This is a genomic window from Formosa algae (genome assembly GCF_001439665.1).
Lineage (GTDB): Bacteria > Bacteroidota > Bacteroidia > Flavobacteriales > Flavobacteriaceae > Formosa > Formosa algae.
The window spans coordinates 1-44,558 of sequence record NZ_LMAK01000041.1 but is presented as its reverse complement, the minus strand read 5'-3'; the positions used below and the strand labels follow the sequence as shown (position 1 = coordinate 44,558).

Sequence of the window (44,558 nt, the reverse complement as noted above, 5' to 3'; positions counted from 1 at the left end):
CTAAGCGGGTGCAAATATACTACCTTTTATTTATAACGACCAAGCTTTTTTTAAAAGATTTTTCAAATAAATCTTAAGTATTATGTTTCCAGTAAGTTGTAATTTATATTTTATTTCAAAGCCTTCAAGAACTACAAAGACCTCTTTAAAACCTATGAGGCATTCACTATAAAACAGATGACAATAGTGAACACATACACGTCTATTACCTTCTTACATAAAGAAGTTCCAAACTATACCAAAACGCAATGCTAAATCTCGATAAGGATAGTTAGGAGCCGAATAATAATCGTATCCTGTAAACGATGCATTAAAATGCTCGACTTTAAAATAGATACGTGTCTGTTGAATTTTAGCATTTATAAAGAAATCAAATCTTGGAAAATTCCCATACTCTCGATCTGTCTGTACATAAAACTCTGCGAGTAATGGATCGTAAGCATTCATATAGTAATCGGTAAAGTAATTAAACGTTACACCTGTTTCTAACAGTAATGCTTTCTTGAAAAATTCGTTTCTATAATATAATGTATTTCGAGTTACAAATTCAGGCATATTTAAAACCTGATTATCGTCTTGTACGTTTTGGTACATTATACTATTATCTAAAGCGAAATGGCCAAACTTTATTTCCTTATCTAAACGCACTCTTAAGTACGTAATTGTAGCACTGTTCTGAAACGGCTTTACACCTCCTGCATCTTCATCCTCTTTAAAATAAGCGTAGTCACTAATCGTAGAATAATCTACAGAAATATTAGCTAGCTTTTTAGATTCTAATTTAAAACTCAATTGCTGTGTTTTCTCTGTACTAAAATTAGTTTGCCAGTTATAGTTTAGATAACTACTTTGATATAATAAGAAGTTGTAATTAGGCTGTGACGCATTGTGATTAATTTCAGCACTCATCAATATATCGTCTGTAAATCTATACGATGCTTTTCCTGTAATGTAATTACCTGCAAAATCTCCAGTAACATTTAAACCGGCGTCTCCGTAAATATCGAACCCTCCAAATCTATTGTGGTACTTCCCTCCTACAGCTATAATATTACCTTTTAACCTGTTTGTTATTTGTTCTTCATCTATAATTACTATTTGGTCGTATCCATAATTATAATTATCGTGACTCACATTAAATTGCAAATCACCTAAAAGCGCATTACTATAATTTAATTGAACTTGATTGTAGAAATTTTCAATAGTACTTCTATCTTCTATATCTGTAGAGACAAAGGCATCTCCGAAATAATCATTAACATCATCTTGATTAAATTGATAGTATTGATCATCAAACGTCATGATATGATTTACATTTAAACTATGCTTCGCCAGAGAATCTTTTGGCTTCACTATATAGTAACGATGATCTAAATGAAAGCGTTTCCCCTTTAGGGTATTATCTGCATCTTCAAAATTCACATCAAAAACACCACGGTCTAAAAAATCGGGATCGCCATTTTCAAAATACACAACATCGTCATCAGACAATCCGCCATTTTCTTCATTATTAACATCCTGACCAACAAAATGGAATTTCGCAATATAGCGTTCGTCTTTAGTTTTATAATTGGTTGTAAATTCAAAATCGCCTATACTAGAAATAATATGCTGATAATTTCCAAGAGATCTCAACCCTTTATAAGAGAGCGATAAATTAAATTGTTCTGACGTATTTACAGTAAAGAAACCTTGCGCAACTTGTCCCTGTTCAAAACCTGTTTTGTAAAACAACTCGGTTAAAGGAGTTGGCACATGGTAGTAGCTAACATCTTCTACCTCTCTGAAAGCGAAAAATTTTGAACGCGCCCCTAATTTAGGCATTAGGCGTTGCGATTTAAAATCTGTACTTAACGTATTATAGGTTTGCCCCATATTAGAAAAGGAAATTAAACCAAATTCGTCTTTTCTTATGGCGTTAAATTTATATTCTTTCTGTATAGATAAAGTGGTATCTACATAAGTAGTATCATTTAAATGAGAAATTATAAGATATTGCTCTATCTTGGCTACTTTTTTTTCATCTTTTGTTTTTGAAGTATCAGATGATTTTTCAGTAAGTCCTTTTTCTGTTGCAGTATCGCTTTTGTCTATTTCCTTGTCTAACTTAGGTGCGACTTGAGAAAAAGCAAGATGCGAAAAGCACATTAAAAAGAATGACAGAATGATTTGCTTCATAATTATTTTTTAGATCTTGCAAATGTAAATACAAAATATGATAACCATACATAACAAAACTATAATTTAAATGCTTGCGCTTAACTATTCGGAATACGAATTTGAATGTGGAACAGACGAAGCTGGACGCGGATGTTTAGCTGGACCTGTAACAGCCGCTGCTGTAATTTTACCAAAAACATTTAAAAACATCATTTTAAACGATTCCAAACAATTATCTGAAAAGAAACGCGATTTACTTAAACCTATAGTAGAACTAGAAGCCGTAGCTTTTGGTGTTGCTCATGTTTTTCCAAAAAAAATAGACGAAATAAATATTTTAAATGCCTCTATACACGCCATGCAGTTGGCTATAAAAAAACTGGATCCGCAACCCGAATTTATTAGTGTAGATGGTAATCGATTTAAACCATATTTAAAAGTACCGTTTGAAACCATAATTAAAGGCGATGGAAAATATTTAAATATTGCAGCTGCATCTATACTTGCAAAAACCTATCGCGATGCTTATATGAACAGAATTCATGAAGAATTCCCGATGTATAATTGGAAACAGAACAAAGGGTATCCGACAAAAGAGCATCGTGCAGCCATAAAAAAATACGGGACTACAAAATACCACCGTTTATCCTTTAGATTACTACCCGATCAATTAAAATTAGATATATAACTTCCTATATTTGTAAAAAATTCTTTTTTATGAGAGCGCTTTTCTTAGCTATAATTTTTAGTGTATTCTTTATAAGTTGTGACACTAACACAACCACGCATCAAAATTTGATTGAATTTGTTCCAGAACATACCTCTACTTTAATTAAAACGAATAATCTTGAAGATTTAAAAAGCAGTTTAACTAATAATGATTTAGTTCAGGAATTTAAAACAGCACCTTTTTACAAATCTTTAGATGATGTTTTTAAGAACACTAAAGACTTTAAACCAAAGCAAGAGGTTTTATTTTGTTTTTCTAAAGACCATACAGATAGCTCTCAAGTTACATTAATTACAAAATACAGTGCAGACTTTTTTCAGTTCGACTCTATAAACAAACCCAAACAAGAACAAATAAAGTTTAAAAACACCACCATAACAAAAACAGAACTTAGCACAAAAAACCTATACAGTGTTATAATTGATAGCATCTTTATCGGGTCGACATCAAAATCTATTATTGAAAACAGTCTAAACACTAAGCCTGTTAATCCTGAACTTGAAAAAATTTACAATACTACAGCTTCAGAAAAAACATTTGCCGTTATTTTAGATTCAGAAACCATAGAGGAATCTTCAATGTTTTTGAGTTCAGATTCTATTCCGCTTCAACATTTTACAAAATATCTTGCCCTGGACACAGATATTACTCAAGACCAAATTACAATTAACGGTATAACTAAAGCAACAGATTCTGTAAACTATCTTATAGACATTTTTAAAAACACCATTCCGCAAGAGAATAAAATGGCTCAAATTACGCCAGAAGATAGCGATGGTTTTTTAAGTTTAACATATCAGGACTTTAGTAATTTACAAGCTAACATTGTCGTTTATAACAAACAAGATCCTGCAGAAACGACTTTGTTTGATAATACAAATGAAATTGGAGTAATATATGATAAGGAGTCTCGCGCTATTGTATTGCACAGTTTAGACAATATGGAAACCAATGATGCGCTTTTGGATTCTCAAGAAATTATAGAAAGTTTCCGCCAGGTAGATATAAAACGCTTTGCTCACCCAGAATGGTTTCCTATACATTTTAAACCTTTAATAAAAACAGATACAGCATCCTATTATGCTGTTCTAGATGATTTCTTTGTATTTGCAGACCAATTAGAATTATTACAGAGCATTATTGCGGCCTACCAAAACAAAGCCACTTTTAACGAGCGTAGTTTTTATAAAAACATTACAGAGCATTTAAGTGACGCTTCATCTTTAATGTTAGTTGGTAATTCTAATTTTTTAAGCGACATATTACAAACAAATTTCAAAACTAAAACCCAAGTAAATACAGATGCTTATAAAGTTTCTGCCATACAATATATCTATGATCATAATTTTGCACATGTAAATGGTATTATACAAAGGAATAAAACTAGAGCCTCTGAAAATTCGGTTAGTGAAGAACTGAATATAAAATTAGATGCTAAACTTTTAAATAACCCGCAGTTTGTAACCAACCATAGTTCTGGACAAAAAGAGATTGTGGTTCAGGATGTCAATAATAATCTGTATTTAATTTCTAACAAAGGGAAAGTCCTTTGGAAAAAACAATTAGAAGAAGCTATTATTGGCGATATTTCTCAAATAGACATGTATAAAAATGGCCGTTTGCAGTTGGCATTTACTACTGCACATTATTTGTATGTTTTAGATAGACATGGGAAACCAGCAAAATCTTATCCTAAAAAGTTTAGAGACGAAATAACTCAACCTTTATCTGTTTTCGATTACGATAATAATAAAAAATATCGCTTGGTTGTTGTGCAAAACAAAGGCGTATTAATGTACGATGCACATGGAAATAATGTAAAAGGGTTTACTTACAAAGAGGCCAACCAAACCATTATCCATAAACCGCAACATTTTAGAATAAACCGTAAAGACTATCTTGTATTTAAAACTAGCGATCAAATTTACATTTTAAGCCGCACAGGGCAAGTGCGTGTTACTCCTAAATCGTCTTACTCTTATTCTAACGAAGGGGTGTACATATATAACGACAAGTTTACAACCACTACAGACGAAGGAGATTTAATACTTATAGATACTAGAGGACGAGTAACAAGCGAGAATTTAAACTTAGGCGAAAACCATCACTTATTCGCCACGTCTAGAACTTTAGTTACCCAAACCGGAAACAAATTAAGCATTAGAAATAAAACCCTAGAGCTAGATTACGGAAATTACACGCCTGCTGAACTATTTTATATAAACAATAAAATATACGTAACCACTACAGATGTACAAGCACAAAAGGTTTACGTTTTTGATAGCCAAGGCGAAAACATATCTAATTTCCCAGTTTATGGCACAAGTAGTATAGACATTGCTAATACAGATAAAGACAACCATTTAGAAGTGGTTACTAAGGGAGACGACAATGCTATAATTATATATCAGATTAATTAAAAAAACAAGACGGATAAGCCGGCTTTAATTATTAAAATTGAAGCTAATTTAGTACTATTGCATCCCTTAATTTTTAAGTTAAAAACATCATGATAAAACGTAATAATGCCACTATCAGTAAATTTATAATTCATAAAGTTGGAAACAAGTTTAACGATACTAAAAATGCGTTTTCAGAAAGTGAAGTTCAATTTGATGAAGCAAGTTACGATTTAATGCTTCCCTTTTTATTAAGACCATTTGGTTCTGTAGTGCAAAGCCATCGTTTTAATCACCATGCCAACATTAAACTCAATGAAATAAATACCTATACAGAAGATATTTTTGGAGACGAATCTAATTTTATTGATGTATCTAAAAATATCGTCAAGCATTTATATGAACAATCTAATTCTGTACAAATAAAAACAGGAGACGTTATTGTTGCCATTTTTGAAGGTATAGAGTTTAATGAAATTGTAACCAATGCCGTTGGTATATTTAAAATAGAAAGTAAATCTAATTTCTTTCAAACTTATTTAGAGGGTAACAGTTACGATGTCGCCGTACAACAAGGTATAAACACTAAAAAAGTAGATAAAGGTTGCTTAATTTTAAACCAAACAGATGCAGAAGGTCCTATTGTATTAACAGTAGACAATAATAATTACGATGCACAGTATTGGATTAATAACTTTTTAAACATAAAATATGCGAACGATTTTAATTCGCACACACAAAATTATATTGAACTCTGTAAAGAATTCTCTACCGAGATTTTAAAAACCAGTTACGGTAACCAAGAACAAAATATCTTTTTAGCCAAAACAGTAGATTACTTTAAAGAACATGAATTTGTAAATATTGAAAATTTCAAAGAAGAAGTTTTTGAAGACGACAAACACAAAACCTTGTTCGACGATTATAAAAAATCTTTTGAGGGAGAACAAGAGCTCCTTATTTTAAATCAGTTTGATGTTGCAGAACCTGTTGTAAAGAAACAAAAGGCAAAAATTAAAACAGAAATAAAACTAGATACTCAAATTCAAATTAAACTAGATATTGATGCGCCAGACGCTGCTAGTGAATATTTAGAACGTGGTTTCGACGAAGAAAAGAAAATGTATTATTATAAGGTATTCTTTAATACTGAAGGATAATACCTTTTACCTTAAAAGTATTTAACTTTACCCTTACATAACAAGGCAGAACATTTAAAACAAGTTCACCTTATTAACACTAACAGTTGTTTTAAAACAACAGACTTAAAGCCTAATAAAATGACACAAGAAGAATTTTTAGAAAAAAATGTATTTGCTGGATTAACCAAAATTGAAGAACATAATGGTGATAGTTATTTCTCTGAAGAAGATTTTTCTGAAGTCTTAAAACAGTCTGAACATTTTGGAATTGCTATTTACGATATTAAAATGATGTTAAATGGTGAAGAACTTAAAACAATAAACCACGATACATTTAGAAAAAAAGCAACTGATGTAAATTGGTATAAAAGAGAATTTAGCCACTTAAAACGTGAACAAGAAGGTTGCATTTATGCTGCAACGTATAAAGTGTCTAAAAAATTATTGGCGAGATAAGCAAAATAGTCTTCTACAACGTAACCAGACTTCCTTAAAAAGACTCAATCTTTGAGTATCATAAAATTAATTACAACTTAAAATTAAAAATCATGTTTAAAAAAACAATGAAAATGATGACTGCTGTATTTGCAGCTTCAATGTTATTAACATCTTGTTATTCTTACACAACTGTTGTTGGAGCAGGTGCAAAAGGAAACTCTCAAACAAAAGAATGGAATCACTATGTAATTTACGGTTTAGCTCCTGTTGGAGTTTCAAACGCTAAAGAAATGGCTGGTGGAGCAACAGATTATACTGTTACAACTCAACAAACTTTTGTTAATGGTTTAGTAGCTGCACTTACTTTTGGTATCTACACACCAACAATGACTACTGTTACAAAATAGTTATATAAACTAGAAAAGCGAGGTTATTAATTACAACCTCGCTTTTTAATATTGCTTATAATGAAAAAAACAGCTTTCTATATTTCTTTAATTATTGCACTTCTACTCTTTATAAATGTTGTTCAAATTATAGCTACAGACTTAGAGCGGTTAACAGAATATGGTTATGGCTACCTAATCGGTAAAGTTATACTTTTCATAATCTTTGCGGCTATAGCGCTTTTAACAAGAAGTAAATCTGTAAACGAATAATTTTCAAGTTATTCTAAAACAAATTCAGATTCAAAAAGGGTACAAAAATGATGTTGAATTTTAGCCTTCACAGCTTCTTCATCTACTTCTTTTACACCTAATTCTACATTAAGCGATGTGACCGCTTTTCCTCGAATACCACACGGAATTATATTATCAAAATATCCTAAGTTGGCATTAACATTTAAAGCAAAGCCATGCATAGTAACCCAACGGCTGGCACGCACGCCCATTGCACATATTTTTCTAGCAAACGGTGTCCCAACATCTAACCACACACCTGTTTCTCCAGGGCTACGTTCTCCCTTAACACCATATTCATTTAAAGTTAGAATAATAACATCTTCCAAAAACCTTAAATATTTATGTATGTCTGTAAAAAAATTATCCAAATCTAAAATAGGATACCCTACTATTTGTCCTGGACCGTGATATGTAATATCTCCACCACGATTAATTTTATAAAACGAGGCTCCTTTTTCTTCAAGCTGTGCTTCGTTTAGCAACATATTAGACATATGTCCGCTTTTCCCCAATGTATACACATGCGGATGCTCTACAAACAAAAAGTAATTGGGTGTAGGGATAGAGGTATCCTCTCTCCTGTTTTGTATTTTAAGATCTACAATATGTTTAAATAGTTCTTCTTGGTAATCCCAAGTGTCCTTATAATCTCGTAGACCTAAATCTTGTAATTTTATTATTTTATTCAAAGCAATTAATCTTCTAATATAACTTCTACATTTAAACTTTCAGGATTAGTCATATACTCCTTAAAGCTTAATTCTGCAGAAAAACTTTTATGATCTGCACTAAACATGGCATTTTCTAACGAGACCGATTTAATCTTTTTCGGAAAATGATAATTTAATGTATAAGTTGAAGCCGCAAGTATCATTTCTGCATCGGCTAAACTATCTTTTGTAGACTCTAAAAGTTCTGGATTTACAACAGTAACAATACGTTTAAACACATTGCCTTTATAAGTATAACTAACTTCAGACGATTCTGTTGCTCCCATCTTTGCTAACGGACTGGTTTGCTGTGCTTCATTAGTTTCCTTTAACTCGTTGGCTTTATTAAGCACCTTAAACATATCTTCTAATTCCTCGACATTCTCAAAATCGGTATTAATATCTATGACCATTTTTTGAGTTTTAGGATCCATTAACATGTGCATCTTAAAATTTTCTAAGGCCTTAAGTCGTTCTTGTTCGTCTTTTGGAAGTGTTGCAATACTGTCTTTCTTAGCTTCTAAAAAATCTTTAAATACGACTGTAGAATCTAACACTTTTTCATCTGTTCCCATAGACTCTCCTCCCATTTGCATAAGTTGAGATCCGTCAAAAGAAAAAGACATGGTTCCTGCACCATTCTCATTAATATGAATTGTTTCAGAAAACTCACAACTACTTAATATAAGTAGTAAAAGGCATACGGTTAAAACATAGATTTTTTTCATCGGTTGGTTTAAATGATTAACAGCTGCAAATATACTTATTATATACCAAAAGCAGTCTCATTTTGTCCTTAAGACACTCCTAATCGATTAAAAATCCCTGAAAACCGTTAGCGTATAAAAGCCGTAAATTATCGCTTCGGATTATTTAAAATAACCAAGGCAGCGATTACACCTGGAACCCAGCCACAAAGCCATAATAAAAATACGATAAGAACAGAGCCACACCCCTTACCAATAACGGCTAAAGGCGGACAAATAATTGATAGGATAACTCTCCAGATACTCATTGTGATTGATTTTAATAAGATTGATTGATGTAAAAATAAGACGCTGAAAAACAGCAATTGTTACACCTTAAAAAATCTATTTCGTTTTTCGATAATATATATTGATATACTAACCAATAGTAATTATCTTTGTCCGTTAAATATTAAACAGAACAAAAGTAATATGTCGCAATTATCAGAGCAAGAAATCGTAAGAAGAGAAAAGCTTAGCAAACTTCGCGAGTTAGGAATTAATCCTTATCCAGCAAATCTTTATCCATTAACCCACACTAGTAAACAGGTTAAGACAGATTTTGAAGAAGGAAAGAAAGTGATAGTTGCCGGACGATTAATGTCACGAAGAATACAAGGAAATGCAAGTTTCGCTGAAGTACAAGATAGCGAAGGTCGTATTCAAGTGTACTTTAATCGTGATGAAATTTGTTCTGGAGAAGATAAAACGAAATACAACACAGTCTATAAAAAATTATTAGACATTGGAGATTTTGTAGGTATAGAAGGTGAGTTATTTACAACTAAAGTAGGAGAAAAAACCATTATGGTTAGAGACTTTACTATTTTAAGTAAATCGTTACGCCCATTACCTCAACCTCGAGTAGATACAGAAGGAAAAGTACACGATGCGTTTACAGATCCCGAACAACGTTACAGACAACGTTATGCAGATTTAGTCGTAAACCCACATGTAAAAGAAGTGTTTATAAAACGTACCAAGTTATTTAACGCGATGCGTAATTTCTTTAACGAATCTGGGTACTTTGAAGTTGAAACTCCAGTTTTACAACCTATTCCTGGAGGTGCCGCTGCACGCCCATTTATAACACACCATAACAGTTTAGACATTCCTTTATATATGCGAATCGCTAACGAGTTATACCTAAAACGTTTAATTGTTGGTGGTTTTGATGGTGTATATGAGTTTTCTAAAAACTTCCGTAACGAAGGTATGGACAGAACACACAATCCAGAATTTACAGCCATGGAAATCTATGTATCTTATAAAGATTACAACTGGATGATGGATTTCTGCGAGAAACTTTTAGAACATTGTGCTATTGCAGTAAATGGAACAAGTAAAGCTACTTTTGGCGAACACGACATAGATTTTAAAGCACCTTATGCTCGTGTAACTATGGCAGATTCTATTAAGCATTTTACAGGATTTGATATTACTGGGAAGACAGAAGCTGAAATCCGTGAAGCTGCAAAAGGCATGGGAATCCAAGTGGACGACACTATGGGTAAAGGGAAATTAATTGATGAAATTTTTGGTGAAAAATGTGAAGGAAACTACATACAGCCAACTTTTATCACAGATTACCCTAAAGAAATGAGTCCGCTTTGTAAAGAACACAGAGATAACCCTGAATTAACAGAGCGTTTTGAACTTATGGTTTGTGGTAAGGAAATAGCAAATGCTTATTCTGAATTAAACGATCCTATAGATCAACGCGAGCGTTTCGAACATCAATTAAAATTAGCTCAAAAAGGAGACGATGAAGCGACCGAGTTTATAGACTACGATTTCCTAAGAGCTTTAGAATATGGTATGCCTCCTACTTCAGGGATGGGAATTGGGATGGACCGTTTAATTATGTTCTTAACAAACAACCAATCTATCCAAGAGGTATTGTTTTTCCCTCAAATGCGTCCTGAGAAAAAACAAGTAGATATGTCTGAAGACGAAAAAGCCATTTTCAATATTTTAAAAACAACGTCTCCAATAGATTTAAACACATTAAAAACACAATCCCAATTAAGTAATAAAAAATGGGATAAAACTATAAAAGGATTAACAAAATTAGGTGTAGCCAAGGTAGACAAAACAGACAGTGGTTTGTTTGTCTCTCTCAATGACTAAGAAATATATGATTCAACTCCTTTTTAAATATAAAAAAAAAGCATACCTCCTTTTCTGGTATGCTTTTTTAATACTTATACATTTTATTATAAAGGATAGATTTCAGCCTATTGTTTTTATTTTTAATGCCACTCCTTTACTATTTATTATTGCATACGGTATATTTTTATCGTTTATAGTGCGTAAACACAAAATAGTCTTATTTACCATAATTTTTATTAACTGCTTATTAGGGTTATTTTGGTATAACAATTATGTTTTTAAAACAGAAGACGTTAAAGAAGATATTGCGAAAACACGTTCTATATTATTTTGGAATATCTCTAGACCAAAACATTTACCTATTGATAAAATTTTTGAAAAAGCGAAAACCTATAATCCTGAAATATTAGTTTTTGTTGAAGCTAAAAAAATTCCTCAAGAAGATCTTATTGCTTTTAAAAACAAATATCCTTTATACGATATTCAACAATTACAGAGTGAAATGTTAATTGCTGTAAAAGGAAAAATTAATGAAACAGCATACAAAAGAATTTCTACCGGTTCTAACTGTAATTTAGTAACTGCTACAATTCGTGGAGAGCAAGTAAAAATTTTAATTAACGATTTATTTGCCAACCCTGCTTTGTCCAAAAAAGCAGATTTTGAAACCATTCAATCTATTATACAAACAGAGCAAGTAAACTTTATTGTAGGTGATTTTAACACGCCTTACGAAAGTGCATTTTTTGAATTATTTAAATCTAATTTCGAAAGTTTTCACGCCTATAACAATGGCGTTTCTGCAACATGGCCTAGCCGATTACCAATTTTAGAGATTGACCATATTTGGATTTCAAAAGCGTGGAAGCCCCTTATTTTACACAAAGAATTTAATGAATATTCAGACCACGGTTTATTAATTGGTACTTACCGACTTAGACGTTAGTTTTAAATTTCATGAATTTCTCTACGACGTTAAGACGTTGTTAAAATTTCTCTATTCATTAAACCTTTTTAAAATCTACGGGTCATAGAGATATAATTTAAAACATAATTATCATGAAAAAACTAATAGTTTTAGCTTTAGCGTTTATCTCTTTAAATGCTTTTGCACAAGGAAAAAAAAGTAGAGATAACCAAAATGGAGACAAAAAAGAAATGCGCATGCAAAGAGCAGACTTTACTCCTGAACAGCAAGCTACACTTCAGACTAAAAAAATGACTTTAGATTTAGATCTTTCTGAATCGCAACAAAAAGAAGTGTATACTTTAAATCTTAATCAAGCAAAAGAAAGACAAGCCAATCGCGAAGCTTTCAAAGAAGCTAAAGATGCAGGTCAGAAACCTACAGAGCAAGAACGTTATGATAATATGATTGCTAGATTAGACAGTCAGATTTTCATGAAAAACAAAATGAAAAGTATCTTAAAAAGCGAACAATATGCCATGTGGGTACAAGACATGAATAAACGTCCTGATGGCAAAAGAAACCAAGAAGGTAGAAAAGGTAATAACCGCGAGGATAATGAGAGACGTGGCTAAAAATAATGAATACCCTCCCATAAAAACGGCAAACCAAATTAGGTTTGCCGTTTTTGTTTTATTTTATAAAATTTAATAAATCATTTTTTACTGCATAGGTTACTAATCCGGCTACATTTTTAGATTCTGTTTTTAAAAGTAAATTATTACGATGTCCTTCTACCGTTCGTGGACTAATACATAATTTTTCCGCAATCTCTATCGTTGTATGTTGATTGCATATTAATTCTAATATTTCTTTTTCTCTCCCAGTTAAATACGATTCGTCAAAATCGCATTTGGTACGTTTACTATTATGCTTTAATAAATCTTCATGAAGATATTTTAAGACTTCATTAGTGTAGAAAAACCCTTTATCTTGCACTTCTTTTATAGCATACAGAACATCGGCCGGACAAGAATTTTTAGGTAAATAACAAGATGCGCCTAAGTGTATCATATTTAAAATACAGGATTTAGAGCTATGACTTGTAAGCGCTATTATTTTTAAAGCTGAAAACTCCTTCTGCATTAATTTAGTTGCCTCTACGCCATTAAGTTCTGGCATATTTAAATCTGTAAGTACAATATCAGGGAGTGCGGAAGTTCTTAAATAATTTAATAATTCTACACCGTCGGAAGCTTCAAAATCTACTAATATACGCGTATCACGTTCAAGTAAGAAACGAATTCCTTTGCGAAATAACCGCTGATCATCTGCAATAACGATATGTATCAAATTCGATTCCATGAAACTTTTAAAGTGTTAGCTATTGTTTAAAATAAGACTGTTATTTTAACGCTTTGTTACACAGTGTTTTAGATTTTAGATTTGGTTTAACACCTAAAGAGTTAATAAACACTACTGAACATCAATGTAAATACAACGATGCTTATTCTAGTTCATGGGAAATATTAACGAAGATAGATGCTTTTAATAAGCGAATGTTCTTTTTTCATGAAAACAATCAAAAAACACGTAATACTACCTAGCTTCAAATAGGAAATTTCTACTTTAAAAGTAATTGAAGACTATGCTTATATTAAAAAAAACAGAATAGAATACAATATCAGAAAGTGACTCATCACGATTTTTTCAATACTACGTAGCTCTACTTAAGTAGAAACACCCTATTTTAAAAACCGGTAGTTACTTGCTAAAATCATAATATATATCGTTTTAAATTTGAAATAAATAATTTATTAATCAAAAAACTACAGTATTATGAAAAAATTTATGTCGTTAGTATGTTGCTTGTTTATAGTAAACAGCTTCTACGCACAAAGTATTGAGCCTTTAAATAATTACAATTCGCAAATGGCACTTAATCAAGGTCGAAATGTTACTGCTTTATCTGCTATAGAAGCCTTAACACCTGCCAAAACAACTAAAGCTACTGTAAAAACGGTAGGTGTAAATGCGACCTATATAAACAGTTCACGATTTACCGAAAATGCAATGTTTGTAAAAGCATTTCAAGAACGTGCAGCACAATACAACTTAAAAGATCACAAGGTATATGATAGTAAAAGCAAGTCGACTTATGATGTTGTTTTTAGTAACAAAAAAGGAACTATGACCATAAATTACAACAAAATAGGAGAGATTAAGGAATCTAAAGAAAAATATAAAGATGTTGCATTACCAAAACCTGTTATTATTAGTATAATGAAAGCGTATCCAGAATGGAGATTTGAAAATAATGTATGTAATATAAATTACAAATATAATAAAGGCATTTCAACCTTATATAAAGTTACCATTTCTAACGGAAAACACACTAAAACCGTAAAGTCTGACGACCAAGGAAATCTTCTTTAATTGTAACCATCTACCTTAATGTTTAATATAAGATAAAAAGGCTTTCCGTGTGATACGAAAAGCCTTTTAAATTTTATTTAAGTTTTTTAAACCAGTATTACTTCTTTAAAGTTGTTGCTACTTTATGTACTGCATTTATAGTGGCATCTAAATCTGCATAAGTTAAAGCGTCTGTAATAAACCACGTTTCGAAGGCACTTGGCGCAATATAAACCCCTTGCTCTAACATGCCATGAAAGAATGTTTTAAAATTTTCATTATTTCCTGTGGCCGATGTTTCAAAATCGACAACTGGAGTGTCTGAAAAATGCACAGAAATCATAGACCCTACGCGATTAATAGTGTGCACAATTTTATGATCGTTTAATACTTTAGTCAGTCCTCTATGTAAATATTCAGTTTTTTCAGCCAAACGATTAAATACTTCAGTATCGTTTTCTAATGCTTTCAACATCGCTAATCCTGCTGCCATAGCTAACGGATTCCCACTTAAGGTTCCTGCTTGATATACTGGTCCTAATGGGGCAAGATAATTCATAATCTCTTCACGTGCCGCAAAAGCACCAACTGGTAATCCGCCGCCAATAACTTTACCAAAACAAACAATATCTGCTTTTACATTGTATAATTCTTGTGCACCTCCTCTGGCCAATCTAAAGCCCGTCATCACCTCATCAAAAACTAAAAGAATATTATTAGAATCGCAAAGTACTCTAAGTTGTTCTAAAAAATTAGCTTGTGGTGGCACACAGCCCATGTTTCCAGCAACAGGTTCTAAAATAATACAAGCAATATCGTTTAGGTTTGCATCTATTATAGATTTTACATGCGCTATATCGTTGTATTTTGCCAACAATGTATCTTTAGCAGTACCGGCTGTTACACCAGGACTATTCGGACTTCCAAATGTCATGGCTCCACTTCCCGCTTGTATTAAAAACGAATCGCTATGCCCGTGGTAACATCCAGCGAATTTTATTATTTTTTCTTTTCCAGTATACCCTCTTGCCAATCGTACAGCACTCATACAGGCTTCTGTACCTGAGTTTACGAATCTGATTTTATCAATATTTGGAACCATAGATACAGCCAAAGCAGCTATTTCTGTTTCTATCTCTGTAGGAGCTCCAAACGATGTTCCTAATTTAGCCTTGTCTATAATTGCATTAACAACAGGTGGATAAGCATGACCTAATATCATAGGTCCCCAAGAATTTATATAATCTATAAATGTATTGTTATCTTCATCTGTTAAATACGCGCCTTTAGCTTCTTTAATAAAAAGAGGAGTTCCTCCTACGGCCTTAAAAGCACGTACTGGAGAATTTACACCACCAGGAATAACCTGTTCTGCGTTAGCAAACAAAGCACTACTTCTTGTATATTTCATTCTATTATTTATGTAATTAGGATTTCACTAATAATTCTTGTCCTATAGACAAGTTTGTATCTTTTAATCCGTTTATATTTTGAAGTTCTTGTACCGAAATATTATAGCGTCTAGAAATAGAATATAACGTATCTCCTTTGACAACATAATGTACATCTTGACTTGAACGTTGTTGTTTTCTTGAGGGTTGCTGATTTCCTGTTACTAGATTGTCGTATTTATACAACTCATATCGCTCTATTAGAGCAATTAATTTATCAGGATATTTTCTATCTGTAGCATAACCTGCAGCACGTAAGCCTTTTGCCCAGCCTTTATAATCGTCTATATCTAAATCGAATAAAGCAGAATAGCGTTTTCGCTCGGTTAAAAACAGGGAATGATCACGATACGAATATTTAGGATCTTTATATTTTCTGAAACATTCTTGATCTTCATCATCGTCGTGATAAATCTCAGCACCTGTCCAATCATGACATTTAATGCCGAAGTGATTATTCGCTTCTACAGCTAAACGGCCTTTACCAGAACCCGATTCTAAAATACCTTGTGCCAATGTAATACTTGCCGGAATGTTATAGAATTTCATTTCTTCAACAGCAACGCCACCAAATACTTGAATATATTCCGCCGTATTGGTTATAACTTTAGGCATCACCTCTACTTCAGGCTCTGTTTCTCTTACTACCGTTTCACTTTCATTAGTATTGTGACGGAATTTTCTACTTTTTAAATACTCTGTATGCTGTTTAGACGATGTTGTTTTTCGTTTTCGAGAACCACAACTAAACACTACGCCTGCTATTAATAAAAGGATAATTATTCGCTTCATATATCTATATAATTTGAGGCATGTTTTTTTTCTTTAATTGGGTATTCATGCCTGCAATACCCTGCAAACCTCCTGTATGAATAACTAATATTTTTGAGTGCTCAGGAAAAAACCCTTTCTCTATTAGATCCATAATTCCAAAAACCATTTTGCCCGTATATACAGGATCTAAAGGAATACCTTGTTCTTTTTTAAAATTATTTATAAAATCGACTAAATCGACATTTATTTTAGCGTAACCTCCAAAATGATAATCGGTTATTAATTTCCAGTTGGTTTTGGTTACAAATTTACTAATATTGTTTTGTAAAAAATCACCTTTTAATGCAGGAAATCCTAAAATGGTTTGATTTGATTGACTGCTGTTTATAAGTCCAGAAATAGTACCCCCTGTTCCTACGGCACAACAAATGTAATCGAAATCAGAATCTTTTGCTGTTAAAATAAGTTCGCAACCTTTTATGGCTAAATTATTAGTACCGCCTTCTGGCACTAAATAAAAATCTCCAAAAACATCATGCAAGCCTTTAATAAATTCTGGAGTTTCTTTAAGCCTAAAATCTGATCGTGTGACATATTTAAAAATCATACCACAAGCTTGGGCAAATTTAAGCGTAGGATTTAATTGAGATTCTAAAGCCAATTCTTCTCCGCGAATAATGCCAATAGTTTTAAATCCCGACACATGTCCCGCATAAGCTACTGCTGCTATATGATTAGAAAACGCTCCTCCAAAAGTTAGTAAGGTAGTTTGCTGTTCGTCTTTTGCTTTTAAAATATTATAATGAAGTTTTCTGTATTTGTTTCCGCTAACAAACGGATGAATTTCGTCTTCCCGTTTAATAGAAAGACTGATATTACAATCGGACTCGAAATGGATTGTCTGATTATTAATAGTTGGGGTTGTAGACGAAAAAAGCATAAACGCCAATTAAATTAAAACATTGACTTACAAATGTAAAGGAAATAAAAGGTTGAACACGAGTTTTTATTAAAAAATAGATAACATCTTAAATACACATCTTTTTTTAAACGTTACTTTTTGGCTTTTCATCTAAAATTTATGAGCATTAATCGATTTACAATCAACAATCTAATGATACATTGATAAAAAAGAGTACATTTGCACCCGCTAATTATCATCTTAATTATATTGCTATTAATCTTATGCTATTTAATACTACAATAGTAAGACCATTCTATAAGTCTTACAATATGAAACGCCTGTATTTATTTCTAATTTTTGGAATATTGAGTATTACCGCTTTTGGGCAGACCTGGACAGGTAACTCGGATACAAATTGGAACAACACGAGCAATTGGAGCCCTAACAGTTTACCTACTATTAATACAGATGTAGTAATTAATTACCCTTCTCGATATCCAATTATTGATGGCATTAATGCTGTAGCAAAATCTATCACTATAGCTCACAATGGTAGTTTAACCATCCAAAATGGAGGTGAATTGACTGTTCAAAATGATTTCTCCACGAATTCTCCTATTTATATCTCTGATGGTGAACTTATTGTTGGTGGAGATCTTTACACTACAAATAATATAGAGGCTGATAATAGTACTATAGAAGCTAATAATTTTGAACTTGCTAATTCAGGTAACGGTGCATTAATTATAGATCAAACAACATTAAAGATTACTGAAGATATTAACGTTTACAAAAGTTTTGACACAGGAGTTTTAAGCAATATCTACGCAAATAATATTAACTTTTACAATTCAAATAGTAGTTGGTTAATTGACGAAACCAATGTCTACATCTCCAATGATTTTTATGCTGGAGCAGACGTAAATTTGGTAAATGGATCTTATGTCCAGACTAAAAATCTAGAATTATTAGATAACGGTAGAACTTGGGTTCTTAATGACACATCAACATTAACAGTCGAAGAAGAAATTAATTTAAGGAATAAAATAACCCTTAATGATAATGCTAGCCTAATACAAACTTCAGACACTGATTTAAACACATATGCAAATAATTACTGGTCAGGTGGTTTAATAGTAAATCGAACAGCAAGTAACATTAAAAATTATGATTATGTGTATTGGTCTTCACCAGTCGAAGGGTCTGAACTTACGGATATAGCAAATACTTCACATCGTTATAAATGGATTCCAACTACAACGACTGAATATACAAGTAATTTTGGAAATTGGGAAGAAACATCAGAACAAATGACTATAGGTAAAGGCTATATAGTAAGAGTAGGTACTTCTGGCGCTGCTTCAACTTTTTCTCAAACTTTTACTGCAGAAATTAAATACGATTCTGATTCAAATTCAAACAAATTTTTTAAAATTAATAATGGTCCCATTTCTATTCCTGTATATAGAGGAGACTACAATTCCGGATCATACAGCAACGGACCATCTGCCACCATAGTCTCTAACGAAGACGACAACTGGAACCTAGTAGGTAACCCATACCCTTCTGCCATTAGCGTAGAAACGTTCTTAACAGAAAATGAAAATGTTATTGAAGGTGGCGTCAGAATTTGGACACATGGTACAGAGATAGGTGATTATGACGATCCTTTTTATCAAGATTTCGTTCAAAATTATACGGCATCAGATTATATTACATATACTAGTTTAGGCTCTAGTGTTCCTCCTCCTCCTCCTGGTTCTGGTTCAGATTATATTGCGTCTTGTCAAGGATTTTTTGTAAGTATGAGACATGATGCCACTTCAGGAACAAACCTGAATTTCACCAATGCCATGCGGACTTATGATGCAGATTATACCAATTCTGAATTTTATAGAACAGACACTAGCACACAAAAATCTCGCATTTGGTTAAGTTTCACTGCAGATGAAACGAAAAGTTATAACTCTATGCTTATCGGTTATGCCCAAGGTGCTACAAATGACAAAGATCCAATATACGACGCTGTGATTATGGATCATAATATTATGAGTATCTACTCTTTAGTAAATGAAGAACCTTTAGTTATTCAAGGTCGTAGTTTACCATTCTTAGATACAGACAAAGTCCCTTTAGGAATAATTACACTAACTAAAGATCTGTATACCATTGGAATTAGCAAAACAGATGGTGCTTTCGAAAACAATCAAGACATTTACTTAGAAGACTTATACGAAAATACTATACACAATTTAAAAGACTCTGCGTATGAATTCATATCAGAAGCAGGAACATTTAACGACCGTTTTATATTACGTTATCAAGACAGTACATTAAGTGTAGATGATGTTATTACAGACAGTAGTTTAAAAATTATAGCGACTGAAAACTTTATAAAAGCAAGCACTGCCTCTAATACGATTAACAGCATTATAGTATACGATATATTAGGCCGTGTTTTATATCAAGCCAACGGTTTAAATACTACCCAAGTTAAATTAGACCAATTAGCACCTACACAAAGTCCTTTAATTGTAAAAGCAACATTAATAAACGGTACAACTAAAACACAAAAAGTGATATATTAATATCTATACATTTTAAAGTGATATCCCCTATCAACTTTATATTACAACTATTCTAATGCAAAAGCCCTTTACTAAAATTAGCAAAGGGCTTTTTAAGTCACGTATTTTTTAATGTAAGAAAAATCCTAACACATATATGTAGTATAAAGGTATATAACTCATGCTAAGCAACATATATTAGCAAAAATGAAAAAAAAAGTAAAGAATTAATATAGTATTCACCCTCCAAAACATGGTAAAAACATTTAAATACTTATTTTTACAAAAAAATAATCCAAATCTAAATTGTATGATACAAAGAACTACTCATAGTGCTCTTAAGAGAACACGCCCTTTTAAAACTTCTTTTTTTAAGCAATTTACTTTAGTCTTATGCTTTGCATTAATAGGAGTTAGTGGATTCGGACAGACCGTAGTCAATTTAAGCTCACCAGGAACAGGAACTTACGAAATACCATGCGGTGTTACTAAAATTGATATTGAAGTTTGGGGATCTGGTGGTGCTGGTGGAGGTAGTACTATTAGGAATGCTGGAGGTAACGGTGGAGATGCAGGAAAATACAGTTCAAGTAGTAATATTAGTGTAGCTGAAGGGGAAATATTAAACTATACTATAGCAGCAGGTGGAGCAGGAACTACTGGAGGAAATAATCATGGTGATCAATCTTTTATACAAGCACAAGGGCCTACATCTTATGATTGGATAGGAGCAAATGGTGGTAATGGAGGAGACAAAGCTAATAACAATAGTGATACTGCAGACGATGGGACAGATGCCCCAAACGACAACAATGGAATATCAATTGGAGATGGTGGTTTAGCCAACTCTAATGGAGATGGTTATGCTGGAGGTCCTGGTGCTGGTGGTGGTGGCGGAACTAGAAGAGGTAATAATAATGCCACGGGAGGCGATGGTGGTGACGGCTACATTCGCATTACTATGTATGGAGATAGCGGTTCTTCAAGTTATTGTACTACAAGTTTTACATCTGTAGAACCTATTACCAATGTTACCTTCGCAGGTATTAATAATGCTACAGATGAAACAATAAATGGTAGTCAAGGTGTGGAAACCTTTTGTGATATATCAGGAACAGTTACTCAAGGAGAGACTTACGAAATAACTGTAAAAGGCAACACAAACGGTAATAATAAGAATTTCTTTATGGCTTTTATCGATTGGAATCAAGATGGTGTATTTGATGACGATGAAGATGCTTATGAAGAGCAGAAAATAGGAGATTTTAGAAATTCTACAGGTGTCGATTCAAATAGCGTTACTGGGAATATAATAGTTCCTGATGATGCCATATTAGGAACTACCCTTATACGTATAATTAAGACAGAAGGTAGTTCTGCTACAGATGCATGTAGTACCTTTGATGAAGGTCAAGCCGAAGATTATACTTTAACTGTTGAAGAATCTGTAGACGAAATTGACGATTGCGGTTACACAGTTATAGATTGTGACATTGCTTTCGATGATGTTGCACCAATTTCTCATGTAACCTTTGCGGGTATAGATAACACTACAGATGCAAGCATTAATGGTAGTGATGCTATAGAACGCTTCTGCGACCTTGAGGCTAACGTTAATCTAGGAAGCACATACGAAATCACATTAGAAGGTAATACTAATGGAGATGACAAAAGCTTCTTTGTGGCTTACATAGACTGGAACCAAGACAACGTCTTTGATGAAGACGATGAAGAACTTAAATTAGGAGAATTACCAAATTCTAATGGTTCAGATGGTATTAGCCTTACCGTAGACATTGTAATTCCAGATGATGCCACATTAGGAAGAACAACAATGCGTATTATTAAAACAAACGACAATTCTGCGACAGAACCATGCGATAATTTTAATGAAGGGCAAGCAGAAGAATATACTTTAATAATAGACGAAGTAACATGTACCAAAACATGGGTTGGAGATAATGGTATTGGTTGGTTTGTACCAAGCAATTGGTACCCTAAAGGAGTTCCTACAGCAGAAAGCTGTGTCTTTATAAACACTTTAGATGGAAATAGTAATCCAAAAGTTAAAGGAGTAGATACTTCAGGTGATATTAATGGAATAGCCTACGCAAAATCTATTACCATCTCGGGAGACAACTCTCAACTTACCTTATCAAACGAAGCAGAATTACAAGTAACAGAGTATATAATTTCTAACTCACCTATTTACATTACAGATGAGAGTTCTTTAATCATGGAAGACGGATATTTAGAATCTAGTGCAAATGGGACCATTGAAGGAGACAGTTTCTTTTCTGTTGAAGATTTTACATTAACTTCTAGCGATGCATCATGGGATGTTAATGACACCTCGATCCTAGTCATAGAAGACAAATTAGCACTCGATGGTGAGATGACACTCAACGATAATGCAAGTTTAATACAAACTAACAATGACACAAATTCATCTACAGGAACATTTACGGTAAACAGATCATCTACAACTACTTTAAATACAGATTACACATATTGGTCTTCCCCGGTTCAGAACTATAATATCGATGCGATTTCTTCAACGTCTCATCGCTACGAATGGTTACCTTCTATAGATGATGAATATGGAAATTGGTCTTTGGTTTCTAATACAGTTATGACTCCTGGAAAGGGTTATATTATTAGAGGAAATAATTATACCGCATCTTTTCAATACGACAAACCAAACAATGGTCCAATTAGTATAAACTTAACTAGAGGAACATATAACGGAAGTAATTATACAGATGCTTCATCTACCATTATTACTAAAGAAGATGACAACTGGAACCTCATTGGAAACCCTTACCCTTCTGCAATTTATGCAGATACTTTTTTAACAGATAGTGACGATATTATTGAAGGAGGTATTCGTATTTGGACTCACGCTTCTGAAATTAGTTCAGGAAACGACGATCCTTTTTATGCAGATCAAGCTGAAAGTTATAATCCTGATGATTATATTACATATACCTTGGCTGGCTCTGCACCTTCTGGTTTCGATGGTTATATAGCCTCCGGACAAGGTTTCTTTGTATTAATGCAAGAATCTGCAAGCTCTCCTAGTCAGGCAACATTTACTAACGCTATGAGAACGTATGCATCTACATATACTAATTCTGATTTTTACAGAACTAGCGGTGAAAAAAATAGAATTTGGTTGAATTTAATAGATACCGAAAACATCGCTCATAGTATGCTTATTGGTTATTTTGATGATGCTTTAGATAGTAAAGACGCGCTTTACGACGCTATAATTAAGGATTTTAATAACACAGCTATTTATTCTATTATAAATGATGAAGCTTTTATTATACAAGGTAAAGCCAATCCTTTTGAAGACACAGATTTAGTGCCTTTGGGTATTGTAAGTCTTAAAAAAGACGAGTTTACTATTGGAATTGAAAAATTAGATGGGGTTTTCGGGAATACAGATCAAGCCATATATCTAGAAGACCTTTACGAAAACACTATACACAATTTAAGAGACTCACCGTACGAATTCACATCTGAAATAGGAACCTTTAACGATCGTTTTATATTACGTTATCAAGACAGCACACTAAGTATTGATGATGTTATTGCAGACACCGACTTAAAAATTATAGCAACTCAAAACTTTATTAAAGCAAGCACAACAACAAGTACTATTAACAAAATTATAGTGTACGATATAATTGGTCGTGTACTATATCAAGCAAATAGTTTAAATGCTACCGAGATAAAGCTAGACCAATTAGCGCCAACACAAAGTCCTTTAATTGTTAAGGCGACTTTAAGTAACGGCACAACTAAAATCCAAAAGGTAATCTATTAACCTTATAATTTATAATACTTAAAAAAAGAAAACCAAGACCTCGACTCTAAATAGTTGAGGTCTTTTTCGTTAATATACGCTTCACGTTCAAAAGAAATATTTCTATACGCTTTATGCCCATTTTTATATTGTACCAAACGCACCAAAAATTCTATACCATAAAGCACATAAAAAGGAAAAATTAGAAGCTCTAATTGTTGCTTTAAATGAATACGTTCATGATTAATTAATTCACGATTAGATTTTAAGGTTGCGTATTTTAAAATCACAAACGGATATAACGTTAAACCTTGAAATCCCTTGGGTATAAAAAATTTTGAAATTAATATCATAACTAGCCTGTTTCAAAAACCAGCACAAATTACAGTATCTTTGCATAACATGAAAAAAATTATTCCAGTAGAAGAAGGCGATTACTATTTAACTCCAGAAGGTTATCGCTGTTTTACAGAACAATACCATCTAAAACGAGGATATTGTTGTAAAAGTGGTTGCAGACATTGCCCCTATGGTTACGATAAAAAAACAGATAGTTTTAAATCTTAAGACCGCTTATATCGTAATTTCATTTTTATTATATTGAAACTCTTTATACTTTAGGAGTACCGATTACAATGTTTACTTGTCACATCATGATTAGCAAAACAGATATAAATAACTTTTAGAAGGTCTCATATGGAATGGTATTCCTTAGCAACTTTATATAGTATAAATATTACATGCAGATGAAGACAGAGAAATGAAAATTGCTGAAACATGCAATCATCCACGATGGTTCGTGATCTATAGCAGTTATGACAATACAGAATATCATTCGTACTCCTTTTAGAGGCGCAACTTAGATAAGTATCCATAATAGAGATGATTTTGGATGGGTGATGTTATAAATAGTGGTTTGGTATGGTTCTTGATAAAAACAAATAAGCTTCTAGACCACTGAAAGCCACATTGTTTTGTATTACAAATAACGAAAAAGCTAGACGTAGTTGGGCAGAAAACAAAGAAACTGTATATACAATGTAGCGTACTATGGAAGTAAAACCGAATTTAAAAGTCATGCTTCTTAATTACCTCGACGATAATTTAATTAATAACTTATAAACTAAAACCTATGAAAAACATCTTAAAATTTGTTCCGGTATTAGCTTTACTTTTAATAGTAAGCTCATGTAGCTCTGTAAAGGTCGCTTCTGATTTTGATAAAACCACAGACTTTAATCAATATAAAACATTCGCTTTTTATAAAACAGGTATTGATAAAGCAGAAATTAATGATATAGATAAACGCCGTATACTTCATGCTATTGAAGCTGAACTTACAGCTAAAGGCTTTGTAAAATCTGAAAATCCTGATTTGTTAATTAGTATTTTTACTAAAGCTAGAGAACAGGTAAATGTATACAGTAACAATATGGGCTGGGGCCCTTATGGTTATGGTTGGGGATGGAGTCCATATTATTACAACAATTTTAATAATACTTCGGTTACACGATCTACAGAAGGTACATTATACATAGACTTAATAGATGCTAACAAAAAAGAATTGATTTGGCAAGGTGTTGGTACTGGCGTTTTAAACGATAATATGAATAAGAAAGAAGAACGTATTCAAGAGTTTGTTGCTAAGATTATTGATAATTATCCGCCTGAATTAAAAAATTAAATTTTTCATTGAAAAAGAGAAATAGTGCTTAGAACCTAGAAATAGGTTCTTTTTTTTTATTTCTATTTTTCAGATTGCTTCATCTACCTACTAACTTATATATACTTAATCAATACCAACGCCATAGTAAAGCCATAGATAGTATATGAAAACCATATAAAATTCTTACAAAAAGAGGTGTTATGTTGTTTTATACTTCTGCAATACACGCTTTGTAAACGGGCTCAAAACTAAGCGTCCGCTTATTTTAGCTCGCTCAATAAGTAAATCATCCCAATGTGCCGTATCTTTCCACATTACAGATTTCATGGCTTGCATAGCTTCCGGATGATAAGTTTTTAACTTCTTAACCAAATTATTTACGGCCTCATGCAAGGTCGCTTTAGATTCAAAAACATCAGCATATAAGCCTTTTTGTTTCGCCCATTGTGGATCGTAAAATTGCTCTGCATTAATAGTCATTTCAGCCATTGCTGTTCCTCCTATCTTACGGCTAACTGCTGGTTCGATTACAAAAGGCCCAATTCCAATACTTAATTCGCTTAATTTTATAGAAGCAAATTGTGTTGCCAAACAATAATCTGCTGCTGCTGCAATACCAACTCCGCCGCCTACAGTTTTGCCTTGTACAGGACAAACAATAAACTTCGGACAGTTACGCATAGCATTAATCACTTTTGCAAAACCAGAGAAAAACTGCAGCCCTTCTGCCTCAGTTTCAATATTTATCAATTCAATAAAACTAGCACCCGCACAAAATGTTCTATCGCCTCCACTTTCCAAAATAACAACCTGAACGGCATCATTATTTCCCGCGATAACAATCTCTTCTTCTAATTTTTTAAGTAAGTGACTTGGCAATGCATTATGTGGCGGATTGTAAAAAGTAATCGTACTTACTCCTTCAAATACGACTTGTTTTACAAAAGATTTTTCCATGATTTATTTGACTAAGTATTGAAAATCGAAGATACTGAAATTTTTAATTTACGACTTAGAATGCTTTATTTTTCCTAATAAAACTCGTATTTTTATAAAAAAAGGAATGGGTTTACTCGATTTTTTATTCAGAAAACAAAAACGGGACATAGAAGATTTTAAATCTAGAGGTGCCATAATTTTAGATGTTCGTACAAAAAAAGAATATAAAAACGGACATATTATTGGCTCTGAAAATATCCCTATAGACGATTTACAACAAAAGGTAACGACCTTAAAAACTACACAAAAACCATTTATTGTGTGTTGTGCCAGCGGTGTAAGATCTGCTAAAGCAGTAAAATATTTATTAATAAATGGTATTGAAGCCACTAACGGCGGAAGCTACAGAACCTTAAAAAAACTGTTATAGTTTTAAATCTTGCAAACTAGCTTCTTGACTTATTGGTGTGTTGTTATATTGTAATGTCCATCCCAAAGAATTGGTTAAAATATAGAATTTTGCCAACTCGCTAATTAATCTGTTTTTTGAATTTTTCTTAAATTCAGATTGTTCCACCTTTTTCATTAAAGAAGCTTTCACTTTATTTTTTATCTTATTGTAATCTTTAGCTTCAAACTGATTTAGAAAATCGGCCTGAATATCATAATACTCAAATTCTGGGCTTATTTTAATTTCTTCATCAGGAATATACGTAATATTTAAAACCTTGTTCACCTCATCAATATCATATACAATCTTACTTAAATCGTAAGCTATAGTAACATCTGCATTCACTACAACTAATGCTTTTTTTTCGGCAGTAACCAAATAAGGAAACACATCTCTAGAATCTTTATAAGAAAATACTTCGCTAAAATGTCCTTCGGTAACCACTAGTTTACCTACATTTTTAATTTGCTCTTGTATTAACATAGATTGTTCAAGAAGTTCAGCTTCGTCTGCCTTCTTAGTATTAAAATGTTTAAAAGTGAAGAATAAGACTATCGCAACTAAAACACCTAAAATTATATTTCGCATTAATTTAATTTTTAATTAAAGGTATAAAATATGTTTAATGAGGCGTGACTTTTGTGCATAAAAAAAGCATCAACTTCTTACACATATTTGTATTATGCTTAATAGACGCTGATGCCTCTTAACAGATTGATTAATAGCACCTCTAAAGTAATTTTTATTATAATTAATTACGATTTTTTTAGACGATTTACGCAAAAATTAGTCATAAGGAACTAGAAATAAGGATATCACGATAAATTCTTACATCTAAAAGCTAAGACCTTCTACTCTTTCTTGAAGCGCTATAATTTTGGCTTGTAATGTCTTCAAAAATTTCTGATGAGCCTCAGAGGTTTCATTAAAAGGTTTGTGTTGTAAACCACTCTGGATAACATGCACATCTTTCATGATGGGCAAAGTTGATGGAGCTATCCAAGTCGTCTTAAATTTTTCCCAGATATACTCAATAGCAGTTTCACTAGGATGTATTAAATCTGTAGCATAAAAACGATAATCCCGCAGTTCGTCCATCATAATTTCATACGACGGAAAATAAAACAATGTATTAGTTTCTGAACGGTCTAAAACCTGATGAATTGCAGTAATTAAATGCGATTTGCTACGCGTATTTTCTTGAAAACCATCTTTAGTATGTCTTATGGGTGACACCGTAAAAATAATAGTCGCATTGGGGTTAACAGAAGTTATTAAACGTTCTATATGCTGCAAAGCGTTGACAATTGCTTGAGGACTTAATAATTCCTTATTAAAAGCCTTTTGCGGCACTTTATGACAATTTGCAACTAAGACCTCTGAATCTAAATGTCTGTACACCCATGCCGTCCCTAACGTGATCACAATATGCGATGCGGTTTCTAAATACGTTTTAGTAATTGCTAATGCTGAATTCAATCCGTTTAATACAGACTCTTGGTCTAACCCGCTTAGTTTAGAATGCGCATCATAACAATGCCAAACATCCTGTTGTTTAAACAGATCACTTTCCGTATACACTTTTCCTTCTAAAGCATGTGTAATAAACTGCTCTATAGCTTTGGGCTGAAATAAAACACCAAAAGGATTCTGAAGTGTTTTAAATTTAAAATAATCAAACTTATTCCCTATGTTTTCAACAAAACAAGATCCCAATAACAACATTTTAGACTGATAATCGATTGGATTATCAGAGTGATACTGTATTGGGATCTCGGTGAAAAACTTCATAAATTATGCGTTTACAACATAACTTTTAGCAGCATCTAATGCTTCTACTATACCTTCTGGTTTTTTACCTCCTGCAGTTGCAAAGAAAGGTTGGCCACCACCGCCTCCTTGAATATATTTTCCTAATTCGCGAACCACTTGTCCGGCATTAAGTTTATGACTTTCCACTAAACTTTTAGAGATATAACAAGATAATAAGGCTTTCCCGTTTTGTTCGGTTCCAAAAACTAAAAAGGCATGCTCTAAAGTACCGCCTAATTCAAAAGATAAATCTTTAATTCCAGCAGCGTCTAAATCGACTTCCTTAGCTAAAAACTGAATCCCGTTTATAGTTTCAATTTCATTTTTAAGCTCGCCTTTTACCTGTTTAGCTTTCTCTTTTAAAAGTACTTCGACTTGTTTTTTAAGGCTAGAATTTTCTTCTTGTAAATGAATAAGTGCTTTAATAGGCTCTTGGGCATTATTAAGCAACTCTTTCATCTCAAAATAAATGGCGCTATTATCTGTATAAAAATCTTTAACAGCATCTCCAGTAATAGCTTCAATTCTACGAATCCCTGAAGCTACAGCACTTTCAGATGTGATTTTAAAATGCCAAAGATCGGCTGTGTTTTGTACGTGAGTACCACCGCATAACTCTACAGATTTACCAAAACGAATAGCGCGAACAGTATCTCCATATTTTTCACCAAACAACGCCATTGCGCCTTCATCTAATGCTTTTTGTAACGGAATATTGCGTTGCTCTTGTAAAGGCAACTTACCTTCAATACGTGCATTTACAAAATTCTCAATATCTTCTAATTGATCATTTGTTACTTTAGAAAAGTGAGAAAAATCAAAACGTAAATGTTTAGAATGTACTGCAGATCCTTTTTGTTCTACATGTTCTCCTAAAATTTCTCGTAACGCTTGGTGCAATAAGTGTGTTGCTGTATGGTTACTCGAGGTTCTATTACGCTGTTTTACATCTACTGCTGCACTTAAAACTTTAGTAATATCTTCTGGAAGTTCTTTAACCAAATGATACACTACATTGTTTTCTTTTTTGGTATCTAGAATATAAGTAATGTTTCCATTTGCCGATTCTATATACCCCTTATCTCCGACTTGTCCACCACCTTCTGGGTAAAATGGCGTCAGATTAAATACTAACTGATACATGGTACCGTCTTTTTTAGACACTATCTTTCTATATCGTGTTATTCTTACTTGTGCTTGCAAAAGATCGTACCCTACAAATTCCTGAACAGCATCTTCAATTAAAACCGTCCAATCATCTGTAGACATTTCACTTGCAGAACGCGATCTCGATTTCTGTTTTTCCATAGCAGCATGAAAACCTGCTTCGTCTAATTTTAATCCTTTTTCACGAAGAATTAAAGACGTTAAATCTATCGGAAATCCATACGTATCGTATAATTCGAAAGCTTTTTCACCAGAAATCACAGCTTCAGATGCATTCTCTATAATACCATTTAACAACACTAAACCTTGATCTAAAGTTCTTAAGAATGAAACTTCTTCTTCTTTTATTACATTTTGGATAAGTTGTTTCTGAACTTTTAATTCTGGAAACGCCTCGCCCATTTTATTACTTAAAACATTTACCAATCGATAGATGAATGGTTCTTTTTGATCTAGAAAAGTAAAACTATAACGAACCGCACGACGTAAAATACGACGAATCACATAACCCGCTCCGGTATTACTTGGTAATTGTCCGTCTGCAATAGAGAAAGCAACCGCACGCACGTGATCTGAAATCACACGAATAGCCACATCTACTTGCTCGTCTTTACCATAAGAGGTTTTAGAAATAGTTTCAATTTCACGAATAATTGGTGTAAACACGTCGGTATCGTAATTAGACTGTACGCCTTGCAAAACCATACACAAACGCTCAAACCCCATACCGGTATCGATATGTTTATTAGGCAGTGTTTCTAAACTTCCGTTTGCTTTTCTGTTGTATTGCATGAAAACCAAGTTCCAAATTTCTACAACCTGCGGATGATCTGCATTTACTAAAGATTTACCATCTACTTTAGCTTTTTCTTCAGCCGATCTAATATCTACATGAATCTCACTACAAGGTCCACATGGCCCTTGATCTCCCATTTCCCAGAAATTATCTTTCTTATTTCCTTTTAGAATACGGTCTTCAGACACAATGGCTTTCCAAAAATCGTAAGCCTCTTGGTCCATTGGTGTACCATCTGCTTCATCACCTTCAAAAATGGTAACATATAAAATGTCTTTATCTATACCATACACCTCGGTTAACAACTCCCAACACCAAGCAATGGCTTCTTTTTTAAAGTAATCTCCAAAACTCCAGTTCCCTAACATTTCAAACAATGTATGGTGATAGGTATCGTAACCAACTTCTTCTAAATCGTTATGCTTTCCAGAAACACGTAAACATTTTTGAGAATCTGTTAAACGGTTATTCACAGGTTTAGCTTGCCCTAAAAAGTACTCTTTAAACGGTGCCATTCCAGAATTAACAAACATTAACGTCGGGTCGTTTTTTAAAACCATTGGTGCAGAAGGCACTACGGTATGGCCTTTACTTTTAAAAAATTCTAAATATTTAGAGCGAATGTCTTGAGATTTCATATAATATGTAACAAACTGTTATTAAATTGACTACTTTTAAAAAGTCGTTTTCTAGTTTTAAAGTGCAAATATATTGTTAAATTAAGGTTTGCCTAAAGCTAGACACAAAATATTGTCATTTGTTTGTTAAATTTGCAACGAAAATATTTTTTGTAGGTTTGCCTAAAACCTGTGATTTAACACCATGTGTTACACAATATAATTGCAAAAATAGTATAAATTAGATAATGAGTAAGGTAAAATATTATTATGATTCTGAGACGCTTTCTTACCGTAAAATAGAGCGTAAAAAACGGAATACATTTAAGTTTATATTAGCGTTTTTATTAGCAGCAGCTTTGTTTGGTTTTTTAACCATCTCTATAACCAGTCAATTTGTAGAATCTCCCAAAGAGAAAGCCCTAAAGCGTGAATTAACAAACATGCAGTTGCACTACGATATGCTTAACAAAAAAATGGATGAAGCTTCTGAAGTGTTGGCAAGTATTGAAGATCGAGACAACAACATTTATAGAATTTATTTTGAAGCTAATCCTATTCCTGAAGAACAACGTAAGGCTGGGTTTGGAGGTATAAACCGTTATAAAGGTTTAGAAGGTTACGATAACTCTAAACTTATTGTTGAAAGCAGCAAAAAATTAGACGTGCTTCAAAAACAAATTGTAGTTCAATCTAAGTCGTTAGATGAAATTGCTAAACTAGCAGATGATAAAGAAAAATTATTAGCAGCTATTCCAGCGATACAACCTGTAAACAATGTAGATTTAACACGTATAGCGTCTGGTTACGGTTACCGAACAGACCCGTTTACCAAAGCGCGTAAGTTTCATTATGGCATGGACTTTACAGCGCCACGAGGCACACCTATTTATGCTACTGGCGATGGTATTGTTGTTCGTGCAGACAACCATTCTACAGGTTACGGAAACCACATTAGAATAGACCACGGTTACGGTTACGTAAGTTTATACGCTCACCTTTACAAATACAATGTGAAGAAAAACCAAAAGGTTGAACGTGGAGATCTTATCGGATTTGTAGGGAGCACAGGGCGTTCTGAAGCCCCACATTTACACTACGAAATCTTTAAAGACGGAGACCGTATTAACCCAACAAATTTCTATTACGGAAGTTTAACACCAGAAGAATATAACAGTCTTTTAGAAAAAGCTTCTTTAGAAAACCAATCGCTAGATTAATGCATATAGATTTACCTGAAAAACGATATTATGGTATTGGCGAAGTCGCCAAAGCATTTGGTGTTAATGCCTCTTTAATCCGCTTTTGGGAAAAAGAATTCGATGTTCTTAAGCCTAAAAAGAATGCCAAAGGCAATAGAAAATTCACACCAGAAGACATTAAAAATCTTAAATTAATTTTTCATTTAGTTAAAGAACGAGGATTTACGTTAGATGGCGCAAAAGTCCATTTAAAGGAAGAAAAGAAAAAAACTTTAACTAACTTTGATATAATTGACAAATTAGAAAACATAAAAAGTCAACTAATCAGAATTAAAAACCAACTTTAAAAAACTAAACAATTATGAAAAAATGGCTAATTCCTGTAATTATTATTGCAGTTATTGTATTGGGATTCTATAAATGGGGTGTCGGTTTTAATAATACAGCTGTAACTTTAAACGAAAATGTAGGTGAAGCTTGGGGTAATGTACAAACCTCTTACCAACGCAGAAACGATCTTATAGGCAATCTTGTCAAAACAGTGCAAGGTGCTGCTGATTTTGAAAGATCGACCTTAACAGATGTTATCGAGGCACGTGCAAAAGCAACCTCGACTACAATTAACCCAGAAAATATTACACCTGAACAGTTACAACAATTTAATGAAGCTCAAGGTGGTTTAAGTAGTGCTTTATCTCGATTATTAGTTTCTGTAGAACGTTATCCTGATTTAAAATCTAACCAGAACTTTTTAAAACTACAAGACGAGTTAACCAGTACAGAAAACACAATACAGACTGCTCGTGTACGATATAACGAGACTATTAAGCCGTATAACAATCACGTAAAAACATTCCCTAATTCTTTATTAGCAGGTTTGTTTAATTTTGATGCTAAACCGTATTTCGATGCTGAAGCAGGAGCTGAAAAGCCTGTAGATGTCGATTTTGATTTCAAATAAAATATTATGAATTCTAAAGTAGAACGATTTCTTAGTCAGAATGAAGAAAGTGAGATTGTCGAAGCCATTCGTCAGGCTGAAAATGAGACTTCTGGTGAAATCCGAATTCATATAGAAAACACAGCTTCCATAGACGTTTACGAACGCGCTATGGAAGTTTTTCACATGCTTAAAATGGATAACACCAAACTACAAAATGGTGTACTTATTTATGTAGCAGTAGCAGACAAAACATTTGTGATATACGGAGACAAAGGCATTAATGATGTGGTAGCCGATGATTTCTGGGACACCACAAAAGATGTTATTCAATCTTATTTTAAACAAGGTAAATTTAAAGAAGGCCTTGTAGCAGGAGTACTAAGAGCAGGAAAAGAACTTCAGGCTAATTTCCCTTGGGATGCTTCAGACATTAACGAATTACCTAACGAAATTTCAAACGGATAAAATCGTGCAAAACTTAAAACACACTTGGTTAATCACATGTTGTTGTATGCTATTTTGCTTCTCGCAATTGGTTACAGCACAATTTAATATTCCAGATAAACCAGAATTTCAAACCAGTGTTTACGATTATATCAACTTATTATCTTCTACAGAAAAGAGCGCTTTAGAGAACAAACTTGTAAAATATTCAGACACCACATCTACACAAATTGTGGTCGCTATTATAGCGACAACTAAAGGTGAAAATATTGGATTATTGGCACCTAAATGGGCTCAGGAATGGGGTGTTGGTCAAGCCAAAGAAGACAATGGTGTATTTATACTTTTAGCTAAAGACGACCGTAAAATATGGATCTCTCCAGGTTACGGTGTCGAGCATAAACTTACAGCAGGAATTGTAGGAGAAATTACTAGAAATGTAATTATTCCTGAATTTAAAACCGGTAGTTTTTACTCTGGTTTAGATAAAGGTGCCGATGCTATTTTTCAGCTCTTAATGGGCGAATACCAAGGTAGCAGACAAAACACAACAACGACTAACATTCCAATAGAGAAAATCATTTTTATGATTTTCATATTCATCATTTTCGTCATAGCCATTTCCAAAAATAAACGCGGTGGTGGAGGCGGTGGCAACGGGAATAACCGTAGACCTACAAGCATTTTAGATGCCATTATTTTAAGTAATATGGGGCGCGGAAGTTACGGTGGTGGATTTGGATCGTCTTCTGGAGGTGGAAGCTTTGGAGGCGGCGGCGGTTTTGGTGGCGGCTTCGGAGGCGGTGGATTTAGTGGTGGCGGTGCTGGCGGAAGCTGGTAAACATTATCAAATTTTCAATTTATTTCCTATATTTTTTATTAATCTGATTTCTCATCAGTTCATGGCTTTATGCTTCTTTATTTCATCTTTTTTTCTTTAACTTTAAAGAAAAAGCTATGTGATTTTCGTGTATACTCACGCCTTTTCGGTAATCTCGTAATATTTCATAGCGTAATAAAACAAGAAGTTCCTTAAGACTTCAACTAAAATTTTTAATGCATGAAAAAATATACAAATCTCATAATCGCTGGTCTTTTATTAGTTCTTGTAATTTGCTTAAATCCTTTAACAAGACTGCTTACTAGACTTACAACTTTAGATTTCACAGTTTTGATTTCACAAAAGCAGAACTTCATGATTGCTATTTCTGCTTGGATTAGCATTGAGGTATTACATAAACTGAAAACAAGATTCTTAAAACATTACGATATTTCTCAGGAGGACAATTTACATTCTAGAAAAATATATACTCAATTTAACATCCTAGAAAAGGTTATGATTTTTGTGATAATTATTATGGCTACGGGTCTAATATTATTGTCGTTTGATGGTATTAGAAAGTTTGGGGTTGGTTTATTTGCTTCTGCTGGAGTTGCAGGGATTATTCTAGGTTTATCAGCCCAGAAAGTAGTTGGAGCATTACTTGCGGGAATTCAGATCGCCATAACTCAACCCTTTAGAATTGATGATGCCGTGGTCGTTGAAGGCGAATGGGGTTGGATTGAAGAAATTAATCTTACCTATGTTGTGGTTCGCGTTTGGGATAAAAGACGCTTGGTTTTACCTTCTTCTTATTTCTTAGAAAAACCCTTTCAGAATTGGACCAGAAATAATGCAGATATTATGGGTACCATCTTTTTATATACAGACTACAATATTCCTTTTGACGATTTAAGAACTGAATTAACGCGCCTATTGGAAGGCAGTGATTTATGGGATGGAAAAGTAAACGTACTTCAGGTAACAGAATCTAAAGAAACAACTGTAGAATCTAGGATTCTAGTTAGTGCAAGAAACTCTCCAATAGCATGGGATTTACGTGTATATATTCGAGAAAAAATGATTGAATATATCCAGAAAAACTATCCAGATAGCTTACCAAGAACACGTGTTGTTATAGAAGGTAGAAATCTAAAACCACAGCAACACTAAACTTGTATTAGGTTCCTAAACTATTAAATTTCCAGCTAAAGCCTAGTAAGAAATATTGTTGTAGCACATTGCTTTCACTATCTTGAATGTAATCTTGACTTACAACACGGCGTGCATTGGTATTCTGGTTTAAAATATCGTAAGCCTTTAGTGTAATGTAAGCATTATCATTTAAGATAGCGTATGAAACTGTACTATTCCAGAACCAAGAACTTTTCTGAAAACCATCTGATATATTAGAATTATAGTTAAAGTTTATATTGTTTCGCCACTCAAAGTTTTTAGGAAAATAAGTCGCCGTATTTAATCTTAGATTATGAATGGTAAAGGCATTATCATCAAACGAATCGATGCTATACGTTCCTTTTGAAAACTTTGATGAGTATCTAGTTTCAACCTCAAAAACATCTGGTATTTCGTAAAGCAGACTAAGCGATGGCGATAAAGCTTGTACTGTACTGGTGTATTGCACATCGTTATTAAAATTCACCGAACGATTAAGATCTGGTCCCAAACCAACTATAAATTTTAAACTAGATATGGAGTCTAACTTCACTTTTTTAGACATATTTAAACGCACATTTAAAGTATAGCTTCCGTTTACATTTACATAAGTTGTAGTCTTAATTAAATTATCGTCTATCACAGACTGACTAACAACATCGTTATCCAGGATACTTAAATTAGCATAACCAAAAAACCCAAATTGTTTATTATAATTATTGGTATTAAATCGCAATTGCATCCTGTGATTCTGAGTCATTTCTAAGGTTGGATTTCCTTTTACAATGTGCAATGGATTACTAATATCTATATAGGGTTGTAATTGCGAAATACTTGGTGCCTCATTTCTTAATCGGTATTGAAACCGTGTAGAGAGTTTAGATTTTATTCGATACCCAAACGTCGTACTCAGTTTCAATTTGGTAAAATCCTGATCAAAATTAAGCTCAGTACGCAGTGCATCTTCAGAAGACAATGTAATAATATCGTAACCAGCTTCAGTTCTAAAATACCATTTATCGTCGTTATATCTTAATCCTATTTCTGGAGAAGATGTAATATTATCGTTTTTAAAATCTGTACTCTGATCTAAATTAAAATCGGTGAAATCGTCTTGATCTTCATTAAAATCATAAGTAAATAATTTACTTTTTGAAATTACACTTCTGTAATCATAATTAAGATCTAAGGTTAATTTCTTTTCAATAATAGGCAAACGAAATCTTACAGATGAATTGGTTTGGGTTTCGTGTTGTTTACCATCTTCATACTGATTTCTAATCTCGTCACTAGAACTATCTCCAAAATAATTGGTTTCGGATGCAGAGTATTTATCGGAATCGTTATGGTTAATTTCTCCCCCCATAGATAAACGCAAGAAACTTCCTTTTTTACCTATACGTTTTGTTGCTCTTAAATCTGCAGAAAATTCCTGTGATTCACTTGAATTGCTAATCTGACTTGTAGATTGATTGGTAAGCGTTCTTTCTTCATTAAAAGATTGTTCTTCGCTATAATATTCACTATTGCTTGTATTGGTTGTAAATTTTGGCCTTAGTGAGATCATTAAAGTAGAATCTAATTCAGTCTCGAAAGACAAATTTGCTTTATGACTCTGATTGGTCTGAAAGTTACTAGATTCTTCTGCAGTATAGTATTTAGAGTCTGGTAAAAATATTTCTTTATTTACTTTCTGATTTTCATCTGAATCACTTCGCGCATAAAAATAATCGGTACTAAACTCTTTAGATTTTGAGGGTGCATCTGTATAATTAGCCCCTATATTTTTAGAAGTTATGATACCGTCTCCGCTACTACCAAAAGCTCTACTCCCTCCGCGACCAAAGGTATCATTAAGTTCAGAATTACTAAATCCAGGAGCATTAATATTATTGCCTCCTGCTAAGACACTAAAACGTCTAGTATCGTTAAACCGATTGTAAATCCCAGACATTTCGTAACGATCGTCTGTACCTCCTGCTGCAGAAAGACGTCCAAACTGACCTCTGTTTTTATCTTCCTCAATAGTCAGGTTAATGGTTTTATTTTCTTGGTCTCCAGCTTCACCAGCAAAAGCTTGATCTTTAGTTTTAGTATCTACAATTTGTATTTTCTTTATAATGTCTTTCGTTAAATTACGCGTCGCAATTGTGGGGTCATCTCCAAAAAAAGAATTTCCGTTCACTAAAATATTATCAACCACCACTCCATTTACCGTAATAACACCATCTTCATCAATTTCTACACCTGGTAAAATTTTCAAAACATCTTCTACATTCGCATCTTTCTTGGTTTTAAAAGACTTTACATTATACTCTAAAGTATCGGTTTTAAAAGTAATTGGTGCTGCAGATTTTATTAAGATTTCATCTAAAGTATTGTCTTCTGCTTCTAATAAAAGGGCTGGTAATTGAATCTCGTCTGACGACATATCAATTACTTTAGCATAGGTTTTATAACCCAAATAAGACATAAAAATATTTAATTGCTGATCTGGAGTTTTACCTTCTATTTGAAATTCCCCTTTCTGATTTGTAATACCATAAGCAACTAAAGAACTATCTTGAATACGCTGTAAATAGACTGTAGCGGCTTCTAAAGGCTCATTAATATCGGCTGCAATTAATGTTCCTGATATTTCGAATTTTTCAGATTGAGCATGCGTAATGATAGTGAATAAGCATAAAAATATAATGCATATATATTTCATAAAGATGGGTTTCAGAAAAAGTTTGTTTGTTATTAAACTAGAGTATTTTACGCACACTAGTGCTCTAGTTAATTGGACTTTACAAAACGCTAAAAGTTTAATTTGATATGTAAATTATTTTATAAAACTTGAATTTAAGGCACACTTAAAACACAAAAAAAGCCCATTCTCACTTAAAGAATGGGCTATAATATTTAAATAAAATATATTATTATTTCTTACGCATATAAACGCTTACAGGAACTCCATTAAAATCGAAATGTTCACGTAATTTATTTTCTAAAAATCGTTTATAAGAATCTTTTACATACTGTGGTAAATTACAGAAAAATGCAAATTGTGGTTGCGGTGTTGGCAACTGTGTGATAAACTTAATTTTTACGTATTTCGCTTTATAAGCTGGTGGCGGATAGTTTTCTATAATAGGTAACATCACTTCGTTTAAAACACTTGTTTTAATTTTCTTAGATCTGTTTTTATACACCTCAACAGCTGTTTCTATTGCTTTAAAAATACGTTGTTTGTTTAACACCGAAATAAATACAATGGGCACATCTGTAAACGGTTCCATCTCGCGACGAATTTGTCTCTCGTATTCTTTAGCAGAGTTGGTTTCTTTTTCGACCAAATCCCACTTATTTACAAGAACAACAATTCCTTTTCTGTTACGTTCTGCTAACCAGAAAATGTTTTGTACTTGTCCGTCAAACCCACGTGTGGCATCTAACACAATAATACATACATCACTATGTTCTATAGCACGTACACTACGCATAACAGAGTAGAATTCTAAATCTTCTTTTACTTTAGATTTTCTACGAATTCCAGCCGTATCGACTAAGTTAAATTCAAACCCAAAACGATTATATCTCGTATCGATAGAATCACGTGTGGTTCCTGCTATATCAGTTACAATGTATCGTTCTTGACCAATTAAGGCATTAATAAACGATGATTTTCCTGCATTTGGACGTCCGACTACTGCAAAACGAGGTAAAGCATCTTCCTCTTCTTCTTCCTCTTGCTCAGGCAATGCTTCAACAAGAGCATCTAATAAATCTCCTGTACCACTACCATTAATACTCGCTACGGTAAAATATTCGCCTAAACCTAATGAGTAAAACTCTACAGCATCTTCAGCACGTTTTCCGTTATCTACTTTATTAACTACCAAGAATACAGGTTTAGTCACTTTTCGCAACAGCTTAGCGACATCTTCATCCATACCTGTTACTCCAGTCTCTACATCAACCATAAAAATAATGGCATCTGCTTCTTCAATAGCTAACACTACTTGTTTATCGATCTCAGCCTCAAACACATCATCACTCCCTTTTACATATCCTCCGGTATCGATTAAAGAAAACTCTTTCCCGTTCCAATCACTTTTTCCGTAATGTCTATCACGTGTAACACCACTAACGGCATCTACTATGGCTTCTCTACGTTGTATTAAACGATTGAAAAATGTTGACTTACCAACATTTGGTCTTCCTACTATGGCTACTATATTACTCATACACTTTTAATTGTCTGCAAAGGTAGTGTTTAGATATTTAAGAAAAAACTGTATTTTAACGCATTCTTTTTAAACCGGATGAAAAAACATGAAATTAGAGAATGACATTGTGCTTCGGCCAAGATTTAATTTAAACTTACCTAAGCATAATGAAACTGTTTTATCTGTTTTTGAAGAGTTGAAAGCGAGTCAGTCGCAGTATATAATCTCTCGAGTAGACGATCATGTATTTATTAGAATACCCAAACACAAACAACACTTTTGGTCGCCACAACTGCATCTTGAAATTAATGCACTAGAAGACAACACTTGTAGTATTCACGGGCTTTTCGGGCCAAACCCAACAGTATGGACACTCTTTATGTTTCTACATTTTGTAGTAGCTATGCTATTTATAGGATTTGGAATCTGGGGTTATTCTAACTGGGCTTTAAACGAAACATACGGCATGCAGCTAAGCATTTGCATAAGCATGATTATACTTTGGTTTGTGCTATATTTTATTGGCCGTACGGGACGTGCTAAAGGTAAAAACGACATGATTTTATTACATCGTTTTATGAAAGAAAGCCTAAATTTATAGGGTTTTACTTCTGATTATATCCAAAACGACGCAATTGCTGAGAATTTGAACGCCAGTTTTTGTTCACTTTTACGTATAATTCTAGATGAATTTGCTTTCCGAAGAATTTTTCTAAATCTTTTCTTGCCTCTACACCTACACGTTTTAAAGCCGATCCTTTATGACCAATAATGATTCCTTTTTGGGTTTCACGTTCTACCATAATTACAGAACGCACACGTATAATTTGTTCTTCTTCAAAAAACTCTTCCGTATCGACCTCTACAGCATAAGGAATTTCTTTTTTATAGTGAAGTAAAATCTTTTCACGAATGGTTTCATTAATAAAGAAACGTTCCGGTTTATCTGTTAATTGATCTTTTGGATAGAATGGCGGAGAATCTGGAAGTAACTCGATAATACGATTAAAAACTTCAGACACATTAAAACCTTCTAAAGCCGAAATTGGAAAAATTTCTGCATTTGGCACTTTACTACTCCATAACCCAACCTGAGCTTCAAGTTGCTCTTGGTCTGATTTATCTATTTTATTTAATAGTAATAATACAGGGATTTTAGCATTTGTAATTTTATCAAAAAAAGCTTCGTCTTTTAATTCTGTTTCACCAATTTCTACCATATAAACTAAGACATCGGCATCTTCGAATGCAGATTTCACAAAGTCCATCATAGACGATTGTAGCTCGTAAGCAGGCTTAATAATTCCAGGTGTATCTGAAAGAATTACCTGAAAATCATCTCCGTTTACAATTCCTAAAATACGATGACGAGTAGTTTGTGCTTTAGATGTGATAATGGATAATTTCTCACCCACAAACGCATTCATTAATGTAGATTTCCCTACGTTTGGATTTCCTATAATATTTACAAAACCGGCCTTGTGATTCATATTTTACTGCATTTTAGTGGTTGCAAAGTTACAACCTTGGTTTATTAAATCCGCTATTACGAACATAATACTTCATTTTAAACACAAAAAAGCGACTAAGATAGACTTAATCGCTTTTTATATTTGGATTCAATAAGATTACATCCCTATTAAACTCATGGCTTGTTTTAAAATATCTGGGTTACTAGAAATATAACTCATAACCTTGCTTGTTAATTCAGGATTACTCATAGCGTATTGTAATAATTTCGCTTTAGTTCCAGAACCAGATAAATAATCTGTAATTAGAGATGATGTATCTGAACTTGTTGTTAAATAATCTGCAACTTGAGTACTTACAGAAGAACTTGGATTAGAAACTATAGCATCTTGTACTTTTTCTTGAGTTTCTGGGCTATTCATAAAGTAAGACTGCAACTGATCTATACCCATATTTGATATTGATGTTGCCGTATCTGAAGTTGAAGTCGTTGATTTTGTTGAATCACAGCTATAAAATGCTGTTACACTTAAGGCTAAAGCCAAAACTAATACTGATTTTTTCATGTGAATTGGTTTACATTGATTTGAATAAATTTACTAAATAATAAAGTAAATTTACTTATTATTTTTAAGCATCCTTAAATACATCTGCTCAACCTTTGTTCTCGCCCATGGGGTCCGACGCAAAAACTTTAAACTAGATTTAATAGACGGATCTTGTGTAAAGCATCTTATATTAATAGTATGCCCCATATATTCCCAACCGTAATGTGCTTCTAATTCGACCAAAATTTGTTCTAATTTTACACCGTGTAATGGATTATTTGGCTGACTACTCATAACATATTATCTTCTATCTCTTGATCTGCGACCTGAGTTTGATGTATTACTTTTTTTAGCATTTCTATTTCCTGTTTTATTGCCTCCAGCTTTAGGACGCTGGTTTCTAGAACGGCCTTGACCTTGTTTTATAGGCTCTGTAGATGCATTTGGATCGGGTTCAAAACCTTCAATAATTTCAACAGGAATTTTCATCCCGATTAATTTTTGAATATCGGCTAAGAAAGAGGTTTCATCTGCACTAACTAAAGAAATAGCTTCTCCACTTGCTCCTGCTCGACCTGTTCTACCAATACGGTGTACATAGTCTTCAGAAATATTAGGAATTTCAAAATTTATAACGTGTGGTAATAACGGAATATCTAAACCTCTAGCTGCAATATCTGTTGCAACCATAACTCGAATACTACCATCTTTAAACCCTGCTAAAGCTTTAGTTCTAGCACCTTGACTCTTGTTACCGTGAATTGCTGCCGCTGTAATTCCAGAAGAAATTAATTTCTTTGTTAAGTTATTTGCACCATGCTTAGTTCTAGTAAACACTAAAACTTGTTGCCAGTTCCCTTCAGAGATTAATTTTATAACTAATCCTGTTTTCTTTCCTTTAGCAACACGAAACACTTTTTGCTGAATCACCTCAACAGTCGTATTTTCTGGAGTAGCCTCTACAGAAACCGGATAGGTTAAGATACCATTTGCTAATTTTTTAATGTCTTTAGAAAAGGTTGCAGAAAACATTAAATTCTGACGTTTCTTAGGAATTAACTTAATTATACGTTCAATATCTCTTACAAACCCCATGTCTAACATACGGTCTGCTTCGTCTAAAACAAAAATCTCTACACTCGATAAAGACAATACATTTTGGTTGCATAAATCTAATAATCTACCTGGTGTGGCAACTAAAACATCTACACCACGTCTAAGTTGTGCAACTTGCGGACGCTGATTAACGCCTCCAAATATTACAGCCGATCTTATATCTAAGAACTCGCTGTATTCTTTTACGTTTTCAAAAATTTGTGCTGCCAATTCTCGTGTTGGCGTTAATATTAAAGCTCGTACAGGACGATTTCTTTTAGTAGTTCCTTCGCTTAAAATTTGAAGTAATGGTAATGTAAAACCCGCGGTTTTACCTGTACCTGTTTGTGCCGATGCTAATACATCCTTCCCTTCTAAAATGGGTGGAATTGCTTTTTCTTGTATTGGAGATGGCGTGTCGTATCCTTTTTTATTGATTGCTTTCAATAAGGCATCAGATAGGCCTAGTGAATTAAATGACATACATTAGTATTGAAGAAAATGATATCCTATTTGTTTTGATATCATTCTTTATGAAGTTGCAAAAGTACGTTTAATTTTCCATGAATAGCATCATTTTAAGAAGACTTACACAATTTGAATCTACAACGCAAGACTTAACCATCTAATAATTAGGTTATTTTAAACAATTTCTCAACACTGCTATCCGTAATAAAAGTACGAATAAACAGCTATAAATTGCATCTTTAAAAAGATTTAACCGTATTAAAATTAAGCCCTACAATATTCTTAAAAGTGTAAAACAACACCTAAATAAATCGTATTTTTGCAATCCCTTTATATGCTTGAGAACTATGACTGTTCTTAACGTTAAATATTATTATACATGCATAATTTAATTCAGAAATATAATATTCCAGGACCTCGTTACACTAGCTACCCCACAGTGCCCTACTGGGATCAAGAAGGTATAACTTTAGAAAACTGGATAGCAACACTTAAAAAATCCTTTAAAGAATCTAATACCTCCGAAGGTATAAGCCTTTACATTCATTTACCCTTTTGCGAGAGTCTGTGTACGTTTTGTGCATGTAACAAACGTATAACAAAACAACATAGTGTTGAAGTGCCTTATATAGATATGGTGTTGAAAGAATGGAGTATGTATTGTGAGGTTTTAGAAGATAAACCAAACATTAAAGAAATTCATTTAGGCGGAGGCACACCAACATTTTTTTCTTCTGAAAATTTAAAAAAATTAATTCATGGTATTTTTGAAACCGCCAATAAA

At 33.1% G+C, this 44,558-nt stretch carries 41 protein-coding genes and 1 pseudogene; 23 read left to right on the top strand and 19 right to left on the bottom strand.

What is annotated here, in order from left to right; all coding sequences use genetic code 11:
- Nucleotides 1–213: 213 nt before the first annotated feature.
- Nucleotides 214–2,178, bottom strand: coding sequence for a putative porin (locus AST99_RS11185; protein WP_057781922.1), 1,965 nt, complete (start codon nt 2,176–2,178; stop codon nt 214–216).
- A gap of 70 nt (nt 2,179–2,248) precedes the next feature.
- Here AST99_RS11185 and AST99_RS11180 point away from each other — a divergent pair, with 70 nt between their 5' ends.
- The 6 genes from AST99_RS11180 (at nt 2,249) to AST99_RS11155 (ending at nt 7,528) form a co-directional block, all read left to right on the top strand.
- Nucleotides 2,249–2,848 carry a ribonuclease HII gene (locus AST99_RS11180; RefSeq protein WP_057781921.1) on the top strand — a complete coding sequence of 200 codons (600 nt, stop codon included), beginning with the start codon at nt 2,249–2,251 and terminating at the stop codon, nt 2,846–2,848.
- A 29-nt stretch (nt 2,849–2,877) separates the two neighbouring features.
- Nucleotides 2,878–5,310 carry a hypothetical protein gene (locus AST99_RS11175; protein ID WP_057781920.1) on the top strand — a complete coding sequence of 811 codons (2,433 nt, stop codon included), beginning with the start codon at nt 2,878–2,880 and terminating at the stop codon, nt 5,308–5,310.
- Between the two features lie 89 nt (nt 5,311–5,399).
- Nucleotides 5,400–6,449 carry a nucleoid-associated protein gene (locus AST99_RS11170; protein WP_057781919.1) on the top strand — a complete coding sequence of 350 codons (1,050 nt, stop codon included), beginning with the start codon at nt 5,400–5,402 and terminating at the stop codon, nt 6,447–6,449.
- Nucleotides 6,450–6,569: 120 nt separating this feature from the next.
- Nucleotides 6,570–6,887, top strand: a complete 318-nt coding sequence (locus tag AST99_RS11165; RefSeq protein ID WP_057781918.1) for a hypothetical protein — start codon at nt 6,570–6,572, stop codon at nt 6,885–6,887.
- A 92-nt stretch (nt 6,888–6,979) separates the two neighbouring features.
- Nucleotides 6,980–7,276 carry a Bor family protein gene (locus AST99_RS11160; RefSeq protein WP_057781917.1) on the top strand — a complete coding sequence of 99 codons (297 nt, stop codon included), beginning with the start codon at nt 6,980–6,982 and terminating at the stop codon, nt 7,274–7,276.
- A 60-nt stretch (nt 7,277–7,336) separates the two neighbouring features.
- Nucleotides 7,337–7,528: a hypothetical protein gene (locus tag AST99_RS11155; protein WP_057781916.1), complete on the top strand. Its 192-nt coding sequence runs from the start codon at nt 7,337–7,339 to the stop codon at nt 7,526–7,528.
- Nucleotides 7,529–7,536: 8 nt separating this feature from the next.
- On the opposite strand, the gene lipB is transcribed toward AST99_RS11155, so the two are convergent.
- The 3 genes from lipB to AST99_RS18460 form a co-directional block, all read right to left on the bottom strand.
- On the bottom strand, nt 7,537–8,241 hold the full coding sequence (gene lipB, locus AST99_RS11150; protein ID WP_057781915.1) for a lipoyl(octanoyl) transferase LipB: 705 nt from the start codon (nt 8,239–8,241) through the stop codon (nt 7,537–7,539).
- Nucleotides 8,242–8,246: 5 nt separating this feature from the next.
- Nucleotides 8,247–8,990, bottom strand: coding sequence for a hypothetical protein (locus AST99_RS11145; protein WP_057781914.1), 744 nt, complete (start codon nt 8,988–8,990; stop codon nt 8,247–8,249).
- Nucleotides 8,991–9,118: 128 nt separating this feature from the next.
- Complete coding sequence (locus AST99_RS18460) at nt 9,119–9,277, bottom strand: YqaE/Pmp3 family membrane protein (protein ID WP_083495670.1); 159 nt, start codon at nt 9,275–9,277, stop codon at nt 9,119–9,121.
- A 163-nt stretch (nt 9,278–9,440) separates the two neighbouring features.
- Here AST99_RS18460 and lysS point away from each other — a divergent pair, with 163 nt between their 5' ends.
- From lysS to AST99_RS11130, 3 genes are all read left to right on the top strand, one after another.
- Entirely contained in the window at nt 9,441–11,138 is a 1,698-nt protein-coding gene (gene lysS, locus AST99_RS11140; protein WP_057781913.1) for a lysine--tRNA ligase, read from the top strand.
- A gap of 7 nt (nt 11,139–11,145) precedes the next feature.
- On the top strand, nt 11,146–12,066 hold the full coding sequence (locus tag AST99_RS11135) for an endonuclease/exonuclease/phosphatase family protein (RefSeq protein ID WP_157486369.1): 921 nt from the start codon (nt 11,146–11,148) through the stop codon (nt 12,064–12,066).
- 113 nt (nt 12,067–12,179) lie between these two features.
- A complete protein-coding gene (locus AST99_RS11130; protein ID WP_057781911.1) occupies nt 12,180–12,662 on the top strand; it encodes a hypothetical protein in 483 nt (160 codons plus the stop codon).
- Between the two features lie 58 nt (nt 12,663–12,720).
- Here the strand turns inward: AST99_RS11130 and AST99_RS11125 are convergent, their stop codons facing one another.
- Nucleotides 12,721–13,392 carry a response regulator transcription factor gene (locus AST99_RS11125; RefSeq protein WP_057781910.1) on the bottom strand — a complete coding sequence of 224 codons (672 nt, stop codon included), beginning with the start codon at nt 13,390–13,392 and terminating at the stop codon, nt 12,721–12,723.
- 474 nt (nt 13,393–13,866) lie between these two features.
- Between AST99_RS11125 and AST99_RS11115 the strand changes: the two genes are divergently transcribed.
- The gene (locus AST99_RS11115) at nt 13,867–14,463 is read left to right on the top strand and encodes a hypothetical protein (RefSeq protein WP_057781908.1); all 597 of its coding nucleotides are present in this window, start codon (nt 13,867–13,869) and stop codon (nt 14,461–14,463) included.
- A gap of 97 nt (nt 14,464–14,560) precedes the next feature.
- Here the strand turns inward: AST99_RS11115 and hemL are convergent, their stop codons facing one another.
- From hemL to AST99_RS11100, 3 genes are read right to left on the bottom strand one after another with little or no spacing between them, the layout of a single operon-like run.
- Nucleotides 14,561–15,853: a glutamate-1-semialdehyde 2,1-aminomutase gene (hemL, locus tag AST99_RS11110; RefSeq protein ID WP_057781907.1), complete on the bottom strand. Its 1,293-nt coding sequence runs from the start codon at nt 15,851–15,853 to the stop codon at nt 14,561–14,563.
- A gap of 16 nt (nt 15,854–15,869) precedes the next feature.
- Nucleotides 15,870–16,685 (bottom strand): glucosaminidase domain-containing protein, encoded by an 816-nt coding sequence (locus AST99_RS11105; RefSeq protein WP_057781906.1) that lies wholly within the window; start codon nt 16,683–16,685, stop codon nt 15,870–15,872.
- A gap of 4 nt (nt 16,686–16,689) precedes the next feature.
- Nucleotides 16,690–17,607 (bottom strand): 1-aminocyclopropane-1-carboxylate deaminase/D-cysteine desulfhydrase, encoded by a 918-nt coding sequence (locus AST99_RS11100; protein WP_057781905.1) that lies wholly within the window; start codon nt 17,605–17,607, stop codon nt 16,690–16,692.
- Between the two features lie 293 nt (nt 17,608–17,900).
- Here AST99_RS11100 and AST99_RS11095 point away from each other — a divergent pair, with 293 nt between their 5' ends.
- Both AST99_RS11095 and AST99_RS11090 read left to right on the top strand, forming a co-directional pair.
- Nucleotides 17,901–20,159, top strand: coding sequence for a T9SS sorting signal type C domain-containing protein (locus AST99_RS11095; protein ID WP_057781904.1), 2,259 nt, complete (start codon nt 17,901–17,903; stop codon nt 20,157–20,159).
- Nucleotides 20,160–20,448: 289 nt separating this feature from the next.
- Nucleotides 20,449–23,970: a GEVED domain-containing protein gene (locus tag AST99_RS11090; RefSeq protein ID WP_057781903.1), complete on the top strand. Its 3,522-nt coding sequence runs from the start codon at nt 20,449–20,451 to the stop codon at nt 23,968–23,970.
- 2 nt (nt 23,971–23,972) lie between these two features.
- Here AST99_RS11090 and AST99_RS11085 read toward each other — a convergent pair whose 3' ends face one another.
- A complete protein-coding gene (locus AST99_RS11085) occupies nt 23,973–24,302 on the bottom strand; it encodes a hypothetical protein (RefSeq protein WP_057781902.1) in 330 nt (109 codons plus the stop codon).
- 49 nt (nt 24,303–24,351) lie between these two features.
- On the opposite strand from AST99_RS11085, the gene AST99_RS18750 reads away from it, so the two are divergent.
- Together AST99_RS18750 and AST99_RS11080 are read left to right on the top strand one after the other, a co-directional pair.
- Complete coding sequence (locus AST99_RS18750; protein ID WP_198151491.1) at nt 24,352–24,516, top strand: C1orf53 family protein; 165 nt, start codon at nt 24,352–24,354, stop codon at nt 24,514–24,516.
- 565 nt (nt 24,517–25,081) lie between these two features.
- Entirely contained in the window at nt 25,082–25,633 is a 552-nt protein-coding gene (locus tag AST99_RS11080) for a DUF4136 domain-containing protein (RefSeq protein WP_057781901.1), read from the top strand.
- Between the two features lie 180 nt (nt 25,634–25,813).
- Here the strand turns inward: AST99_RS11080 and AST99_RS11075 are convergent, their stop codons facing one another.
- Complete coding sequence (locus tag AST99_RS11075; protein ID WP_057781900.1) at nt 25,814–26,572, bottom strand: enoyl-CoA hydratase/isomerase family protein; 759 nt, start codon at nt 26,570–26,572, stop codon at nt 25,814–25,816.
- Nucleotides 26,573–26,678: 106 nt separating this feature from the next.
- On the opposite strand from AST99_RS11075, the gene AST99_RS11070 reads away from it, so the two are divergent.
- Entirely contained in the window at nt 26,679–26,984 is a 306-nt protein-coding gene (locus tag AST99_RS11070; protein WP_057781899.1) for a rhodanese-like domain-containing protein, read from the top strand.
- Here the strand turns inward: AST99_RS11070 and AST99_RS11065 are convergent.
- The 3 genes from AST99_RS11065 to alaS form a co-directional block, all read right to left on the bottom strand.
- A complete protein-coding gene (locus AST99_RS11065) occupies nt 26,979–27,593 on the bottom strand; it encodes a DUF4230 domain-containing protein (protein ID WP_057781898.1) in 615 nt (204 codons plus the stop codon). The genes AST99_RS11070 and AST99_RS11065 overlap by 6 nt on opposite strands.
- A gap of 246 nt (nt 27,594–27,839) precedes the next feature.
- Complete coding sequence (locus AST99_RS11060; RefSeq protein WP_057781897.1) at nt 27,840–28,796, bottom strand: GSCFA domain-containing protein; 957 nt, start codon at nt 28,794–28,796, stop codon at nt 27,840–27,842.
- Nucleotides 28,797–28,799: 3 nt separating this feature from the next.
- The gene (gene alaS / locus AST99_RS11055) at nt 28,800–31,418 is read right to left on the bottom strand and encodes an alanine--tRNA ligase (protein ID WP_057781896.1); all 2,619 of its coding nucleotides are present in this window, start codon (nt 31,416–31,418) and stop codon (nt 28,800–28,802) included.
- A gap of 227 nt (nt 31,419–31,645) precedes the next feature.
- On the opposite strand from alaS, the gene AST99_RS11050 reads away from it, so the two are divergent.
- The 6 genes from AST99_RS11050 to AST99_RS11025 all read left to right on the top strand — a co-directional run bounded on the left by AST99_RS11050 (nt 31,646) and on the right by AST99_RS11025 (nt 35,979).
- Nucleotides 31,646–32,617 (top strand): M23 family metallopeptidase, encoded by a 972-nt coding sequence (locus tag AST99_RS11050; RefSeq protein ID WP_057781895.1) that lies wholly within the window; start codon nt 31,646–31,648, stop codon nt 32,615–32,617.
- Nucleotides 32,617–32,946 carry a MerR family transcriptional regulator gene (locus tag AST99_RS11045; RefSeq protein ID WP_057781894.1) on the top strand — a complete coding sequence of 110 codons (330 nt, stop codon included), beginning with the start codon at nt 32,617–32,619 and terminating at the stop codon, nt 32,944–32,946. The genes AST99_RS11050 and AST99_RS11045 overlap by 1 nt, the downstream gene beginning before the upstream one ends.
- Before the next feature lie 14 nt (nt 32,947–32,960).
- The gene (locus tag AST99_RS11040) at nt 32,961–33,560 is read left to right on the top strand and encodes a LemA family protein (RefSeq protein WP_057781893.1); all 600 of its coding nucleotides are present in this window, start codon (nt 32,961–32,963) and stop codon (nt 33,558–33,560) included.
- 6 nt (nt 33,561–33,566) lie between these two features.
- On the top strand, nt 33,567–34,007 hold the full coding sequence (locus tag AST99_RS11035) for a TPM domain-containing protein (protein ID WP_057781892.1): 441 nt from the start codon (nt 33,567–33,569) through the stop codon (nt 34,005–34,007).
- 46 nt (nt 34,008–34,053) lie between these two features.
- On the top strand, nt 34,054–34,827 hold the full coding sequence (locus tag AST99_RS11030; protein ID WP_057781891.1) for a TPM domain-containing protein: 774 nt from the start codon (nt 34,054–34,056) through the stop codon (nt 34,825–34,827).
- Between the two features lie 219 nt (nt 34,828–35,046).
- Complete coding sequence (locus tag AST99_RS11025; RefSeq protein ID WP_083495669.1) at nt 35,047–35,979, top strand: mechanosensitive ion channel family protein; 933 nt, start codon at nt 35,047–35,049, stop codon at nt 35,977–35,979.
- A gap of 7 nt (nt 35,980–35,986) precedes the next feature.
- Here AST99_RS11025 and AST99_RS11020 read toward each other — a convergent pair whose 3' ends face one another.
- Together AST99_RS11020 and der are read right to left on the bottom strand one after the other, a co-directional pair.
- Nucleotides 35,987–38,692, bottom strand: coding sequence for an outer membrane beta-barrel protein (locus AST99_RS11020; protein WP_057781889.1), 2,706 nt, complete (start codon nt 38,690–38,692; stop codon nt 35,987–35,989).
- Between the two features lie 211 nt (nt 38,693–38,903).
- Nucleotides 38,904–40,211, bottom strand: coding sequence for a ribosome biogenesis GTPase Der (gene der / locus AST99_RS11015; protein ID WP_057781888.1), 1,308 nt, complete (start codon nt 40,209–40,211; stop codon nt 38,904–38,906).
- A gap of 88 nt (nt 40,212–40,299) precedes the next feature.
- Here der and AST99_RS11010 point away from each other — a divergent pair, with 88 nt between their 5' ends.
- The gene (locus AST99_RS11010; RefSeq protein ID WP_057781887.1) at nt 40,300–40,794 is read left to right on the top strand and encodes a hypothetical protein; all 495 of its coding nucleotides are present in this window, start codon (nt 40,300–40,302) and stop codon (nt 40,792–40,794) included.
- Between the two features lie 4 nt (nt 40,795–40,798).
- Here the strand turns inward: AST99_RS11010 and era are convergent, their stop codons facing one another.
- The 4 genes from era to AST99_RS10995 form a co-directional block, all read right to left on the bottom strand.
- Complete coding sequence (gene era, locus AST99_RS11005) at nt 40,799–41,683, bottom strand: GTPase Era (RefSeq protein ID WP_057781886.1); 885 nt, start codon at nt 41,681–41,683, stop codon at nt 40,799–40,801.
- 138 nt (nt 41,684–41,821) lie between these two features.
- Complete coding sequence (locus AST99_RS11000) at nt 41,822–42,229, bottom strand: hypothetical protein (RefSeq protein WP_057781885.1); 408 nt, start codon at nt 42,227–42,229, stop codon at nt 41,822–41,824.
- Between the two features lie 51 nt (nt 42,230–42,280).
- Complete coding sequence (locus AST99_RS18455) at nt 42,281–42,505, bottom strand: VF530 family protein (protein WP_083495668.1); 225 nt, start codon at nt 42,503–42,505, stop codon at nt 42,281–42,283.
- Nucleotides 42,506–42,511: 6 nt separating this feature from the next.
- Nucleotides 42,512–43,789, bottom strand: a complete 1,278-nt coding sequence (locus AST99_RS10995) for a DEAD/DEAH box helicase (RefSeq protein ID WP_057781884.1) — start codon at nt 43,787–43,789, stop codon at nt 42,512–42,514.
- A 364-nt stretch (nt 43,790–44,153) separates the two neighbouring features.
- Between AST99_RS10995 and AST99_RS10990 the strand changes: the two are divergent.
- Nucleotides 44,154–44,558: pseudogene (locus AST99_RS10990) on the top strand (radical SAM protein); the annotation flags it as partial.

Bases quoted from the DNA above. Each gene is read 5' to 3' on its own strand.
- AST99_RS11185 (WP_057781922.1), bottom strand. From the start codon at position 2,178: ATGAAGCAAATCATTCTGTCATTCTTTTTAATGTGCTTTTCGCATCTT.
- AST99_RS11180 (WP_057781921.1), top strand. From the start codon at position 2,249: ATGCTTGCGCTTAACTATTCGGAATACGAATTTGAATGTGGAACAGAC.
- AST99_RS11175 (WP_057781920.1), top strand. From the start codon at position 2,878: ATGAGAGCGCTTTTCTTAGCTATAATTTTTAGTGTATTCTTTATAAGT.
- AST99_RS11170 (WP_057781919.1), top strand. From the start codon at position 5,400: ATGATAAAACGTAATAATGCCACTATCAGTAAATTTATAATTCATAAA.
- AST99_RS11165 (WP_057781918.1), top strand. From the start codon at position 6,570: ATGACACAAGAAGAATTTTTAGAAAAAAATGTATTTGCTGGATTAACC.
- AST99_RS11160 (WP_057781917.1), top strand. From the start codon at position 6,980: ATGTTTAAAAAAACAATGAAAATGATGACTGCTGTATTTGCAGCTTCA.
- AST99_RS11155 (WP_057781916.1), top strand. From the start codon at position 7,337: ATGAAAAAAACAGCTTTCTATATTTCTTTAATTATTGCACTTCTACTC.
- AST99_RS11145 (WP_057781914.1), bottom strand. From the start codon at position 8,990: ATGAAAAAAATCTATGTTTTAACCGTATGCCTTTTACTACTTATATTA.
- AST99_RS18460 (WP_083495670.1), bottom strand. From the start codon at position 9,277: ATGAGTATCTGGAGAGTTATCCTATCAATTATTTGTCCGCCTTTAGCC.
- lysS (WP_057781913.1), top strand. From the start codon at position 9,441: ATGTCGCAATTATCAGAGCAAGAAATCGTAAGAAGAGAAAAGCTTAGC.
- AST99_RS11135 (WP_157486369.1), top strand. From the start codon at position 11,146: ATGATTCAACTCCTTTTTAAATATAAAAAAAAAGCATACCTCCTTTTC.
- AST99_RS11130 (WP_057781911.1), top strand. From the start codon at position 12,180: ATGAAAAAACTAATAGTTTTAGCTTTAGCGTTTATCTCTTTAAATGCT.
- AST99_RS11125 (WP_057781910.1), bottom strand. From the start codon at position 13,392: ATGGAATCGAATTTGATACATATCGTTATTGCAGATGATCAGCGGTTA.
- AST99_RS11115 (WP_057781908.1), top strand. From the start codon at position 13,867: ATGAAAAAATTTATGTCGTTAGTATGTTGCTTGTTTATAGTAAACAGC.
- hemL (WP_057781907.1), bottom strand. From the start codon at position 15,853: ATGAAATATACAAGAAGTAGTGCTTTGTTTGCTAACGCAGAACAGGTT.
- AST99_RS11105 (WP_057781906.1), bottom strand. From the start codon at position 16,685: ATGAAGCGAATAATTATCCTTTTATTAATAGCAGGCGTAGTGTTTAGT.
- AST99_RS11100 (WP_057781905.1), bottom strand. From the start codon at position 17,607: ATGCTTTTTTCGTCTACAACCCCAACTATTAATAATCAGACAATCCAT.
- AST99_RS11095 (WP_057781904.1), top strand. From the start codon at position 17,901: ATGAAACGCCTGTATTTATTTCTAATTTTTGGAATATTGAGTATTACC.
- AST99_RS11090 (WP_057781903.1), top strand. From the start codon at position 20,449: ATGATACAAAGAACTACTCATAGTGCTCTTAAGAGAACACGCCCTTTT.
- AST99_RS11085 (WP_057781902.1), bottom strand. From the start codon at position 24,302: ATGATATTAATTTCAAAATTTTTTATACCCAAGGGATTTCAAGGTTTA.
- AST99_RS18750 (WP_198151491.1), top strand. From the start codon at position 24,352: ATGAAAAAAATTATTCCAGTAGAAGAAGGCGATTACTATTTAACTCCA.
- AST99_RS11080 (WP_057781901.1), top strand. From the start codon at position 25,082: ATGAAAAACATCTTAAAATTTGTTCCGGTATTAGCTTTACTTTTAATA.
- AST99_RS11075 (WP_057781900.1), bottom strand. From the start codon at position 26,572: ATGGAAAAATCTTTTGTAAAACAAGTCGTATTTGAAGGAGTAAGTACG.
- AST99_RS11070 (WP_057781899.1), top strand. From the start codon at position 26,679: ATGGGTTTACTCGATTTTTTATTCAGAAAACAAAAACGGGACATAGAA.
- AST99_RS11065 (WP_057781898.1), bottom strand. From the start codon at position 27,593: ATGCGAAATATAATTTTAGGTGTTTTAGTTGCGATAGTCTTATTCTTC.
- AST99_RS11060 (WP_057781897.1), bottom strand. From the start codon at position 28,796: ATGAAGTTTTTCACCGAGATCCCAATACAGTATCACTCTGATAATCCA.
- alaS (WP_057781896.1), bottom strand. From the start codon at position 31,418: ATGAAATCTCAAGACATTCGCTCTAAATATTTAGAATTTTTTAAAAGT.
- AST99_RS11050 (WP_057781895.1), top strand. From the start codon at position 31,646: ATGAGTAAGGTAAAATATTATTATGATTCTGAGACGCTTTCTTACCGT.
- AST99_RS11045 (WP_057781894.1), top strand. From the start codon at position 32,617: ATGCATATAGATTTACCTGAAAAACGATATTATGGTATTGGCGAAGTC.
- AST99_RS11040 (WP_057781893.1), top strand. From the start codon at position 32,961: ATGAAAAAATGGCTAATTCCTGTAATTATTATTGCAGTTATTGTATTG.
- AST99_RS11035 (WP_057781892.1), top strand. From the start codon at position 33,567: ATGAATTCTAAAGTAGAACGATTTCTTAGTCAGAATGAAGAAAGTGAG.
- AST99_RS11030 (WP_057781891.1), top strand. From the start codon at position 34,054: ATGCTATTTTGCTTCTCGCAATTGGTTACAGCACAATTTAATATTCCA.
- AST99_RS11025 (WP_083495669.1), top strand. From the start codon at position 35,047: ATGAAAAAATATACAAATCTCATAATCGCTGGTCTTTTATTAGTTCTT.
- AST99_RS11020 (WP_057781889.1), bottom strand. From the start codon at position 38,692: ATGAAATATATATGCATTATATTTTTATGCTTATTCACTATCATTACG.
- der (WP_057781888.1), bottom strand. From the start codon at position 40,211: ATGAGTAATATAGTAGCCATAGTAGGAAGACCAAATGTTGGTAAGTCA.
- AST99_RS11010 (WP_057781887.1), top strand. From the start codon at position 40,300: ATGAAATTAGAGAATGACATTGTGCTTCGGCCAAGATTTAATTTAAAC.
- era (WP_057781886.1), bottom strand. From the start codon at position 41,683: ATGAATCACAAGGCCGGTTTTGTAAATATTATAGGAAATCCAAACGTA.
- AST99_RS11000 (WP_057781885.1), bottom strand. From the start codon at position 42,229: ATGAAAAAATCAGTATTAGTTTTGGCTTTAGCCTTAAGTGTAACAGCA.
- AST99_RS18455 (WP_083495668.1), bottom strand. From the start codon at position 42,505: ATGAGTAGTCAGCCAAATAATCCATTACACGGTGTAAAATTAGAACAA.
- AST99_RS10995 (WP_057781884.1), bottom strand. From the start codon at position 43,789: ATGTCATTTAATTCACTAGGCCTATCTGATGCCTTATTGAAAGCAATC.